General features: G+C 32.4%; 38 protein-coding genes and 1 pseudogene (2 of these 39 running past the window's edge). 27 read left to right on the top strand and 12 right to left on the bottom strand.

Annotation, left to right across the window (positions count from 1 at the left end):
* The 8 genes from moeB to MHM83_RS07000 form a co-directional block, all read left to right on the top strand.
* On the top strand, positions 1-286 hold the final stretch of the coding sequence (moeB, locus tag MHM83_RS07035; RefSeq protein ID WP_167713440.1) for a molybdopterin-synthase adenylyltransferase MoeB. Its footprint begins 764 nt before the window's first position; 286 of the gene's 1,050 nt are visible here — the last part of the coding sequence; its start codon lies beyond the left edge, outside the window; it ends in the stop codon at positions 284-286.
* Between the two features lie 299 nt (positions 287-585).
* Complete coding sequence (locus MHM83_RS07030) at positions 586-5,388, top strand: hypothetical protein (protein WP_239178988.1); 4,803 nt, start codon at positions 586-588, stop codon at positions 5,386-5,388.
* 44 nt (positions 5,389-5,432) lie between these two features.
* Positions 5,433-7,538, top strand: coding sequence for a fibronectin type III domain-containing protein (locus MHM83_RS07025; protein ID WP_167713441.1), 2,106 nt, complete (start codon positions 5,433-5,435; stop codon positions 7,536-7,538).
* Between the two features lie 3 nt (positions 7,539-7,541).
* Positions 7,542-12,857, top strand: coding sequence for a T9SS type A sorting domain-containing protein (locus MHM83_RS07020; RefSeq protein ID WP_239178987.1), 5,316 nt, complete (start codon positions 7,542-7,544; stop codon positions 12,855-12,857).
* Between the two features lie 3 nt (positions 12,858-12,860).
* Positions 12,861-14,225, top strand: a complete 1,365-nt coding sequence (locus MHM83_RS07015) for a PKD domain-containing protein (RefSeq protein WP_239178986.1) — start codon at positions 12,861-12,863, stop codon at positions 14,223-14,225.
* Position 14,226: 1 nt separating this feature from the next.
* Positions 14,227-20,160 (top strand): fibronectin type III domain-containing protein, encoded by a 5,934-nt coding sequence (locus tag MHM83_RS07010; protein ID WP_239178985.1) that lies wholly within the window; start codon positions 14,227-14,229, stop codon positions 20,158-20,160.
* A 6-nt stretch (positions 20,161-20,166) separates the two neighbouring features.
* Entirely contained in the window at positions 20,167-20,880 is a 714-nt protein-coding gene (locus MHM83_RS07005) for a hypothetical protein (RefSeq protein WP_239178984.1), read from the top strand.
* Positions 20,881-21,076: 196 nt separating this feature from the next.
* Complete coding sequence (locus tag MHM83_RS07000) at positions 21,077-23,485, top strand: hypothetical protein (RefSeq protein ID WP_239178983.1); 2,409 nt, start codon at positions 21,077-21,079, stop codon at positions 23,483-23,485.
* Positions 23,486-23,747: 262 nt separating this feature from the next.
* Here the strand turns inward: MHM83_RS07000 and MHM83_RS06995 are convergent, their stop codons facing one another.
* Both MHM83_RS06995 and meaB read right to left on the bottom strand, forming a co-directional pair.
* On the bottom strand, positions 23,748-24,089 hold the full coding sequence (locus MHM83_RS06995) for a tRNA-binding protein (protein ID WP_239178981.1): 342 nt from the start codon (positions 24,087-24,089) through the stop codon (positions 23,748-23,750).
* 83 nt (positions 24,090-24,172) lie between these two features.
* Positions 24,173-25,246 carry a methylmalonyl Co-A mutase-associated GTPase MeaB gene (gene meaB, locus MHM83_RS06990; protein WP_239178979.1) on the bottom strand — a complete coding sequence of 358 codons (1,074 nt, stop codon included), beginning with the start codon at positions 25,244-25,246 and terminating at the stop codon, positions 24,173-24,175.
* A 100-nt stretch (positions 25,247-25,346) separates the two neighbouring features.
* Between meaB and MHM83_RS06985 the strand changes: the two genes are divergently transcribed.
* The 6 genes from MHM83_RS06985 (at position 25,347) to lgt (ending at position 30,664) form a co-directional block, all read left to right on the top strand.
* A complete protein-coding gene (locus MHM83_RS06985; protein ID WP_159490061.1) occupies positions 25,347-25,895 on the top strand; it encodes an RNA polymerase sigma factor in 549 nt (182 codons plus the stop codon).
* Positions 25,888-26,454 (top strand): hypothetical protein, encoded by a 567-nt coding sequence (locus MHM83_RS06980; RefSeq protein WP_159613013.1) that lies wholly within the window; start codon positions 25,888-25,890, stop codon positions 26,452-26,454. Before MHM83_RS06985 ends, MHM83_RS06980 begins: the two co-directional genes overlap by 8 nt.
* Positions 26,435-27,892 (top strand): hypothetical protein, encoded by a 1,458-nt coding sequence (locus MHM83_RS06975; protein ID WP_239178977.1) that lies wholly within the window; start codon positions 26,435-26,437, stop codon positions 27,890-27,892. The genes MHM83_RS06980 and MHM83_RS06975 overlap by 20 nt, the downstream gene beginning before the upstream one ends.
* A 108-nt stretch (positions 27,893-28,000) precedes the next feature.
* The gene (cysS, locus tag MHM83_RS06970) at positions 28,001-29,482 is read left to right on the top strand and encodes a cysteine--tRNA ligase (protein WP_239178975.1); all 1,482 of its coding nucleotides are present in this window, start codon (positions 28,001-28,003) and stop codon (positions 29,480-29,482) included.
* Positions 29,483-29,719 carry a membrane protein insertion efficiency factor YidD gene (gene yidD / locus MHM83_RS06965; RefSeq protein WP_073181389.1) on the top strand — a complete coding sequence of 79 codons (237 nt, stop codon included), beginning with the start codon at positions 29,483-29,485 and terminating at the stop codon, positions 29,717-29,719.
* An 84-nt stretch (positions 29,720-29,803) separates the two neighbouring features.
* Entirely contained in the window at positions 29,804-30,664 is an 861-nt protein-coding gene (gene lgt / locus MHM83_RS06960) for a prolipoprotein diacylglyceryl transferase (RefSeq protein ID WP_159613009.1), read from the top strand.
* 58 nt (positions 30,665-30,722) lie between these two features.
* Here the strand turns inward: lgt and MHM83_RS06955 are convergent, their stop codons facing one another.
* Together MHM83_RS06955 and rlmH are read right to left on the bottom strand one after the other, a co-directional pair.
* Complete coding sequence (locus tag MHM83_RS06955) at positions 30,723-31,589, bottom strand: hypothetical protein (protein ID WP_239178973.1); 867 nt, start codon at positions 31,587-31,589, stop codon at positions 30,723-30,725.
* Positions 31,590-31,757: 168 nt separating this feature from the next.
* Entirely contained in the window at positions 31,758-32,231 is a 474-nt protein-coding gene (gene rlmH / locus MHM83_RS06950) for a 23S rRNA (pseudouridine(1915)-N(3))-methyltransferase RlmH (RefSeq protein ID WP_159490073.1), read from the bottom strand.
* A gap of 51 nt (positions 32,232-32,282) precedes the next feature.
* On the opposite strand from rlmH, the pseudogene MHM83_RS06945 reads away from it, so the two are divergent.
* A pseudogene (locus MHM83_RS06945) lies at positions 32,283-32,390 on the top strand (IS110 family transposase); the annotation flags it as partial.
* Positions 32,391-32,440: 50 nt separating this feature from the next.
* Here MHM83_RS06945 and MHM83_RS06940 read toward each other — a convergent pair.
* Positions 32,441-33,067, bottom strand: coding sequence for a DUF4468 domain-containing protein (locus tag MHM83_RS06940; RefSeq protein ID WP_239178971.1), 627 nt, complete (start codon positions 33,065-33,067; stop codon positions 32,441-32,443).
* A gap of 152 nt (positions 33,068-33,219) precedes the next feature.
* A complete protein-coding gene (locus tag MHM83_RS06935) occupies positions 33,220-33,699 on the bottom strand; it encodes an SHOCT domain-containing protein (RefSeq protein ID WP_239178969.1) in 480 nt (159 codons plus the stop codon).
* 1,088 nt (positions 33,700-34,787) lie between these two features.
* Here MHM83_RS06935 and MHM83_RS06930 point away from each other — a divergent pair.
* Complete coding sequence (locus tag MHM83_RS06930; RefSeq protein ID WP_073181369.1) at positions 34,788-36,419, top strand: ABC-F family ATP-binding cassette domain-containing protein; 1,632 nt, start codon at positions 34,788-34,790, stop codon at positions 36,417-36,419.
* A gap of 316 nt (positions 36,420-36,735) precedes the next feature.
* Here the strand turns inward: MHM83_RS06930 and MHM83_RS06925 are convergent, their stop codons facing one another.
* Positions 36,736-37,605, bottom strand: a complete 870-nt coding sequence (locus MHM83_RS06925) for a M90 family metallopeptidase (protein ID WP_239178967.1) — start codon at positions 37,603-37,605, stop codon at positions 36,736-36,738.
* Between the two features lie 842 nt (positions 37,606-38,447).
* On the opposite strand from MHM83_RS06925, the gene MHM83_RS06920 reads away from it, so the two are divergent.
* Positions 38,448-38,735 carry a hypothetical protein gene (locus MHM83_RS06920; RefSeq protein WP_047789357.1) on the top strand — a complete coding sequence of 96 codons (288 nt, stop codon included), beginning with the start codon at positions 38,448-38,450 and terminating at the stop codon, positions 38,733-38,735.
* Positions 38,736-38,785: 50 nt separating this feature from the next.
* Here MHM83_RS06920 and gcvP read toward each other — a convergent pair whose 3' ends face one another.
* A complete protein-coding gene (gcvP, locus tag MHM83_RS06915; RefSeq protein ID WP_239178965.1) occupies positions 38,786-41,641 on the bottom strand; it encodes an aminomethyl-transferring glycine dehydrogenase in 2,856 nt (951 codons plus the stop codon).
* 131 nt (positions 41,642-41,772) lie between these two features.
* Here gcvP and MHM83_RS06910 point away from each other — a divergent pair, with 131 nt between their 5' ends.
* Together MHM83_RS06910 and serA are read left to right on the top strand one after the other, a co-directional pair.
* Positions 41,773-42,582 (top strand): hypothetical protein, encoded by an 810-nt coding sequence (locus MHM83_RS06910; protein ID WP_239178963.1) that lies wholly within the window; start codon positions 41,773-41,775, stop codon positions 42,580-42,582.
* 169 nt (positions 42,583-42,751) lie between these two features.
* On the top strand, positions 42,752-44,644 hold the full coding sequence (gene serA, locus MHM83_RS06905; protein ID WP_239178961.1) for a phosphoglycerate dehydrogenase: 1,893 nt from the start codon (positions 42,752-42,754) through the stop codon (positions 44,642-44,644).
* 69 nt (positions 44,645-44,713) lie between these two features.
* Here serA and MHM83_RS06900 read toward each other — a convergent pair whose 3' ends face one another.
* From MHM83_RS06900 to MHM83_RS06890, 3 genes are read right to left on the bottom strand one after another with little or no spacing between them, the layout of a single operon-like run.
* The gene (locus MHM83_RS06900) at positions 44,714-45,166 is read right to left on the bottom strand and encodes a DoxX family protein (protein ID WP_239178959.1); all 453 of its coding nucleotides are present in this window, start codon (positions 45,164-45,166) and stop codon (positions 44,714-44,716) included.
* Between the two features lie 59 nt (positions 45,167-45,225).
* Positions 45,226-45,792, bottom strand: a complete 567-nt coding sequence (locus tag MHM83_RS06895; RefSeq protein WP_239178957.1) for a Crp/Fnr family transcriptional regulator — start codon at positions 45,790-45,792, stop codon at positions 45,226-45,228.
* A 4-nt stretch (positions 45,793-45,796) separates the two neighbouring features.
* The gene (locus MHM83_RS06890; RefSeq protein ID WP_239178955.1) at positions 45,797-46,573 is read right to left on the bottom strand and encodes an IclR family transcriptional regulator; all 777 of its coding nucleotides are present in this window, start codon (positions 46,571-46,573) and stop codon (positions 45,797-45,799) included.
* Between the two features lie 147 nt (positions 46,574-46,720).
* Here MHM83_RS06890 and kynU point away from each other — a divergent pair, with 147 nt between their 5' ends.
* The 3 genes from kynU to MHM83_RS06875 are packed head-to-tail and all read left to right on the top strand — an operon-like array spanning position 46,721 to position 50,570.
* The gene (kynU, locus tag MHM83_RS06885; RefSeq protein WP_239178953.1) at positions 46,721-47,980 is read left to right on the top strand and encodes a kynureninase; all 1,260 of its coding nucleotides are present in this window, start codon (positions 46,721-46,723) and stop codon (positions 47,978-47,980) included.
* The gene (locus MHM83_RS06880; RefSeq protein WP_173360687.1) at positions 47,981-49,180 is read left to right on the top strand and encodes a S41 family peptidase; all 1,200 of its coding nucleotides are present in this window, start codon (positions 47,981-47,983) and stop codon (positions 49,178-49,180) included.
* Positions 49,173-50,570 carry an FAD-dependent oxidoreductase gene (locus MHM83_RS06875; protein WP_239178951.1) on the top strand — a complete coding sequence of 466 codons (1,398 nt, stop codon included), beginning with the start codon at positions 49,173-49,175 and terminating at the stop codon, positions 50,568-50,570. Before MHM83_RS06880 ends, MHM83_RS06875 begins: the two co-directional genes overlap by 8 nt.
* A 4-nt stretch (positions 50,571-50,574) precedes the next feature.
* Here MHM83_RS06875 and MHM83_RS06870 read toward each other — a convergent pair whose 3' ends face one another.
* Positions 50,575-51,333, bottom strand: coding sequence for a helix-turn-helix domain-containing protein (locus MHM83_RS06870; RefSeq protein ID WP_047789347.1), 759 nt, complete (start codon positions 51,331-51,333; stop codon positions 50,575-50,577).
* Between the two features lie 242 nt (positions 51,334-51,575).
* Here MHM83_RS06870 and MHM83_RS06865 point away from each other — a divergent pair, with 242 nt between their 5' ends.
* From MHM83_RS06865 to MHM83_RS06845, 5 genes are all read left to right on the top strand, one after another.
* Complete coding sequence (locus tag MHM83_RS06865; protein WP_159615684.1) at positions 51,576-51,971, top strand: molecular chaperone Tir; 396 nt, start codon at positions 51,576-51,578, stop codon at positions 51,969-51,971.
* An 11-nt stretch (positions 51,972-51,982) separates the two neighbouring features.
* On the top strand, positions 51,983-52,696 hold the full coding sequence (locus MHM83_RS06860) for a PspA/IM30 family protein (protein WP_239178949.1): 714 nt from the start codon (positions 51,983-51,985) through the stop codon (positions 52,694-52,696).
* A 2-nt stretch (positions 52,697-52,698) separates the two neighbouring features.
* Positions 52,699-53,409 (top strand): hypothetical protein, encoded by a 711-nt coding sequence (locus tag MHM83_RS06855; protein ID WP_047789344.1) that lies wholly within the window; start codon positions 52,699-52,701, stop codon positions 53,407-53,409.
* Between the two features lie 28 nt (positions 53,410-53,437).
* Positions 53,438-55,507 carry an SPFH domain-containing protein gene (locus MHM83_RS06850; protein ID WP_239178947.1) on the top strand — a complete coding sequence of 690 codons (2,070 nt, stop codon included), beginning with the start codon at positions 53,438-53,440 and terminating at the stop codon, positions 55,505-55,507.
* Positions 55,508-55,594: 87 nt separating this feature from the next.
* Positions 55,595-57,671, top strand: partial view of a DNA repair ATPase gene (locus MHM83_RS06845; RefSeq protein WP_239178945.1) — the 5' end (the start) only. The gene runs 2,762 nt beyond the window's last position; the window shows 2,077 of its 4,839 coding nt (coding positions 1-2,077); its start codon is at positions 55,595-55,597; its stop codon lies beyond the right edge, outside the window.

The following is a 57,671-nucleotide window of genomic DNA, read 5'->3' as shown; positions in this document are numbered from 1 at the left end:
TTGTGGAATTAAAACAGCGACCCACGAAATAACTTTAGAGGAGTTACAAAATAATCTAACATTCTATAATTTATTAGATGTTCGTGAAGATTGGGAACGAGAGCACCACCATATTGGAGGACAACATATCCCTTTAGGAGAGCTTGCTCAACGATATGATGAAATAAATACCGAAAAACCTGTAATAGTGTACTGTAAATCAGGAGTACGTAGCCAACGTGCAATTGATTTTTTAGAACAGCAATTTGACACCGTTACTTTTATAAACTTAAAGGGAGGAGTATAAATTTTAGTGTGCATAGTTTATCACAATTAGCGGGCTTTTTTTAGAAGGATTTGTATTGCTATTGTATAAATGTTTTTGCTTGTCAAGCAAAGTTTATTATAGTATAGAGAATTCTTTTTTTAAGACTTAAAATTCTTTATACATAAATTTAATTTGTTAATAAAAATTAACAGTATTTTAAGTGGTTTTTATATAAAAAAGTATTATAAGGTAAAAAAGCTTTGTTGTGATTACATTTTTCACTTAATTTGCAGACTATTAAAGGGGAATAAAAGATTAAGTCTACTATATAAAAAACTATGTTAAAGAAAATTGCTATTTTCTTTCTTTTGTGGTTGTTTACTGTTCAGATAACGATTGCATCAGAAGGCTATAATGCTGTTAAAGAAACAATAAAAGATAGCTTAAAAGTTAAGCCAATAAACTCTTTTTCTAATTCTTTATTAAAAGAAACTTATGAAATAGAGACTTCACCAAAGGCAAAAGAATTTTCTTGGCCCAATATTAAAAAATGGTATCCAGCTTCTTCGCTTGTAGTTAATGATAGAGATAAAGCGCTAGCTTCATTTGAACAAATTGAAAAGCATGAGTCTTGGGTAGACAATTTTTCAAATGAAGATATAAAAGAACTTCCAGTTGGTGTTAAGCATACTAGAGAGAATATTCAATATGCCATAGGGATAACACAAGCTAACATTTACAAAGACTATACAGAGTTAACTGTTTTTGCAAGGGTACGTTTGCCGCAAACTAATGAAAACGGTTATCCTGTAGAGCTGTTTTTTGGAGCTAATAATGTTAAGTTATCGCATGATGGAGGTATTATCGGAGATGCTAACTTAGTATTGTTAGGAGATATGCATATACCTTTTAATGGAGGCAAATGGATGTTAACTTTAAAAGGAGGGTTTGATTATAGAACAGGTGTAACGCAAAATAAAACATATGTAACCATTAATTGTGATGGTGTTAAAGAGTTAGGGATAGAAGGAGAAGTTGAGTTTTCAAGAGAATTGATTGTACCTTTAGAAGAAAATGGAGAAGTAAATGAAGGAAAAACAAAAGTTCCTTATAAAGTAGAAACAGAAAACGGAACGCAAACGCTCCAAGTACCTTATCGTGTAAAAGGAGCTTTTAAAGCTATTGCTTCAGATTGGAACGATTTATTGGTCGGAATAAGTCTACAACCTTTTGTTTTAGCTAAAAAGAGAAATAAAAAAGATTATGATGGTAATTTTCAATTCTATTTAAATGAAGCTGTTCTAGATTTTAGTGACCTACGAAACTCTCCTAGTGTTAAATTCCCCGAACATTATCATAAAAACGGATTATTACTACCAAATCAAAATATTTGGAGAGGAGTTTATGTAAACACGTTAGATGTAAAACTACCTAAAGAGTTTAAAACTTCAAAAACTATTTCTAAAGGAGGTAAGAGAATAGCTTTCGGAGCTCATAACTTATTAATTGACGGTCATGGAGTTTCAGGTTCTTTTTATGCAGAAAACATTTTTCCATTAAATGAAGGGAGAACCAATAAAGAAAAAGCTTGGGCATATTCTTTAGATAAAATAGAAGTGTCATTAGCAGCAAATAAATTAATTGGGGCATCTTTTGATGGACGTATTCAGTTACCTATTTCAAAATCTGAAAAGAAAAATGAAAAACTAGGTTTAAGATATACAGGTATTATCTCAGAAGAAGAATATTTGTTGAATGTACGTAATGATTCTATTATTGATTTTAATATATGGAAAGCTAAAGGAGAACTATTGCCTAATAGTGCTATTGAATTAAAAGTTAAGGAAGGTAAATTCAAACCTAAAGCAACGTTACATGGTCGTTTGGCAATTAGTGCAAATCAAGTAAAAAGTTTAGAAAACGAAGGAGATTCGCTAGTAGATAATTCAGGTAAAAAGAAATTAGTTGAATTTAAAGGAATTGTTTTTCAAAACTTAGTTTTACAGACTGAAAGTCCAGTTTTTTCGGTTGATTATATGGGGTATCGTGATAAGGTAGCTCTAGCTGGATTTCCAGTTTCTATAGAAAATATAGGGATTACAGCAAATAAAACGAATGCAAATTTATATTTTGACTTAGGGATTAACCTAATGGGAGAAAATAATGGTTTTGCGGCAAAAACTAGTTTAGGTATTATAGGAGCTTATGAGGAAGAAAACTACAGGCAAAAGTGGAAGTTTCAGGAAATAGAGCTTAATGCTATAGCCTTAAAAGCTGACTTAGGAGGTTTTTCTATGGAGGGAAACTTAACATTAATGAATGACGATCCAGAGTATGGTAACGGTTTTGCAGCTAATTTGAAGGCTGAGTTTAAGTCAGGAAATGGAATTAAGGTAGAAGCTAAAGGGGTTTTCGGGAAAACTACTTTTAGGTATTGGCAATTTGAAGCTATGGTGGATAATTTACCTCCAGGAACAGGGTCAGGAATATTGAATTTAGAAGGTTTTTCGGGGGGGGCTTCTTATCGAATGAAGCGTACAGATTTTTCATCTTCTTTTTCACCTTCAGGTATAGGCTATGTTCCAGATAGTAAGGTTGGGTTAGGAGTTAAAGCTATGGTAATGTTTAATGCTGTTAAGAAAGAATTAGTAAAAGGAGGAGCGGGATTCGAAATAGTTTTTAACAGTAAAGGAGGTGTTGACTTTTTAGGCTTTTATGGGCAAGCAACACTTATGGGGGTGGAAATTCCAGGAATGGGAAAAGTAAGTGAGTTAATGTCAAAACTGAAGGAAAATACTGTAGCCAAAGAAAAATTTTTAGGGGTAACTAAAGAGAATATAGATAATTCTTGGACAGGAAGAAACCTCTTAAATAAAGCTTCTGGAGATTTTCCACAAACACCAACAGGTAAGATGGCTATTAGTGCCAAAGTTGGAATTACCTATGACTTTCAAAATGATGTGCTTCACGGTGAGTTAGATGCTTATGTAAATGTAGCTGGTGGTTTTGTTGAAGGTAGAGGAACAGGAGGTAGAGCAGGTTGGGCGGTGTTGCACTTTTCACCAGAAGATTGGTATATATATATAGGTACACCAGAAGATCGTTTAGGGTTGCGTATAGGTGTTGGTCCTGTAAGTGTAGAATCAGGAGGGTATTTTATGGTAGGATCTAAACTACCGGGGTCACCACCACCTCCACCTATAGTTGCTGAAATTTTAGGAGTTGATGTCAATGAACTTGATTATATGCGAGATGAAAATAGTTTAAGTAATGGGGGAGGATTTGCTTTTGGAGCAGATATCTCTATCGATACAGGAGACTTACGTTTTTTAATTTTTTATGCTCGTTTTCAAGCAGGGGCTGGTTTTGATATTATGTTGAAAGATTATGGGGAGGCAAAATGTTCAAATACAGGAGATCAAGTAGGAATTAATGGATGGTATGCTAACGGACAGGCGTATGTGTACTTACAAGGGGAGTTAGGGATTCATGTTAAATTATTTTTTATAAGTAAAAAAATACCGATTATAAAAGCTGGCGCAGCAGTATTGTTGCAAGCAAAAGCTCCAAACCCTGTATGGATGAGAGGTTATGTTGGAGGGCATTTTAACGTTTTAGGAGGATTGATTAAAGGGAGATTTAGGTTTAAATTAACATTAGGAGAAGAATGTGTATTTGAAGATGCATCACCACTTGGAGGACTGAAAATAATAACAGACGTTACTCCAGATGATGGAGGTAAAGATGTAGATGTATTTGCTATACCTCAGGCTACTTTTAGTATGAAAGTAGGAGAACCTATTATAATACCGGAAGATGAAGGAGATAAAACATACAAGATTATTCTTGAAAAATATAGAATACTACATAAAGGGAAAGAAATAGAAGGAAATATTGAGTGGTCTAATTATAAAGATAGAGCCAACTTTATTTCTACTGATATTTTACCGCCGAATGAAGAATTAACCGTTGAGGTAGAAGTAAGTTTTAAAGAAAAAGTAAAAGGAGTCTTTAAAACAATAATGATAGATGGAAAAAAAGCTATTGAAAAAGAAGAAAGAACTTTTGTAACAGGAGGAGCACCAACAGTAATTCCATTACATAATATAACCTATGCATACCCTGTTTTAGATCAAAAATATTTTTTAGAGAAAGAATATGATAAGGGATATATTCAACTAAAAAGAGGGCAAGATTACCTATTCGATGATGCACAATGGAATAGTTATTTAATTTATGAAAAAGAAGGCGAGCTACCTTCTAAATATGAGTTTAATTACAATACATCAGATAATGTACTTGTGTATGATTTACCTAATGTAGTGCAATCATCTAATTATCATTTAAGTATTGTAAGTAAACCAAAAACAAAGAATAATGTAAGTAATGATAACAGTACTTATCAAAATGTGGATTTAGGAAATGATAGTGAAGATAACTCTGTGAAGGTACAGCAAAATAAAGCGGAGAATATTTCTAAAGATGGAGAAATAGAAAGGTTAGCTTACGATTTTAGTACTTCAAAATATAAAACCTTTAGAAATAAAATAAACTCAATAAAAACAACCAATTATAATTGGGGTAAAATTTATTCAGATGTTATTTATTTAAGCAATAGAATAGAGAATCATGAGCCGTTTGATATAGTAGAACTGTTAGGAACAAGCTACACAGATAATGTTCCTTTAGTAAATATAGAAGCAACTTTACAAGACGATTATTTTGAAAAAGATATAAATCCACCATTGTATGCAAAATATCCATTAGGAGGTTACCGAGTAAAAAGACGTGACGAAAATGAGTTGGGAGCACCTCCAAAATATGCACTTCCATTGTTAAATACTTATATAAGTAACGCAGAGTACGAAGTAAATAAAAATATGTTAGAAACGACATTCCCTTTCAGGTATAATTTAGGGTATGTATACAAACAAGATTGGATAGATATACAATCACAAATAGTAAATGATTATAGTGATGGAATTATCGATGATGGGAATCCAGTATTGGAGTTTTTAGATAAGAATTACTTATTTATGAGGTATGGGGATTATAAAACTGAATTGTTTTACACGTTACCAAGTGGAATAAAAGGAACCAGCGTTATATATAAATTTAAAAACCCTAATAAGTTTAGGTAGTAATTTAAAATATTAATTAGAGGTTTAAAAAAAGATAAAAGAACATGAAAAAACAGTTTATTGTCTGTAAGATATTGTTTTTCGTAGCTATGAGTTTTTTGCTTCCTATGAGTTCTTTAGCTCAAAGAAATGAAATTATAAATGACCCAAATATACAAATACTTGCTAGGGTACAAGAAGATAAAATTTTATTACGTTGGGCTGCAACTACAGCAAATGCTTGGAAAAAGACAAACAAAAGTGGTTTTACATTAGAAAAATACGTGCTTTCTCGTGATGGAAAACGATTACCAAGTTTAGAAAAAGTATGGGCAAAAAAGATACAAGCAGACCCTATTGAAACTTGGCAAGAAATTGTAGAGAAAGATAACAATGCAGCTATTATTGCACAAGCATTATTTGGTGAAAGTTTTTTTATAGAAGGAGGAAGCGAAGGGCAACTAGCAGATATTTATAATCTAGTGAATGAGAATGAACAACGTTTTTCATTCTCTTTATTAGCGGCTGATATGAGTTTTGAAGCAGCAAAAAAAGCAGGATGGGGTTTTGAAGATACAGATGTAAAACTCCATGAAAAGTATGTGTATAAAATTAAACCTACAATTATAGAGAATACTTCAGAAACTGTTAAAATAAAAGGAACTGCTACCATAGCTAGTATTAAAGAATACGAGCCATTACCGGCTCCGATAGATTTTCAAGGGATTTTTGGAGATAAAAATGTAATTCTAACATGGGAGTATCAATTGTTTAAAACAATATATACTTCTTATAATTTAGAACGTTCAGAGGATGGTATAAACTTTACATCGTTAAGCAAAGAGCCTTTGGTCAATTTGAACGATAAACCTGAAGCCCCAGCTAAACGTATGTTTTATATTGATTCCTTAGCGAACAATACGAAGACGTATTATTATAGAGTTAACGGAATCTCTCCATTTGGAGAAAAAGGGTTGTATTCTACAATAATTTCAGGAGTAGGAAAACCTATTTTACCTTATACACCAAGAGTTTACGATGTAGAACTTACCAAAAACACCAATGAAGCAATAATTACTTGGGAGTTTCCTAAAAAGGGAGAAACACTGTTAGAAAAATTTCAACTACTCATAGCTCCAGTTGATAAAGGCCCATATGTTGTGGCTGTAGATAACATTTCTCCGCAACAACGTAAGCTTACGTATTCCAAATTACAAGCATCAAATTATGTTAAAATTAAGGCTATAGGAAAAGACCCAAAACAAGAAAAAACATCGTTTTCAAAATTGATACAACCTTTAGATAGGATTCCTCCGGCTATACCTACAGAATTAAAGGGGGAAATAGATAGTTTAGGTGTAGTTCATATCACTTGGAAACAAAATATAGAACCTGATTTTTTAGGATATCGAGTTTTTAGAGGTTTTTTAAAAGATGAAGAACCTTCACAAATAACAGTATCACCTATAAGCCAAAATAGTTTTATAGATACCGTAACAGTAAAAAATTTAAATGCTGAGGTATTTTATAGTATAGTAGCTGTTGATAAGCGTCACAATCATTCCGAAAAATCAGAAGTGTTGGTATTAGAAAAACCAGATGTAATTCCTCCAACTGCTCCTGTTTTTTCAGGATATAAAATAAAAGAAGGAAAAATCATAATAGAATGGATACCTTCTTCAGAAGAAAATGCAACACATATTTTGTTACGAGAGAATCTTACCGAAAAGAAGGAGTTAGAAACTGTATTTAGTACTTATGATACAATACATCAATATATAGATACTCAATTAGAAACAAATAATAGGTATCGATATCATATCAAAGCGATTGATAAAAGTGGATTGACTTCGCTTCCTTCAACTCCCTTAACTATTGAGATGGTCAACTTAGCTCCAAAAGAATATATAAAGGGATTGGATTATGTGGTGAATAGAGAAACAAATCATATAGAACTTTTTTGGAGAGCGAATAAAGATGAAATAGCTGAGTATACTATTTACAAGCAACTGAAAGAAAAACAACCAAGTACTTGGCGTATTTTACCAGCTAACATAAGAACAGTTATAGATAAAGAAGTAAGCCCTAACGAAATATATATATATCATATACGTGCTACACTAAAAAAAGGAGGCTATGCTAAAGTAAAAACTATTGAAATAAAATTTTAGAAAATGAAAAAGGTTATAATTCTTTTTTTATTGATACTAACTACCAGTAGAATATTTTCACAGATAAACTTAGGAGGAGAAGCTAAATACGAGTTGACAATTAGTGGATATGTCTATATTGACCCTAATGCATGTGGAGATATTTTCGGATTACGAAGTATTAAAGTAAAGTATGAGGATGGAAGAATACAGACTGTATGGAGTGGAAGAAGATATAGAGATTCTTTTACCCATGTAGTAGAATATAGTAAAAGTAATGTTATAACAGAAGTGCTTTTTCATGAAATAAATAGGTGGGAAACCACTTTTAGTTGTGATGGTGGACCAAGAAATATAAATACTTCGATACCTGTAAATAGTAATTGTTTTAATCGATTTGAAAGTGAATTAGGACATCAGTTGAAACAAGTTTCGATTAATTCAAGACCAGTAACATCTATAGAAGAGGTAAAAAGTCCTTTATACTTAGATGAAACAAGTTACCTAAAAATTAATCTACCTAATGTATTAGATAACAATCATTATAATTGGAAATATAAAGTAGGAAATGGAGGCTCAAGAACAATTCCTAGCTCATTCAATAATATAAATAGATTAAATATAAAAGGAGAAGACTTTTTAACAGACCTAGATTTTGGAAAAACAGTATCAGTTTGGGTAGAAACTAACTGTAATACAGGGAGTAATTTAGCAAGTCAAATAGCAAGAAGAAATGCCTACGTGGAATCTATACCTATTTATAATGATTGTATCAAAAATGAGCAGATTAAATGCGGTTTTTTTATTGGGAATATTCTAGAGTATTTCAGGTGTATGGAACAAGCACGTAATTTATGTCAAGATAAATTTAATACAAACTTTAATAATTTGTATAATGAATATTATCCTGAATTACTTAAACAATATAAGGGCAATACTTCAAATGTTATCCAATTTACATATTTAAAGGGGGCACCTCATATAATGTCAGTAGAACCTATGGATATCAGTTGTTATGAAGAGGAAGATGGTAGTGTAAAAATAAATTTTGACAGAGCTATATTACCTAATGAGCTTCTAAGTATTAATATTGTAGATTTAAATAACCAAATAGATGTAGATAAAGATGGTAACCCTATTTATGAAAATGTTGATTCATATTCCAACATAGGCGAAGGGGATTTAGAGACTGATAATTCGTTTACGTTTAGTTCTAAAATAGGGAAAGGGCTACCCAGTGGTAATTTTCGTGTAGAGTTGACAGGATATATTAATGGAGCTTCCACTTATACAGGAGGAAATACACATGAAAAAGATTTTGCCATAGATGAACCCAATCCCATAGAGTTCTCAGTCACTGCAACTGAAGCATGGTGTCATGGAGGTAGTGACGGTGCCATTACTATTAAAGTTAGTGGCGGGCAAGACAGAAAAAAGTATAAATATTTATTACGAGAGGAAGGAGATACAAGTCCTGTTTTAGATAGTGATTGGATTGAATTTAAAAACTTAGCAACTTATACAGGAACCTTTCCAAACGTAAAACGAGAAGCTACAGAAGTTATCACAGGAAAATCAGCCGGAGATTATATTGTTCAAATAAAAGATGCTAATAATTGTATCGCTAAAGTGCCCGTAAGAGATGGAGCAGGAAACATTATAGGCTTAGGAGAAGAAAAAAAAGCCCCTGTAATAGTTAATGAACCCAATTCACCTGTAAAAATAAATTTTGTACATGAAGAACAACCAACAGCTTTTGGGTTTTCAGATGGAAGAATCCGTGCCGAAATCACAGGAGGAACTCCATTACCTAATGGAAAGTATAATTTTACGTGGAAACATGAAAATGGTACTACATGGAATACCTTTAGTGATATTGTAAATGCCGACGGGTGGTACCTAACTTTGGAAAATGCAATTGCAGGAAAATATAGCTTAACTATAACAGATGCAAATTATAATAAAGCTACAAATAAAGAAGGGTGTACGATAGTTAATGCTGAATATACCTTACAGCAACCTCCAAAATTAACGTTGAAAATAGAAGAAACAAATTCCATTTCTTGTAATAGTAATAATATTTACGGAGGCCCATCTAGCGATGGAGAGCTTACAGCTATAGCTTCAGGAGGAGTCCCTTTTAGGCCACTTATACGAGGTAAATACAAGTATAAATACACTTGGAAAAAGAAAGATGCGTCAGGTGTTTATCAAATCATACCTGGAGAAACAGGAAATGTACTTGAAAATAGAGGAGCAGGAGAATATGCAGTTAATATTGAAGATGCTAATGGAATAATTATAGGAAGTTATAACAATAATACATTAGTGACTCCAACAGATAAAGAATACGAGCTACAACAGCCAGAATTATTAAAAATAACATACACTAAACAAGATGTATTTTGTCATCAAGGGACAGATGGAGCTATAAACACTACAATAACAGGAGGAACGGGGAACTACACCATCTCTTGGAGTACAGGAGAAACTACAGAAGATATATCAAACTTAGTAGCTGGTAATTATACTATTGAGGTAACCGACGAAAAAGGATGTCAAGCTCAAGAAACAATAACAATTGAAGAACCTCAGAATCCTATTAATATAAATTATAACTTTTTTGAACCAACATTCGCTGGTGCTACAAATGGGTGGATTAAAGCTACAATAACAGGAGGGACTCCTTTAAACGATAGTTCTTATACATATAAATGGCAAGATGCGAATGGAAATAATTTAAATACTCAGGTAACTTCAAGTTCTAATACGGGGAGTTATGAATTAACCTTAAATAGTATAGGAGAGGGAACATATAAGCTAACAATTCAAGATAAAAACTACCCTTTGGCAGTTGATAAAAAGGGGTGTACTGTAATTGAAAGTGAATATTATATTGATGACCCCGAACCGTTAAAAGCAAGTGTTGAATTAAGAAAACCTATTTCATGTAATAGTAGTAATAGTTACGGAGACCCATTTTCTGATGGCGTTATAGAAGTAATAGCTGAAGGAGGGATAAAACTACAACCCAATGAAAATAATGGTTTACCTTATTACTATACTTGGAAAAAAGAAACAAGTCCAGGGGTTTGGACAATATTGACTACACAAACATCAAATATAGCAAGCGGATTAGATGCAGGAAATTATGCAGTAAATATTGAAGATGCTAATGGTATTATTTTAGGTGTATATAAAAACAATGTATTAGAAACCCCAACAGATATAATTTATAACTTTGAAGAACCACCATTGCTGGAATTAACTTTTGAAAAGCAAGATGTGTATTGTTACGAAGGTAGTGATGGTTGGGCAAAAGCAATTATTAAAGGAGGAATACCTCCATATAACATCGAGTGGGAAAGAGGAAACAAAGTAGCACAAATAAATTCCCTAACAAAAGGAGAGTATAGCGTTACGGTTACAGATGCAAGAGGCTGTCAAGTAACGGGAAGTATTTTAATAAACCAACCAAAAAAACCTATAAGTATAAATTATACTTCTTTTGCTACACCTTCTACTGGAGGAGCATCTGATGGTTGGATACAAGCCGAAATAGAAAGAGGAACTTCTTTTGCTGACGATAGTTATACTTATTATTGGCAGGATGAAAAGGGAACAATATTGAATGGACAAACTGAAACAAGTATTGTAAACGGTAAATTTCAAATAAAAATGAATAACATACCGAAGGGGATTTATCATTTAACGATTGAAGATGCAAATTATGTTTCAGCTACTACAAAACAAGGGTGTACCCATATAGAAGAAGAGTTTATTTTATACGATCCTATAGAAGCTACTATTAGCATTGAAAAGCCAATTTCATGTAATCAGAATAATACATTTAATAATCCTTATGCGGATGGTGCTTTAAAGGCGAGCGTAACTGGAGGGTTACCTTTTAGTACAGGGCAATCGTATATATATTATTGGAAAAAGAAAAACAGTAATGGAATATATGAGGATTTGAATCAAAACAACCCAATAGCCACTGATTTATCGACAGGGGAATATGCTTTAAATGTAGAAGATAGTAGGGGTGTTGTAATAGGTATTTATGAAAGTTTACAATTAATCAACCCAACTGATGTATTGTTTAACTTTGAGGAGCCAGAATTACTTACATTATCGTTATCTGCCACTGAAATTTCTTGTGATACAGGAAATGATGGAACTGCAACTGTAGCTATTTCAGGAGGAATACCTCCTTATAATATCCAGTGGTCTAATGGAGCAACCACTAACATGGCAGAAAACTTAATAGCAGGGAACCATTTGGTGTTTGTTACAGATGCTAGAGGGTGCGAAGCAACAGGGAATATTACAATCGGACAACCAGGAGGGTTAAAGATTGAAGTAAATAAAAAGAATCCTACTTGTTATGGTGCAAATGATGGAGCCATTTCTTTAGATATTTCAGGAGGAGAAGCACCTTATACTTATAAATGGGAAACAGGAGAAAAAGCTACAAGCTTACTGAATTTAGTAGAAGGAACTTATAAGTTTTCATTAATAGATGCTAATGGATGTAAAGCTTTTACAGAAGTAAAATTAGAAAACCCTGAAAAATTAATTATAGACTTGGGAAGTGACAAAACCTTGTGTATAGATCAAACCTATGTTTTAGATGCTAGTATTGATGATGAAAATGCAACATACAATTGGATATCAAGTAGTGGGTTTAGCTCAAAAGAAGCATCAATAACTATAACAGAAGGAGGGATATATACTGTAACAGCAACATCTTCATTAGGTTGTGTAGCTACTGACACTATAACAATTAATTACAGGAACCAAGAAATAAACGCTGAGTTTTTACTATCGTCCCAAGCATATATTAATGAAGAAGTAGTTGTATTCCACACAAGTAACCCTGCCCCTGAATCTTTTGAATGGGTGTTGCCCAAGGAAGCTGAATTAGTAGAAGAGAAAGAAAATACAGTAGTTCTTAGCTTTTCTAAAGCAGGAACCTACGAAGTTGGATTATTAACAAAAGTTGGTGACTGTGTACAAGAAGTATACAAAAAAGTAGTAGTTGAAGAAGAAAGTGGATTAGTCGACCCAGGAGATACAGAAACCCCATTTATTGAGGCGTTTAGTATTTCTCCAAATCCAAATAAAGGAAGCTTTGAGGTTAGTATAGATTTAGTAGAAGTAACCCCTATTTCTCTTCGTATTTTTAACGCACAAGGGCAATTTATAACAAAACATATACCCAATGAGACATTAGAAGAATATAGTATTCCGTTTACAGTGAATTTAGCTTCAGGAATGTATGTAGTAGTGCTAGAAACAGCAAAGCAAACACAGGTAAAAAGAATGATTGTAGATTAAAAAATGAAGAAAACTTATAACTATACATATATTTTACTAGCAGTAATTTTTGTGATGACTGCATGTTATAAAGAGACCCCAATGTTTATAAAAGCGGATTTTGAAACTTCTTTTGTTAATGATGATGAATCTGTACCTGTACAAATAAGTATTCGAAACAAAACAGAAGGGGCAGATACTTACGAATGGACTTTTGAAGGAGCCACAGTTACTTCATCAACAGATAAAAATCCAGGAGGTATTGAATATACGAAATCAGGAACATATACAATAACATTAAAAGTCTCCAATGTTGATGGTTTGGAAGAGACCTTAACAAAAGAGATTACAGTTGTAGAAGGAATAGACATACAGTTCTCAACAGAAACAATTAAAAGTAATTACCCACCGGTAGAAGTTAAATTAACAAATAATACAGTTGGAGAAAACTTAACCTATCAATGGACTTTTGAAGGAGGAAAACCAGCAAAGTCAACAGATAAAAAACCTACAAATATAGTATTTGAAGAACCAGGAAAACACCGTATACAAGTTGCGGTGTCAAACGGTTTTGAAACAATAACCAAAGAAGAAATCATAACAGTTTTACCTGATATAGATATAGACTTTGATTGGGAAGTCGATTTTTTTGATGATGATTATCAAGCTCCAGTAACTATTATCTTACAAAATAAAACAACAGATGCTTTAAGTTATCAATGGACTTTTGAAGGAGGAACACCTAGTAAAAGTATAGAAGAGAATCCTGAGGTTACTTTTCAAAATATAGGGACATATACAATCAAGTTGATTGCTTCTAATGGGAAGACAGAAAAAGTAACAACAAAAACTATACAGGTAAAACCAAATACTAATTTAAGAACATTTACAGATGTTAAGTTAGGAATCAACTCTGCTCATAGTAACAATAATGTGGGAGCCTTTTTTTCAACAGAATTAAGAAAAATAGTTACTGCAAATGAAGTTACTACAGAAAATGGATATAAAATAGATCTCGTTTTTCTGGGACTTAGTAATGGTTTTACTTATAATAAATTTCTGTCACCAACTGAAGCAGGTTCCAATGGTTTTGTATCAATACCTAATGCACAACAAACTAAATTAATTAACTCTCAAGAAAGTTGTAGCTGTGGGGTAAGTTTTAGTGTTGCTCAATTTGATGCAATGAAGAATGACACTCCTTTACAAACTATAACAATTACGGAAACTCCAAACGGATTATTACATTTTGATAATACTATGAAACCAAGAATTGTACTGTTTCAAACTGTTGATGGAAGAAAAGGAGCTATAAAAATAAAGGAGTTTGTAGATAACGGAAGTAATTCATACATCCTTTGTGATATTAAAGTTCAAAAATTGCCTTAGAATGAATGTATCGAAATTAAAATATAGATTAAAACAATCATTGTTTTTTTATTGCTTATTGCTAGTTGTAGGAGTATATGCGCAACGTTATCCAGTACAAGTAACGCAAACCATTATTCCACCATATTCAACAAAATTAAGTGATTATGCAACGGCAAGCGATGTTAAGTTTCGTTTAAACTTGCTATTAACCGATGTGGTAGCTAATAACAAGCAAGTACGATTAAAGCTACATATCAAAGGGAATGGTTTTGATATTCAGTCAACAGATTTTGTTACGGGAGCTTCACAAGTGATTTTGAATGGGGGAGTACTACAGCAGTTTACAAATATCGATTTAGCGGCTTATTTTCAACCTAATAATTTAATAGGCATTTCGCCTCAACAGTATAACAAACCTTTACCAGAAGGAATGTATTCTTTTTGTTGGGAAGTGTATGATGCGTATACAAATCAACAATTAAATCATCCTACAGCGGGTTGTTCTAATGTGTATTTAGTACTAAACGATCCACCGTTTTTAAATTTACCTTATAAAGGAGATCAAATTGTGGCGCAAGATCCTATGAATATTATTTTTCAATGGACGCCAAGACACACCAATGCTACCAATGTATCCTATGAGTTTGAATTACGAGAATTATGGGATACGCAAGTAGATCCGCAAGCAGCTTTTTTAGCGTCACCTAATTATTATTCAGAAACTACCTATACAACAACGCTGTTATATAATATAGGAAAACCTACCTTATTGCCTAATAGAAGATATGGTTGGCGGGTTAAAGCGAAATCTACTACAGGAGTTAGCGAAAATTCCATTTTTAAAAATGATGGTTATAGTGAAATTTATTACTTTACCTACACTAATGCCTGTTACCCACCAACTTTTGTATTGTCAGAAGTAGTAGCCAAAGATCGTATTAAACTTACTTGGCAAGGGCACCCAGACCATAAAAAATACCATGTACAATATAAAAGAGCAGATATACCCGATGCTGAATGGTTTGAAGTATATACTTATAACACACAAGCACAAATAAGTAATTTACGAGAAGGAAAAACGTATATGTTTCGAGTAGGAGGTACTTGTAATGAACTGACAGATTTTGACCAAAACTATTCGTACAGTCATATGAGTCAGTTTACCATGCCTGCTAAAGATGAAATGGGGAGTAGCTATAACTGCGGAATTATTCCAGAAATACAAATTGATAATAACGATCCTCTAAAAAATATAGGAATCAATGAAACCTTTACAGCAGGTGATTTCCCTGTAACTGTGAAACAGATACAAGGAGGAAACGGAACCTTTACAGGAGTAGGATACATTGTAGTTCCTTATTTGGGAGACACTAAAATAGCGGTAACCTTTGATGCTATAAGTATTAATACCGACTATCAATTGATAGAAGGTGTGGTAAAAACGACTTACGACCCAACTTGGGGAGATGTAGAAGATACCAATGACTGGACGCAAGGTGGAACTGGAAATTCAGAATCAACTGAGGTAGATTTTCCAGTTTCAGATGTCCAGATAGATCCGAATGGAGATATATTAGTTATAGGAGAAAACGGAGAAGTAGTAGAGCTACCGGGAGGTGAAGATATTGTAATAACTGATAGTAACGGACAAGTTTGGGCGGTTGATGAAGAAGGTAATGTAACTCCACAAGGAACACAAGCGGAAGGAGGAGCTAGCAATCCAGAAAACACCAATGGTGTTAATAACAATGGTCAAGCTACTGCGATATCAGCCAAAGGAGTAATAGTAACCTTTAAAAAGGCATCCAATAGTAAATATGGGTTTGATAGCTACGAAAGTAACTATAGTGCTACGAAAGATTTATATAAAAAATTAGATAACAATTATTATGTACCCTACAAAGCTGTTGCAAAAAATGATACAGAAACTATTGTAGCGAATTTAGCTATTACAGATAGCAAAATTAAACCTCAAGATATTGTTTTTAAAACAAAAGACGGAGTAGCTATTACAAAAATAGATAGTACAGCTACTTCTTATACCTTAGAATTAAAAGGTGTTTTTGACGATGCTGAAATAGAAACCCAAGCCTTAGTAAAACAAGGAACTAAATATGAGGTTGCAGGTGCATTTATACAATACCAAGCAACTCCTAAAAATGTAAAAGTAGTAGTAGTAAATACCTCTAATACTAGTGCACGTACAATAAAAGAATCGTTACAAAAAATATATCAACAAGCAATGGTAAACCTTACCATTACTGAAATTAACGATTTTAAAAACGATTTAGAAACCTTAGCTCCAAATGGAACCATACAAAGTGGAGAAAGTGGTTTTGCAGCACAATATACCGAACAACAACGTCAAATAAATAATAAACTAAAACAACACTCACAATACCAGCAGGATGCTTACTATTTGATTGTAACCGATAAAACACCTTCTTTTACTAGCGAAAAAGGATTAATGCCTTTAGGTAGGCAGTTTGGGTATGTGTATACTACCAACTGTTCAACTGCAGACTGTGTAGCATTGACTGCTGCTCACGAGTTAGGACATGGAGCCTTCCAGTTAAAGCACCCATTCTCTTCACAGAGTTACCAGTATGCACAAAAAGCTACCAATTGGTTACTTGATTATAAAGACGGAACAAAACTTCCTTTTGTACACTGGCAAGCCATACACAACCCTAAGCTACGTATCGGAGTTTTTGATAAAGACAGTGAGGGGCAAAATACAGTTATTTCAGGTATTCCAAAAGAATTTGCAAATCCCGATAACACTTTTACTTTTTTAACTTTGAATGGAAGTTACATAACACTTCCTAAAAAAGTTAAAAAATTGAGTTTTGTGACTGGTGTGGATAAGTTAAATCCTTATGTACACTATCCTACAGGGGCATTACAATCTTTTGAAATAGATAGTGTAAAGTATTCTGCGAGTGTAGATGAAATAACTATTCAAGATGAATATACTATTGAGAATTTTGGATTTATTTATAATGGGTTTAAAGGGTATAATGTTGAAGAAAGAAAAGAGTACCATAAAAATATAATTACACTAGTCCCCGATGGTGATTCAAGACGACTTTTAAAATCAAAAGTAGAAGGGGTAAATTTTAAAGAGAGAGAAGAGATAAATATACTTAAATCTGATACTTATAATAAATTACAAGCAGTAACAGATGGAAAATTTAAAATATTTGAAAAGAAGTATAAATATGGAGATACTACTCCTTATGATGAGTCATACAAGCTAAATAAAGATTTGGTTCAGGAAGTGTTTGGAGAGAATCTAGAAATTAATGATAAATATTTTATCTTATCTAAGATAGCATTTTTAAATAACTCATATCCAGATATTATTTCGACAACTGCTTCTCAAATGGGGTATTCTAAATTGAGAGCTTTAAGAACAAAAAATGAAAGTGAATTAATATCAATTTATTTAAAGTTTATTAATGAAGTTAAAACTAAATTAGGTAATTGCAAAGAGACATTAGATAATATTACAGTAAAATCATCATTTAATAGAGTTAAAAGTTGCATTGATAATTTATCTAATCAAGAGTTAAGTAAAGTTAGTGTTGCTAACAAAATAATAGCTATAAGTATTTTAACTCAACGAGGTATACCAACAAATAATAGTGCAGAGATAGAAATTATCAGATTGTTGAAATTTACAAAAAATGAGGATGTAGATAATTTACTTACAGCTTTATTAGGTAAATCTAAAATTAACACTGAAGACTTTTTATTAAAAAGATTAGCATATAAAATAGACAATGATCATACATGGTTAACAGACGATAACTATAAAAAATTTGTTGAAGTACTAATTGGTTTATCGTCAAAATCAGATTTATTTAAAAAGAAAGCTTTAGAGTATACAGATGAAGAGTTTGCAGACCGAATTATAAACTTTTATCATAGAGGTTTTTGGGATTTTATGAAAGAAGTGGGCTCAAATGTGCCATCAGCTTTTTTCTATACTTGTAATTTAGATACTAAAGTAGATTGGGATTCGGAAAAAACAGTTGACATTTCTATACATAATGAAATGAGCTGTAATGCTCAAAATGTTTATAAAGAAACCCCAGTTCCTTTATCGCCTTTAGATCCTATATGGTTTGTTAATAAATCATCACTAAGTATGCTTAGTGATTATAACAAAGAGACTCCAGTAATTGCTCCAGCAATGCTTGCGTATTATGCAAATGATGTTGGAGATACTAAAAATACCATAGATGGAATTGAAGCAACAATAGACGTAGTAAGTTTAGCTACTGGAGCAGGAGCATTAGCAAAAGCACCTTCAACCTTACGTAAAGTTTATATAATTGCCGATATGGTAGGATCTGGTGTTAATATTACATTGGAATCGTCGTCGAAAAATTTATCATCAAATGCAAAAATATTTTTAGAATCATTAAATATTTTAACAGCATCAATTGCTATTGATGAGTTTTTAAAAGATGGTGTAAAGAGTATTAATAAACTGTATAAAAAAGTAGCTAAGAAGAATACAAAACCTTTACCATCTATAAAGCAAGTTAATAGCTTTATAGATAATATCTTAACCGAAGATTTAACAGCAACTCAAATTGCCGAGATAGGAGCTAATAAATTAAGAGAATCTGAAAAATGGTTAGATAATATTATAGCAGAAGGAAAAATTAATAGTGAATTAACAGATTTAGCTGTTAGAGCAAGAAATGCAAAAGTAAAGTTAGAATTAGCAAAAGAGTTATTGAAAATTACTCCTGATAATTTAAAAAGTATAATAAACTTAACAGGAGGGGAGATAACCTCAGTTAAGAACTATATAAATAAATCTGATGATTATATTGACGTAATTGTTCATTCAGATAAAGTTGGAGATAAGTTCTCAGTAGTTGTAGAGATTGAAGGGAAAGTTGAAAATATAATTTTATCAGCAAAAGATTTTGCAAAGACATTAAACGATATACCAAAAGAAAAAACAATAAGGTTACTTAGTTGTAATAATGTTGAAAGTGCACAAGATATAGCCGTTGTCTTAAATAGAAATATAGTCGCTTCAAGAGGAGAAATGAAGTTGTATGACAATGGTTTAATAGAAACAGATAGTTGGTTTATAGCTAAGGGCGATGGTAAAATAGAAGATTTTAAACCTAATAGATATAACTTAGATGTAACCGATGAATATATTATACTAGGAAAGAAGTTAGACGACCCTTTACTAGAAGCGATTAGAGTAGGGAAAAGAAGTGATGGTACTTTAGAGTTAGCTTTAAGAAATGCAGGTTTTAACAAATGTGCTGATGCTGTAAAAGGAGCGTCAAAAGTTAACGCAAACAATACTAGGTTATTGAATTCAGGTGACCCTAGTATTCCTAATTTAGTAGATGACTATTCTTTTGTAAGAAATGGAAAACTGTTTAAAAAAGGAACACCTACTGAGTATGCCAATGAAACATGGAATGATTATTTTAAACGATTAAATAAAATATTGGAGGAACAAGGAGAAACAGTACGTTTTTTTAACCAGTTTGAATCTCATCACATATTTCCAGTTGATTTATTCAAAAACGAATCATTTAGAAAATGGTATGAATTAGTTGGTCACCAACATTTTGATATTAATGGGGTAGATTCATTAGAAAACTTAATTATGCTAGAAGCTATACGTAGAAAACCTTTGTCAGATGCAGGTAAACCAAATTTTGTTGGAGGTGTTCATACCAATCATCCTAAGTATACTGAAAAAATTAGTAAATATGTTGAAAAATTATGGAATGATGCAAAGATTAACGCTAATTGGGATGATGCTAAAATAGCTAGGGAAATAGATGATGATATAATGATTCTATCTGAAAATTTAAAACAGTCGTTATTGCAAAATTCAGTAAGAGGGAGTGTAGAATTACCATCATATTGGAAAACTATCAATTTTAATGATTTAATAAAATAATATCTTATGAAAGTATTTGAAATAAGTTTAAATGATAATATACATAATGAATGGAATATTGTTTTAAGTCAAAATGTGGATAAAATGTATGACTTGATTAGAAAAATAGAAAATGATGAAGAGATATCTATTAATAAAGATGAGAGAATTCAAATGCATTTAATTAATATTGAAACTAACAAGAAAGATAGAGTTGAGATACCTTATGAATCAGATATTTTATATTGGTCTAACGATATTACTTTAGGTGCATATTCTCCCTATAAAGGTATTATTATAAGTAAAAACTTAAAAAATATTTTATCAAAATATAATTTACCGCCACACTTTTTATACCCTATAGAGATAGTAAATACCGAAACCCTAGAAATTAATGATGATTATTACTTGTTCTATTCTATAGATAAAATGATTGACTTAACGTTGTTTAATGAGTCCGAATATACATATTTTAAGAGAAGAAAAGAAATAAGAAAAAGTATAGGAGACTTTGATAGTTATGAAGATTTTGATAAGGAATATGATAGAGTATTTGATAAGGAAAGTATCAAAATAAAAATAACAAAGAGAGTTATTTCTACTGATTATGATTTAATTCCGAGTTCTCTAAACTATTTATGTGTAAAAGAAAATTTTTTAGTAGAAAAAGAAAATTTAAAAGGAGTTGTTTTTAAATGTGTAGAAAATATTGTAGTTAAAAAAGATGTTGATGAGCTGTAAAAAAAATGAAGAAATGCTTATCCCCGTTAGCGCGAGCATCCTGCTCGTGACGGCATGAGTAAGAATAGATAAGGAAAGAGTAAAAAATAGAGTTGATATAGCAGGAAGCTATTAATGAATTGTGTAGCCAGTCTAATTATAGGAGGAGTGAACTGATTGGAGTAAAGAGAATATTTGAATAGAAGAAAAAGAAGTATTGAAAAGGGGGAAACAGTACATATTAGTAAGCTTACTATGTTTAGTAAGTAGTATAAGTTTAGCGCAAAATTTAGATATAGAATCCATTACAAAATCTACTAAGGTTAAAGTAAGTGGTAATGTCAATGCCAATATGGTGTATTACAATGCAAATACCCGTAATGCACGTATTCCGTTTACGTATTTTTTACAAGGAACAGTGAATGTAAGTTGGTTAAGTTTTAATATCCCTTTTACCTATGGTTTTTCTAATCAAGGAGATAATTTTGACTACCAACTGCCTTTTAAGTTTAATAGGTTGAGCTTACACCCAAAATACAAATGGATACAAGCGCATATAGGAGATGTTACCATGAATTTTTCTCCTTATACCTTAAACGGACATCAATTTACAGGTGGAGGTATTGAATTAACTCCTAACAAACCAATAAAGTTCAGTGCCATGTATGGTCGTCTATTAAAAGCAACAGAAGACGATGGTAATCCACAAACCTTACCAGCATTTAAACGTACAGGATATGGAGCAAGAGTAGCTTGGGAAAAGCCAAATTATAAGTTCGGACTAATAGGTTTTTATGCAAAAGATGCAGAAAATTCTATAGCAGCAATACCAGAAGAAAGAAATATAAAACCTAAAGAAAACTTAGTAATAAGTCTTACAGGAGAAACTACCATTGCTAAAAAGTATACAATAAGGGCAGAATATGCCTCAACAGCCATTACACAAGATACAAGAGCAGATAAAAGTAGTAATACCTCTAACAATTTAGCAGGGTTTTTGTTTAACAATCGTACATCAACCGAATATTACAATGCGATTAAAGCAGATTTAGATGTAAAATTAGGACAAATGAAAGTTGGTTTGGGCTATGAACGTATTGATCCTAATTATGAAACCTTAGGAGCTTATTATTTTAATAATGATTTTGAGAATATCACATTAAATATGGCTCGATCATTATTTAAAAATAAGTTGAACTTATCGTTTAATATAGGATACCAAAGGGATAATTTAAATAATCAAAAAGCACAATCTACAGGGAGAAATATAGGGAGCGTTAATGCAACGTATCAGATGACAGATGCAATTACTTTATCAGGAATGTATTCTAACTTCACCACGTTTACGAACAAAAGTTTAAATCAGTTTGATGATATTAACGACAACGATTTAACCGATGAAGAACAAGAAGCATTAAATTTTAAACAATTGTCACAAAATGCCAATATAAACTTGAATTGGATGTTGGCTAAAAAGAAAAATGTTACACAGAATGTTAATTTAAACTATTCATTAGCATCTTCAGCAAATAAAGAGAATGGTATTATTAGAATTGGTCAAGCGAATAATTTTCACAACGGAAATGTAGTTTATACATTAGGATTTCCTGAAAAAGCGCTAACAATTTCGCCTTCACTTAACTACAATTATAGCGATATCGGTAGAGATGATAGCAAAGCATACGGAGCGTCTTTAAATATGAATAAATTATTTTTTAAAAACATATTAAATACCACTCTAGGAGCTTCGTATAATAGTAATGTAAACAAAGAAATTACAAGTAATGTTTTAAATTTTAGGGCAAGTGCTTCTACAACTATTGCACAAAACCATAATTTAAATTTAAATGCAATACAGTTATTCAGAGAAGCTACACAGCAAGAAAAACTAAGTGAATTAACTGTGACTTTTGGGTATAGTTATAGCTTCGGATTGAAAAAACCAAAATTCAAATTTGGAAAAAGAGAAAGAAACAAAAAAGTAAAAGAATTTTCATTCTCGTATAAAGAGCATACTTTTAGTGGAGAACACTCTAAAATTACCTTAGAGATTAAACAGTTATTAAATGATCCTGTTTTTGCAAGTATAAAAAGTATAGAAAAAGTAAGAAATGATTTAAATTTATTAGAAACAGATGTTGTAAATAATGAAGATGTAAGTAATAAGCATTACAAGAAAGCAGCAATAAATTACTTAGACTATTTATACAAGCACAAAGATTTTATAGATACCTATCATAAACTAGCATTTAAAAGTTTAAAGAAGCTTTACGACCAAGCAGTCTTACTAGATGAAGAAGTTAAAGCTAGTTATAATCGTTTACTGCACTTGATGAAACAGGAAGCGAAAAGAGGAAACTTCATATCTAAAAGTGATAAAAAAGACTTACAGACTAGAAAAATAAAAATGGAGGCGCATCAATGGATGCAGTCAGAATTACAAAAGTTAACATATCAGGACGTTGTGGCTAATAATGGAATCCTCAATGAGTTTAAAAATAATCATATATCAACTATTTTTAAAATGATAGAAGAAAAGAAAACAGAAGAGCAAATTGAAGACTTTTTAGCTTTAGAATTTGCTAAATTCTATCATAAAAAAAGTATTAAGAAACCGCAAAGGTAATTTTTTATTTGGTGAGCTTAGTTAAGCTAGATATATGGTGATGCATTCTTTTAAGAAAAAGAAGCTAATCAAAGAAAGAACTATCCCTGTTATACCAATGAATAATTTTGAGCTAGTATTTTTGGATTTTCCAATTATAAGTTCCTTAGTATTTTTATTGTACAAAAAAATTATTTTATGTCTTGTTAATTTAAGTTCTAATGTCCTTAAATCAGCTTCAGTTAAAATCATTTATAAGAATAATAAGTGAAATTTAGATATGCTACGCAATCTTTGTCCCGTTTTTAACAGTACGTTCAGTAGTTAACAAAGTAACCTCTTTATCATCACCTAAACCACCTAATACAAGGCATTCACTCATCATATTAGCAATTTGTTTTTTAGGAAAGTTTACCACAGCAATCACTTGTTTTCCTATCAAATCTTCAGGCTTATACAGTTTAGTGATTTGTGCTGAGGTTTTTTTAATTCCGTAATCACCAAAATCAACCTGCATTTTATAGGCAGGATTTTTAACCTCTTTAAAAACCTCGGCAGAAATGATCGTACCAATACGCATTTCTACCTTTGTAAAGTCATTCCAAGTGAGGGTGTTATCTTCCATATGTCTGTAAATTATACCAGTTAGGTATTTATAGTTGTTTAAAAAATAAAATTTTATTAAGTGCCCATTATGAGCTCCATAATTTAGTTGTTTTCTAGCAATCGTTTTGCTGCAGTAAACGGTGTCGTTTTCCCATTTTCTAGTTTTGCAATTTCCTGCTGCAATAATTCTTTAATTTTTGGATTGTTATAAAAATTACTTTTTAATTGCTGATTAATGGTTTCTAACAACCAATAATTATTTTGATCATCTCTTTTCTGTTGAAAGTAGCCTGATTTTTTCACTAAACTCATGTACTCTTCAATCATAGCATAGATAGCATCAATTCCTTGATGATGCAATGCACTAGCTAATAAAACTTTAGGTTGCCAATCACTTTCCTTAGCCGGATATAAGTGTAAAGCTCTGTTAAATTCTACTTTCGCTAGTTTAGCATTTTTTTCATTACCGCTATCTGCTTTGTTAATCACAATCGCATCCGCCATTTCAATAATTCCACGTTTAATACCTTGTAATTCGTCACCAGCACCTGCCAATTTCAATAATAAAAAGAAATCAGTCATAGAATGTACAGCCGTTTCTGATTGTCCAACACCTACTGTTTCAATAATAATAGTATCAAAACCAGCTGCTTCACATAAAATAATACTTTCACGTGTTTTTTGAGCAACACCACCTAACGAAGTTCCAGAAGGAGAAGGGCGGATAAAAGCATTTTCATCAGTTACTAATTCCTCCATACGTGTTTTATCACCTAAAATACTTCCTTTATTAACAGAGCTACTCGGATCCACCGCCAAAACAGCTACTTTCTTACCTAAAGAAGTTAAATGTTTACCAAAAGCCTCAATAAATGTACTTTTTCCTACACCTGGAACACCTGTAATTCCAATTCTAACCGATTTATTGGCATGCGGTAAACAAGCTTCTAAAATTTCATTGGCTTGTTGTTGGTGTTTTGGATTCGTACTTTCCACTAACGTAATAGCTCTACTTAAAAAAGGAATATTACCAGCAACTATTTGAGTAACAAATTCTTCAGTTGAGGTAGTTTTTCTTCTGTTACGTTTTATTTTTTCTGCAGATGATTTACTGGTGGTTTCAGGCTGAGAAACCCCGTATTTTTCAGAGAGTGCAGATGTGTCTTTGTCGGTCATTATGTAGGTAAAACAAAATAATAACGTAAATTTAGAAATAAAAATGCAGGAAAATGCAACGCGGTAGAAAAAGTCTCGTATTTAGGGTAAGAAATCAAGAATGAAATCAACCAAACAGTTACATCAATCGGTAATAGATGCCTGTAAAAATAATGATGCAAAAGCACAAATGCAATTGTATGATTTGTATTGTGATGCCATGTATACAGTGGCGTTACGGTATGTAAAAGATTCTTTTATAGCGGAAGATGTAATGCAAGAAGCATTTGTAAAAGCATTTAAAAATATTGATTCATATAAAGAAGGAGTAGCGTTTGGTGCTTGGTTAAAAAGAATCGTTATCAATCAAAGTATTGATTATTTAAAGAAGAGAAAATTAGAACTGGTTTCTATTAACGAAGAGATTACCACAGTAGCAGATGATGATAATTGGAATGTAGCCGCTACGATATCGTATCAAGATATTGTAAACTGCATTCAGCAATTAAAAGAAAAGTATAGAGTTGTGTTGACCCTGTTTTTATTAGAAGGGTATGATCACGGAGAAATTTCACAAATATTAGGAATTTCGGAAGTGAGTTCAAGAACACACTTATTAAGAGGAAAAAGACAAGTGCAAGAACAATTAAAAGCAGTACACCATGTCTAAAGATATTAGAGAAATACTAAAAAACAATGTTGAAAACACGGAGAGGTTATCAACAAATCACAGACAGCGTTTTCAACAAAAGTTGATGGATGAATTGCACCAAAAGCCATTAACAAAGAAATCATATCAATGGATGTATATAGCAGCATCCATTGTGTTGTTGGTGAGTTTGGGAATTCAGTTTTATCCAACTAATACTGTAAATCCAATAATAACTGAGCTTCCAAAAGAAACTCAAAATCAAATTAGTTTAGGAACCATATCTCCTGAGTTAAAAACGGTGGAAGATTACTATGTAAATACCATTAATTACGAACTAAGTCAGTTAGAATTAACTGAAGATAATAAAGAACTTTTTGATGGTTATTTAATTAAAATAGGAGAATTAACCAAAGAATATAAATCGTTAACCGAAGAGCTCAATACAAAAGGAATTAATGATGATACTATCAATGCATTGATTGGAAACCTGCAATTACGTTTACAGCTGTTAAAACGTATGCAAAAACAATTACAAGAATTTAAAAATCCAACTCAAAATGACATTCAAACAATTTAAAATCAGTGTTTTTTTACTGTTAGTAACTGGCGTTGTATCTGCACAGAAATACGATAAAAAGTTTAGTGAAAATTTTAAAACAAGTAAAGACGTAGTAGTTAATATCAATGCATCTAATGCAGATGTAGATGTAACTACATGGAATAAAAATGAAGTTTCAGTAGAAGCAGTTGTAGAAGTTGAAGGGCTAGATAAAAAAGAAGCTCAAAAATATTTAGACAACTGGAAATTTGAAGCCTTAGGGAATAAAAGTAAGGTACAAATTAATGCCAATAGAAATAGTTTTAGAATAGGAAGAGACAATATTGTATTCTTCAATTCATCAGACAATAATTACCCAAGAGTATTTGAGTATGATACAGAAAGTGAGGTTGTAGTAATACCAGAAATACCAGAGGTAAGTATCCCGGAAATGCCTGAGATGCCAGAAATGCCTGAAATTGAAATTCCAGAAATTAATTTTGAAAAGTTATTTCAAGATGTGGATTTTGATGTAGAGGAAATGTTTGAAAATGAAGAGCTTGTCAGGTTTAAGTGGAAAGATGGCAAACATAATGTAAATATAACCTCAAAAGAAGAATGGGAGGAATTTAAGAAAACGGAAGCATATAAAGAATATCTTAAGAATAATAAAAATTCTAAAACAAAGATGTTTTTCTCAAAAAACCATCAAGTTCTCAATGAAAAAAAATTAAGAGACGAACTAAAAAGAGTTAAAAGTGAGCTTAAAAAAATTGACAGAGAAAAAATTCAAAAACAATTAGCAAAAGTGAAAGTGGAAATGCATAAGGTAAGAGAAGAAATGAAAAAAAATCACAGGAATTATTCTTTTTCTTCTGGCAGTAATAATCTTATGATTAATGGAAAAAAAGTAAAAATCACAAAGAAGATTACAATAAAAGTTCCAAAATCGGCAACGTTTGACTTGAATACACGACACTGTAAAGTAAAACTACCAAAAACTAAAGCTTCAGGAAAGGTTAGTTATGGAACTTTTAAAGCTGACGCACTTGACGGTGGAAAATTAAATATTTCATTTTCACCAGTAAACATAAATTCATTAAACGCTTGTACGTTGTTCTTAAATAATGTAACCGATGCTCAATTAGCATCGGTTACCAATACAACCGTAAACTCTAATTCATCAGGATTGGTAGTAAACAATGTTTATAGCAATGTTGAAGTAAATAATAAGTTTGGAAATTTAACCATAACCAAAGTACACCCTAGTCATGATAATTTAAAAGTACTTTTAAGTTATTCAGATGCTGGGGTTGATTTAGCAGGGATAAACAAAAAATTCGATATTCAGAGTAATAAGGTTAAGAAACTAAAAGATGGAAGTGTAGAATATAATGGAGAGTTTATTTTGATTTCAAACGATAAGAAAATAGAAATAGACGGTAAATACAGCCAATTAAAAGTTAAAAACCAATAAGAAATACAAACAAAATTACTTTTTATTTCTACAAAATTGCTGCCAAATTCTTTTTCTATATTCTTTATAAAGTGCCTATATTAGCGATTGCAAATAGTCATTTTTACTATGGAATTATACAAAGAAAATCAACTTAAAATATATAACTCTTTAACCAAATCAAAAGAGCTTTTTAAACCAGTAACAGAAGGACGCGTAGGAATGTATGTATGTGGTCCTACAGTATATAGCAACGCCCATTTAGGAAACGTACGAACTTTTATGTTTTTTGATGTGGTGTATCGTTATTTATTACACTTAGGTTATAAGGTGCGTTATGTACGTAATATTACCGATGCTGGTCACTTAGAAAACGATGCAGATGAAGGAGAAGACAGAATAGCAAAAAAAGCACGATTAGAGGAGATTGAACCGATGGAAGTAGTGCAACGTTATACAGTTGATTTCCATAATGTATTAAACAACTATAATTTTTTACCACCAAGTATAGAGCCTACAGCAACAGGTCATATTGTAGAGCAGATTGAAATGATTAAAGAAATCATGGAAAAAGGTTTTGCTTATGAAGTAAACGGTTCGGTGTATTTCGATGTGTTAAAATATAATGAAACAGGTAACTACGGAATCCTTTCTGGTAGAAAATTTGAAGACGCTATTCACAATACAAGAGCGTTAGACGGACAGTCTGATAAAAGAAATCCGCAAGACTTTGCACTTTGGAAAAAAGCCGACGATCGTCATATCATGCGTTGGCCTTCACCTTGGAGTGATGGTTTTCCAGGTTGGCATTTAGAATGTTCAGTGATGAGTACAAAGTACTTAGGCGAACAGTTTGATATTCATGGTGGAGGAATGGATTTAAAATTCCCGCATCATGAGTGTGAAATTGCACAATCGCAAACCTGCAGTGGTGTTAAACCAGTAAATTACTGGATGCACACCAATATGTTATTGTTGAACAGTCAAAAAATGGCAAAGTCAACAGGGAACTTTATTTTACCAAATGAAATTTTAACGGGAGAAAATAACATTTTAGGAAAACCGTTTTCTGCAAGTGTGGTTCGTTTTTTCAATATGCAAGCGAACTATAGAAGCATTTTAGACTTTTCTGGAGAAGCGTTAGAAGCTGCTGAAAAAGGACATGCAAAGTTGATGGAAGCTGTAGATTTCTTGGATAAAATAGAAGCAGGTAGTTCTTCTTCATTTGATGTTGAAAAATGGAGACAAGATTGCTACGATGCTATGAATGATGATTTTAATACGCCAATTTTAATAGCACATTTATTTGAAGCAGTAAAAGTTATCAATCAAATAAAAGAAGGAAAGGCAAGTTTAACTACCGATGACTTAGACGTGTTTAAAAATACAATCAACGCGTTTGTTTTTGATGTATTAGGATTAATGAATGAAACTTCAGAAGGAAATAATTCAGACAAACTAAGTGGTGTCGTTGAAATGTTAATTAGCATGCGTAAAGAAGCACGTGAGAATAAAGATTGGGCATTGTCTGATGAAATTCGTGATAGATTACTGGAATTAGGTATTCAATTAAAAGACGGTAGAGAAGGAACAACGTTTACAGTTAACTAATTGAAAAAAATACTAACATATCCGTTTATATTACTAGTTCGATTTTATCAAACAGCCATATCTCCGTTTACACCAGCAACATGTAGATATTCACCAACGTGTTCAAGCTACACAATTGAAGCGTTGCAAAAACATGGGTTGTTTTATGGCGGTTGGTTGGCATTGAAAAGAATTTTCAGTTGCCACCCTTGGGGAGGAAGCGGTTACGATCCTGTTCCAGAGAAAAAAGAAAAATAACAGTCATTTTATACCGTTGAGTAACCTTAGAAACAAATAAACTCAATAGCGTTTTGGATTGACATAAAAACTAAATTAAAGTAGATGAATTTTTTATCCATAGTGTGGGATTGGAACCCAGAAATAATAAATTTAGGAGGTTTTGGTATTCGTTGGTACAGTTTAATGTTTGTAGCAGCGTTTATTTTAGGACTTCGATTAATGAAAAAGATTTACATCAACGATAACATTGCTGTTGAAAAACTAGATCCGTTATTTATGTACGTATTCGTTTCTATGTTGATAGGAATGCGTTTAGGAGATGTATTCTTTTACAGTTGGGATTATTACCAAAATCATTTACTAGAAATCATATTACCATTTAAAAAGCAAGAAGGAGCTTCGGCTTTATTCGGATTGTTAGATGGATGGAAATTTACAGGGTTTACAGGGTTTGCAAGTCACGGAGCAGCAATAGCAATTCCAATAGCCATGTACTTTTACGCAAAGAAACACTTACAAAAACCATGGTTGTTTATTTTAGATAGATTAGGAATTATGGTAGCCTTGGCAGGATTTTTCATCCGTTTTGGAAACTTTTTTAATTCTGAAATTTATGGAAAACCAACAGGAAGCAGCTTTGGTGTCATCTTTAAAAGAGCAGGAGAGACGGTACCACGTCACCCAACCCAATTATACGAAGCACTAAGTTATTTAGTTTTGTTTTTTGCATTATGGCATTTCTATTGGAAAACAGATAAGAAAAACCAAACAGGATTTTTATTTGGACTGTTTATGGTTGTGTTATGGACGTTACGTTTTGTAATAGAGTTCTTAAAAGAGGCACAAGTAGAAGGAAGAGAAGATTGGGTATTCAATACATTAAACACAGGTCAGGTGTTAAGTATTCCACTAGTGTTAATCGGTTTTTGGTTAATGTTTAGAAAAACTAAAGCAACAACATAAAAACAATAAAAAAACTCCAAGGTTATTCTTGGAGTTTTTTGTTTATGAGAAAAAAGTTTTAAGCTTTTATTTTTGCTAACTCTTGCTTTTTAGCATTAATTTCATTTTCAATTTTTAACAAGCGATTTTCAATCTTACTGATAATAGCTTGTTTTCTTTCAATACTTTCTTTAGAAGTAGAAGCATCTTGCTTAGCCTCTTCTAATTTAGATTTCATTTTAGCTAAACCTTCCTTACCACTAATTAAAATTTCTTCGTTAATGCTAATATCATCTTCAAGGTCACTTATTAACGTGTTTTTCTCTTTACTAATGTTTTGCTCCTTAGCTTTAATTTGGTTACTTAATTGCTTCAATTTTTCTTCCTCTAAACGTAAAGCCTCTTGTTCTTTTAAATAAGCAAGCTCTCTGGCTTTTCTTTCTTCGTCTAACTTCTTACGGGCCTCTTCAAGTTTTTGTTTTTGTAAAAGAACTTCTTTCTGTTCGTCACTTATATTATCTTCATATACCACAAGACCAGTACTTACAGTAGTAGTTTTAGCTTCCTCTTTTTCCTCAGCTCTCTTAGCTTCTTCTTTTTTAAGTTTTCTAGCTAACTTTCTTTCAAGAGACGCTAAGTCTTTTTTATGTAAATCAATTTGATTATTTAACTTGCTTAACCTTTGTTGCATATTAGCAACAATTTTTTCTTTTCTTTCTATCTCTTGTTTTGTAGCCTTTTTACTTGTTTTAAAACGCTCTAAATTTCCTTTTACACGTTTTAAAGCACCAACGCCACTAACTAAAATTTCTTCATTAGCGCTAATTTGATTTTTCTTGTTTTTTACTTGAGCTTTTAAAGTTTTAATGTCATCTTGAGCATTTACTTGTTGGCAAGTAAACGTTAAGAATAAAGTTAAAGAGACTAGGAATCTTAGTGTTTTCATTTTAATTTTATGGTATTAAGTTTTTGTTTTTTTCGGGGCGCAAAAGTATGGCTAAATGCGAAAAAAAAATAACTTTTCATCATGTTTTTTATCATGTTTTTCAGGATACTAAAAACATAATGTTTTGACTCACATAAAATTTGATATGAATAAATAGCTTAACAACACTTATTCGTGATGATAAGGCTCGTTACGAAGAATGGTAAACCCACGATAAATTTGTTCGACAATAAATAAACGAATCATTTGATGAGAAAACGTCATTTTAGAGAGTGATAACTTTCCTTGTGCTTTTTTATATACAGCCTCAGAAAAACCATACGGACCTCCAATTACCAGTACCAGTTGCTTAATACCAGAGTTCATTTTCTTTTGTAAGTATTGTGAAAACTCTACAGAAGTATACTGTTTCCCTTTATCGTCTAATAAAACTAACTGATCTGTAGGTTGCAGTTTAGACAGAATTAACTCTCCTTCTTTTTCTTTTTGTTGCGCCTCGCTTAGGTTTTTAACGTTTTTAATATCTGGAATAATCTCCAACTCAAACTTTACGTAATGTTTTAAGCGGTTTTGGTATTCGTCAATTAATTGCTGCAACTGTTTATTGTCAGTTTTGCCTATGGCGAGTAGTTTTATTTTCATATGGCAAAATTACGAATGTTTGACAAATTTTATAGAGATAGCTTTTAGGTTAAAAAACTAGCTTTAATAGCGGTATGTAATAAGCTACTAAAACAAGCTTTAATAATAGTAAAAAGTTATTCGCCTTATGACGTAAATTATAAAAGCACGTTGGTTTAAAAAAGTATAAAATGTATTTGTTTTTTACCTCAGTTCTTTGTTGTAAAATGTTACCACTTTTCTTTCTCTACTTCCGTTTTTAAAAATTCAAGAAGACTAATATCAATCTTCTCTAGATAGTTTTTTATTTGATGAATTATTTGTTTCCCATATTTCATTTGCTCTTTATAGGTTTCAATTATATCTTTCTCATCTTTTAATTTTTTTATGATTTTTTTCTTGTAGGAGCCATTATAATTGTCAGCATATTTAATTCTATAGTTTCTGTAATCATTAAAACTCATAAAGTAGAATAGGATGGAGATTCTTGGGTCGTTGTCGTCTAAAAATAAATCAGTTGTCTCTAATTTATAGCGTCCTTCTTTAAATTTTATATCTAACGAGTATTTTATTTTTCTAGGAACAAAAACTGTAGTATTATTAGATGTGTATTCAGCTCCTACTTTAAATTCTCCTTTTATAAATATATTATCATCATTGTTTATTTTAGTAACATGCTCTGGGTTATTGAAATTGTTAACTACCCATTTGTATGCAGCGTTTTTTAATTTTCTTTTATTTAAATCAATCTCTTGTGTTCTCAATAATGATATTTCTCCTTTTATTGAGTCAACTTTCACTTGTGAATTAATCTTTAGGCAAGAGAATATAATTAAAATGATCAGTTTCGTTTTCATAATCTAATATTTTACAACGTGTTTGTGTATGATTTCGTTGCGTGTTTGAACAACTAATTTAGCAAATACAAATCGAATAGAAAACAGTGAGGATTTTCGTAAGTAGGCGAGTACTAGCAATAAATTATACACGGTGTTGTAACACGTTTTTATCAGTCTTTTTGTTCCAATATTTTCTTTTTTTCAGCGTCATATTCCTCTTGGGTCAAAACTCCATCGTCAAGCAATTTTTTCAGTTTAGCTAACTGGTCATACTTATCTGGTTTTGATTCAGCAACTTCTTTTTTGTCATTACAAATTTCAATTTCGCACGACTTTATTGCGTTTTCAATATCAATAGTGTAATTCGTAATATTTCCACCACCAACTGTGAAATAAACACCTTTATATCTTTTATAGTTATACTTCTTGATTTTTTTCAGCGTAACAATTAGTCCAGAGTTGGCAGCTCCAAGTCGGTTCGATTCTGCATTAGTCGACATTCCCCATCCTCCAATGTTTACATAAACAAATTTTCCGTTTGTGTCAGAGCCCTGTCCAAGTTTAAATTCATCTCCAACTTTGTAGGTTACTCCGTTGGAAGCTGTATATTCTTTTAGCTTTTCAACTTTTTTTTGTGCTTTAACTTGCATTGAATTCAAAGTCAGAATTGCAATAATCAGAAGTGTAGTTTTTTTCATTTCGTTATGTTTAATTAGTGTTCCGTTTTTCGTTGCATAAATGTGTTACAACTCGTTATATACCAAACTTTAGTTGTTTTATCCCGGTAAAAACATGGGGTATCATAAAGCAGAGCAATTTTCACATGTTATCAAATATATCAAAATCAATACCTTATCTAAAATAAAGTTATTAACGAATTACTGTTTTTTGTTAATTAATAATCCAATTCCTACGAACCTAAAAAAAGACAAGCACATATTCTTACGGAATCCCGTAATAAAAGTTGTTTTAGCTATCATAAAAGCTTGCACGGGTCGCTGATATCACGGCATGCTCCGCAGACACCGCGGCACGGGTCGCTGATATCACGGCGTGCTCCGAAGACACCGCGGCACGGGTCGCTAATATCACGGCATGCTCCGAAGACACCACGGCATGCTCCGCAGACACTACGGCACGGGTCGCTGATATCACGGCATGCTCCGTTGACACCGCGGCATGGGTCGCTGATATCACGGCGTGCTCCGAAGACACCGCGGCATGGGTCGCTGATATCACGGCATGCTCCGAAGGCACCACGGCATGGGTCGCTGATATCACGGTATGCTCCGAAGATACCACGGCACGGGTCGCTAATACTACGGCAATAGATAAATTAATAACACACGTAAAAAAGCTGACAGCGTTGCAAGCCGTAGCCTCAAATCCCAACAGATTTCATAAAAGCTTTCGGAGAAAACATTAAAAGAGCTTAAGAAAAAGCTATCAATCAATACTTAAAAGTAGAATTTTGTTAGTTGTAGTATGAGTAAGCAGGTGTATATATTATAGTATTGGTTTTTACCATTAAAGATCACTAGAAAGCGTCATCCCGATTGAAAAGAGGGAGCTCATTAAAGTGAGTAACTCTTATTGTTGAGATGTCTCATCATCCATACTTCATGCTATCGACATGACACCCTATTGATTTTAGTTAATTTATAAAACTCAGGTTATACCAAAATTTTATCAAAGGTATACACCATTTTTGCTAATTTCGCCGCTTAAAATTATTTGTATGATTACGGTAGATCAATTAACGGTTGAGTTTAGTGGTAACACCTTGTTTAGCGATGTTTCGTTTGTAATAAACGAAAACGATAAAATTGCCTTAATGGGTAAAAATGGGGCAGGAAAATCCACTATGATGAAAATTATAGCAGGAGTTTCTAAACCAACTAAAGGAGGCGTTCGCAGCCCGAAAGATACCGTAATCGCTTACTTACCTCAGCATTTGTTAATGGAAGACAACTGCACGGTAAAAGAAGAAGCATCCAAAGCGTTTGCATCTATTTTTGCTATGAAAGCCGAAATGGACGACCTCAACAAACAATTAGAAACCCGTACCGATTACGAATCGGATGATTATATGAAAATCATCGAGCGTGTATCAGATTTAGGAGAGAAGTACTACGCGTTAGAAGAAATAAACTACGAAGCAGAAGTAGAAAAAGCTTTAAAAGGATTAGGATTTAAACAAGAAGATTTTGAAAGAGCAACCTCAGAGTTTAGTGGAGGTTGGCGTATGCGTATTGAGTTGGCGAAAATCTTACTGCAAAAACCCGATTTAATTTTGTTAGATGAGCCTACCAACCACGTAGATATCGAATCGGTAATTTGGTTAGAAAACTTCTTATTAAACAAAGCCAAGGCGGTAGTAGTAATTTCGCACGATAAAGCGTTTATTGATAACATTACCAACCGAACCATTGAGGTAACGATGGGAACCATTCACGATTACAAAGCGAATTATTCGCACTATTTAGAGTTACGTAAAGAGCGTCGTGCACATCAGTTAAAAGCCTACCAAGAACAACAAAAGTTTATTGCCGATACCAAAGCGTTTATCGAGCGTTTTAAAGGAACCTATTCAAAAACGAATCAAGTAGCTTCACGTGAACGAATGTTAGAAAAATTAGTTCCTGTAGAGATAGATGAGGTAGATACTTCAGCTTTAAAACTGCGTTTTCCACCATCACCACGTTCGGGAGATTATCCTGTAAAAGTGGAAGGATTGACGAAGCAATACGGAGACTTAACCGTATTTAAAGATGCAAGTTTCTCTATAGCTCGTGGAGAAAAGGTGTCGTTTGTAGGAAGAAACGGAGAAGGAAAATCGACCATGATTAAAGCAATTATGGGAGAAATTGATTTTGAAGGAGAATGTGGTTTAGGGCACAACGCTAAAGTAGGATACTTTGCACAGAATCAAGCATCATTGTTAGACCCTGAATTAACAATTTTCCAAACCGTAGATGAGGTTGCCGAAGGAGACATCCGAACGCAAATCAAAAATATATTAGGACGTTTTATGTTCTCGGGAGATGATTTAGAAAAGAAAGTAAAAGTACTTTCTGGAGGAGAGAAAACCCGTTTAGCAATGGTAAAGTTGTTGTTAGAGCCGGTAAACGTATTGATATTAGATGAACCTACAAACCACTTAGATTTAAAATCAAAAGAGGTAATCAAAGAAGCCTTATTACACTTCGACGGAACGTTGATTTTAGTATCACACGACCGTGATTTCTTACAAGGACTATCTCAAAAAGTATTTGAGTTTAAAGACCAACGTGTTATAGAACATTTTGAAACCATTGATGCGTTTTTAGAGCGTAATAATATCAAAGCGTTAAAGGAGATTGACCTGTAAAAAACGTCATTGCGAGTGGAACGAAGCAATCTGTATATCGTGTATTGAAAAAAAGATAGCCACGTCATTACGATTCCTCGCTATGACGATTAATAAGTGTCATTCCGAACGGATGTGAGAAATCGTAAGGTTCAGCGGAGCTAAATCTCATGAGATGAGTAACTCCCATTGTTGAGATTTCTCGTCGCTCATAAAATCGCTCTGTCGAAATGACGTCTAAGTTATCGTCATTGCGAGTGGAACGAAGCAATCTGTTAGTCGATGGAGAGATTACTTCAGTCGTACCTCCTTCGTAATGACGAGTAGAGAAGACGGTTTAGTTCACTCCACAACACTTTTTATACTTCACTCCACTATCACAAGGACAAGGATCGTTTCTGGAAATATCAAGACGTTTTAAATGCAGGTTCATGTCGTCCATATCTTGTTTAAAGATTTGCTCTAGCAATGCATAAAGCTCAGGATGTTTTCTAGCTAATAACTTCGGACGCTCAAAAAAGTATTCACTAGCTACCGAGAAAAACTCCGCTTTGTTAGTCCCACCATACGGATTGATATCAGAAGCGTCGTTATATATTTCTTCAATCTTTTTGTTGATTAAGTCTACCCACGGAATACTGTATTGCTTTTCTAATAATACATGTGGTACTCCGTCAATATTACCATCTAGTTTATCAATTAAATGTACAAACTCATGGATGGCAGTATTCTTTTTATCAGTTTCATTTTCAAAACCTAGATGTAAAGCAGGTTTCGATAAAACCATTTTTCCTTCTAAATATCCGTTACCTACCATTCCTAAAATTCTTCGGTTGTCTCCTTCGGTTTCAAAATGCTCGTTAAACATAGTAGGATATAAAATGATTTCTTTGATGTTAGGATAGCGCCATTCAGGAAAATTAAAAATAGGAATTACAGCACTAGAAGCTATCAGAAGTTTGTCCGTAATCGTAACTGTAACATCAACACCAATAACTTCATGATTTAACAGGAATTCAAAAACTTTGAATTCAAACAATTCTTTTTCATCAGGAGTGAGTGCGTTGTAAAAAGCGACTTTTTTAGTTAAAATAACTTTCCATTTGTTTGGAAAAGGAGTTGTAGGTTGTTTCCACTTTGGTGTTGAGGTGCTTTTTTTGAATACAAGAAAAATACCTACGAGTATAATTATAGATAAATAAGTCATTAAAATAGCGTTGAGACTACTAGTAATTTTTTTCAAATATATAAAAATAGGGGAGAGTACAAGCGTCATTGCTAATGGAATGAAGCAATCTGTATATCGTGTACCGAGTAAAAGATAGCCACGTCGTTCATTTCGACTTCGCTCAATGAGCCTCCTCGCTATGACGTTTAGGTATGGTCATTCCAATTAACTTAACGTCATTCCAAACGGATGTGAGGAATCTCATGAAGAGAGTAACTTCTATTCTTAAGATCTCTCACATTCCGCGTTGCTTCAGTTCGAGATGACGGTATGTTTCGTCATTGCGAGTAGAACGAAGCAATCTGCTAGTTGATGGAGAGATTACTTCAGTCGTACCTCCTTCGAAATGACATATTATTACAATTAACTTAACGTCATTCCAAACGGATGTGAGGAATCTCATGAAGAGAGTAACTTCTATTCTTAAGATCTCTCACATTCCGCGCTGCTTCAGTTCGAGATGACGGTATGTTTCGTCATTGCGAGTAGAATGAAGCAATCTGCTAGTTGATGGAGAGATTACTTCAGTCGTAACCTCCTTCGTAATGACGTTTTATTTATAGTTATTGTGAGGGAAACGAAACAATCTTCTTTAGTAATAATATTTAAGTTTCTGTTTTTGAGTGTTTTGTAGTTTAGCATTGGTTTTATTGAGTGTTTGTTAAAAATCAATTCCTTATTTTGTGTAAATGTTAAATTTTATATTGTTTTGTTGTATTGTTTGTAAATTAAGTTCGAAATGTATACATTGGCAATGAGATTTTAGTTCTATAACTTAAATCTTAATTTTATAAAGTAGTAACCTTAAATTCCCCAATAATATGACTACAAAAACAGGTTTTATAACTGTAGCAAAAGAACAGATCAAGTTCTTGAAATTTCCAAAAGAAGAGGTGTTAAACAAAAAGAAAGCAATAGTAAATCGTATTTTAGATTTACAGAGGGCTTTGTCTTTAGGAAATTTAGAAAGAGAAAAGGTAAAAATATTTTTTATGGATGTGGATGGTTTAAAGAGAGTAGAAACAACCGTTTGGGGTATTACTGATGCCTCGGTAATTTTAAAAGAATCTACTATTATTCCATTAGAAAGAATTGTAAGAGTTGCATAAATAAAAAAGACCTCGAAATTTCGAGGTCTTTTTTATAGGTGTTATATTTATTAAGCTTCTGCTTCCATATAATCTTCAATAGGATTACAAGAACAAATTAAGTTACGGTCACCAAAAGCATCGTCTACACGACGTACAGAAGGCCAAAACTTATTGTCTGCAATATACTCTAAAGGAAATGCTGCTTGTTTACGTGAATATGGTAAGTCCCATTCATCAGCAGTTAACATTTCTTGCGTATGTGGTGCATTTTTAAGCGGATTGTTAGGATTTTCCTTACTCGCTTCAGCAATCTCTTTTCTAATAGAGATTAACGCATCACAAAAACGGTCTAATTCAGCCACACCTTCCGATTCGGTAGGCTCTACCATAATTGTTCCCGCTACAGGGAAAGATACCGTAGGCGCGTGGAATCCGTAGTCCATTAAACGTTTCGCAATATCAGTAACTTCAATTCCGTTTTGTTTAAACTCACGACAGTCTAAAATCATTTCGTGAGCAGCACGGTTCATTTCACCTGTATATAAAGTATTATAATGTCCGTTTAAACGCTCTTTAATATAGTTTGCGTTTAAAATAGCATTCTTAGTAGAGTTTGTTAACCCGTCAGCACCTAACATAGTAATGTATCCGTAAGAAATTAAACATACTAATGCAGAACCCCAAGGAGCTGCTGAAATAGCCGTAATGGCATTATCACCACCAGTAGCTACTACTGGGTTAGTAGGTAAATAAGGAACTAATTGTGGAGCCACACAAATTGGTCCAACACCTGGTCCACCACCACCGTGAGGAATCGCAAATGTTTTGTGCAAGTTTAAGTGACAAACATCGGCACCAATGGTTGCAGGATTTGTTAATCCTACCTGTGCGTTCATGTTTGCACCATCCATATATACTTGTCCACCATTATCGTGAATAATTTGCGTAATTTCTTTAATAGCCTTTTCAAATACTCCGTGAGTAGAAGGGTAGGTTACCATTAAAGCAGCTAAATTATCAGCGTGTTTTTCAGCTTTAGCACGTAAATCTTCTACATCGATGTTTCCTCTTTCATCAGTTTTGGTAACCACCACTTTCATACCCGCCATAACAGCAGATGCAGGGTTCGTTCCGTGAGCTGATGCTGGAATTAAACAGATGTTTCTGTTGGTGTCTCCATTTGCTTCGTGATAGGCTCTAATAGTCATTAATCCAGCAAATTCACCTTGCGCACCTGAGTTAGGTTGTAAAGAAGTACCTGCAAAACCAGTAATTACATTTAATTGGTTTTCAAGGTTACTTAACATGATTTGATACCCTTCTGCTTGATTTAATGGTACAAATGGGTGAATATTTCCCCATTGAGGATTACTCAACGGTAACATTTCAGAAGCAGCATTTAACTTCATGGTACAAGAACCTAAAGAAATCATTGAGTGATTTAATGCTAAATCTTTACGCTCTAATTTTTTAATATAACGCATCATGTCAGTTTCTGATTGATACGTGTTGAATATGTCGTTATCTAAGAAAGAAGTCGCTCTCTTTACGTCTGCTGGAATTACATCAGCTGTTGCAAATTCAGTAACTAAAATATCTTTGATATTGAATGCTTGTTCAAAACAATCAACAATTTCGTTGATTTCTTTTAAGCCTACTGTTTCGTTTACAGAGATTGAAACATGTTCTGCATCGATATAGTTAAAGTTGATTCCGTTTGCTTCTGCTACTGGGCGTAACTTGTCAGCTTCAACTTCAACTAAAATAGTATCGAAATAAGCGCTGTTTTTTTGTTTGAAACCTAAATCGTTTAACGCTTTTGCTAAGGTTGTAGTACTTGTGTGTACGCGATCTGCAATGTATTGTAAACCATCTTTTCCGTGGTATACAGCGTACATACCAGCCATAACTGCTAATAATACCTGTGCAGTACAAATGTTTGAAGTTGCTTTTTCACGTTTAATGTGTTGCTCACGTGTTTGTAATGCCATACGTAACGCACGACCACCGTCAACATCTTTTGTAACTCCAATAATACGACCAGGTATACTACGCTTGTAAGCTTCTTTAGTAGCAAAATATCCAGCGTGAGGTCCTCCATATCCTAAAGGAATACCAAAACGTTGTGTAGTACCTACTACAACGTCAGCACCAAATTCAGCAGGAGCTTTTAACTTTACTAATGATAAAATATCAGCAGCAACAGCTACTTTAATGTTATTTTCGTTACAATTAGCAACGAAATCGGTATAATCATATACTTGTCCGTGCTTACCAGGATATTGTACAATAGCTCCAAAGAATTTTTCTGAAAAATCAAATTCTTCGTGGTTACCAACAACTAATTCAATTCCGATAGGAATAGCACGTGTTTGTAATACTGATAGGGTTTGTGGTAAAATTTCTTCTGAAACAAAGAACTTGTTTACGTTAGCTTTCTTTTGTGCTCTTTCACGAACATCAAATAATAAAGCCATAGCTTCAGCAGCAGCAGTACTTTCGTCTAATAACGAAGCATTAGCTAACTCCATTCCTGTTAAATCACAAATCATAGTTTGGTAATTTAACAAGGCTTCTAAACGTCCTTGTGCTATTTCAGCTTGGTAAGGGGTATACGCAGTATACCATCCTGGGTTTTCTAAAATATTACGTTGGATAACACTAGGTAAAATAGCTTCGTGATATCCTAAACCTATATAGCTTTTAAAAACTTTGTTTTTTGCACCTAATTCGTTAATGTGATTTAGGTACTCGTATTCGCTCATTGCCGGGGCTAAATCAAGCTCTTTTTGTAAACGAATATCGTCGGGAATAGTTTCATAAATCAATTGGTCTAAACTCTCAATGCCAATTGTTTGAAGCATTTGATCCTGATCTTTAACACGAGGACCTATATGCCTAAGTTGAAATGAATTTGTGTTCATTATTGTGTTGTTGTTTTTCGTGCCTCAAAAATAGTGAAATTGGTTGATTTGATACTACATATTTTTTTGTTAAAAACAATATTTTATTAACCAAAACAGCTGGTTATAAACAGAAAAGTTATTTTTGTTAGATGAACCTTTTTAAAAAAATATTCGATTTTTATATAAATTCTAGTATTCATGTAGCCTTAGCGGTGATTTCTTTGTTTAGAATCACGGAATTATACTTTGGTTTTTCGTATGATGAATCACTCGGTTTTTTTGTGTTTTTTGCCACAATTACTGGGTATAATTTTGTTAAATATGCAGGAGTAGCGAAACTCCATCATCGAAGTTTGACTAAAAACTTGCAAATCATTCAAATATTTTCGTTGATTTGTTTCTTGCTAATGTGTTATTATGCATGGTTACTACCTTTAAAAACTTTATTGTTTTTCGTGCCTTTAGGGGTTTTAACTTTTTTATATGCAGTACCTTTTTTAAGTGGATTCCAAAAAAACTTACGAAGTATTGGCTATTTAAAAATAATAGTAGTGGCCTTGGTATGGGCAGTAACTACGGTGTTATTGCCAATATATGCTAGTGAAATTTCTTTCACAACTGAGGTGTACTTGTGTGTAATACAGCGTTTTTTGTTGGTAATAATATTAATCCTTCCTTTTGATATTAGAGATGTGCAATACGATGCTATTTCTTTACAAACAATTCCTAAAAAAATAGGTTTAGAAAACACTAAAAAGTTTGGGGTTGTTTTGCTTGGGGTGTGTTTGGTGTTGGAGTTTATGATTAGTCCGAATACTCAATACCGTACAGCTTTTTTATTGGTGTTTTCCGTATTGTTAATTTTATTGATGAGAGCAAGAGTAAATCAGTCTAAATACTACAGTTCTTTTGGGGTTGAGGCAATTCCCATTTTTTGGTTGTTATTTTTGTTAGTTTAAGATTGAAGCTTTTAGCAGGTATTGAAACTTGAAAAGTAATAGCTTGTAAGCAGCGTGTTTTTTATAGTTAAAAACTGAAACTTAAGGGTTTTGTAATATGTGTTTTTAAGAAAACCTTTGTACATTCGTTGGCTTAACAACACAACAACAAAAACACAAATTAAGTAACATGAATTTAGTAAAACGAAATTTCGTTTTCGATTTCGATAGCACACTTACGAGTGTCGAAGCATTAGATGTTTTAGCCGAAATCACCTTAAATGGGAGTCCGAAAAAAGAAGAGGTTATTCAAGAGGTAATCCATATCACTAATCAAGGAGTTGATGGAGATATTTCTTTTACTGAGTCCTTAGAAAAACGTATTCAGTTATTAAGTGCAAAAAAGTCTGATTTACCTTTATTAATAGAGAAGTTAAAGCAAAAAGTATCTCCTTCTATAGAGAGAAATAAAGAGTTTTTTGAAAGTTTTTCTGATGATATTTATGTGATTTCAGCAGGCTTTAAAGAATTTATCGACCCAATCGTTGCCGAGTATAACATTCCGTCGGAAAGAGTATTCGCAAATACTTTTGAGTTTGACAAAGATGGAGTTATTGTTGGATTTGATACCCAAAATCCATTATCTAAGCACAACGGAAAGATAGATTGTTTAAAATCCTTAAATTTAGAAGGTGAAGTACAAGTAATTGGAGATGGCTATAGTGATGCTGTAACTAAAGAAGCTGGTGTTGCTGATACTTTTTTTGCTTATACAGAAAATGTGTCGAGAGATAAGACAATCGCAAATGCCGACCATATTACCCCAAATTTAGATGAATTTTTATACGTTAATAAATTGCCTAGAAACCTATCATACCCAAAGAACAGAATTAAAATATTATTATTAGAAAACGTGCACCCTGATGCTTTTACAAAGTTAACAGGTGATGGATTTTCTGTAGAAACTGTTTCAAGAAGTTTATCGGAAGATGAATTGATTGAAAAATTAAAAGATGTTCATGTGTTAGGAATCCGTTCTAAAACACAAGTAACTCGTAAAGTAATTGAAGCTGCTGAAAAATTAATGGTGGTTTCTGCTTTTTGTATTGGAACGAAGCAAATCGATTTAGAAGCATGTAAAGAAAATGGAGTAGTAGTTTTTAATGCACCATATAGTAACACTCGTTCGGTAGTAGAATTAGCAATTGGAGAAATCATTATGTTGATGCGTAGTGTGTTTCAAAGAAGTACAGAAATTCACAACGGCCAATGGAATAAAACAGCACAAGGATCAAGAGAGGTGCGTGGTAAAAAACTAGGAATTGTTGGATACGGAAACATAGGAAAACAATTATCTGTATTGGCAGAAGCTTTGGGAATGGACGTGTACTATTATGATGTTGAAGATAAATTAGCTTTAGGGAACGCAACAAGATTAGATACATTAAAAGAATTGTTGAATATTTCTGATGTGGTAACCTTGCATGTAGATGATAATTCAGCAAACAAAAACTACATAGGGAAGGAGGAGTTAGCTGAAATGAAAGATGGAGCGCATTTGGTAAACCTTTCTCGCGGATTTGTAGTAGATATCGAAGCATTGGTAGATGCGTTGAAATCTGGTAAGCTTGCAGGTGCTGCTGTAGATGTGTATCCTGAAGAACCAAGAAAAAATGGTGAGTTTTATACTGAGTTAAAAGGCTTAGATAATGTGATTTTAACTCCACATGTGGGAGGTAGTACAGAAGAAGCTCAAAAAGATATTGCTGATTTTGTTCCTAACAAAATTATGGCGTATATCAATTCAGGGAATACGGTTGATGCGGTTAATTTCCCAAATATTCGTTTACCTAAGCATAAAAATGCACATCGTTTTTTACATATTCATAAAAATGTACCTGGAATAATGGCAAAGATTAATAAGGTATTAGCAAAATATGAATTGAATATTACAGGACAATATCTTTCTACAGATGAAAAAGTAGGATATGTAATTACTGATGTTGATAAAGAATATAATCAAGAAGTGATAACAAAGCTTAAAAAAGTTGAAGGAACAATTAAATTTAGAGTATTGTATTAAAAACGTATTCTATGTAATTTTTACTATTCGAGGTTTGCAGTAAAATGTAGACCTTGTTTTTGTTTATAGTTATTTCTTTAAGGTGGAAAAGTAAACCCAAGCAATAAAAAAGAGTTGTAATGGGATTCTAAACCACAAATAAGAAAGTCCTTTTCCGTTATAAGTTCCCGTTTGATAATTCAAGTTTTCTAAACTAGCTTTTATGTTTGCAGGGAGCATAAGTAGTAAGAAAAAGATAAGAATCCAAGCAGTTGTTTTCTGGTAAACTGGTAATAATAAGCCTATAGCTAATATAATTTCTAAAATTCCTGTTGCTAATACTAAAGTTGGCTTTAAAGGAATAAAGTTTGGAATCATTTTACTCATGCCATCAGTAAATAGAAAATGCCCTAATGCAGTAAACAATAGCATAGTGCACATGGCTATTCTGGCAGAAATCAGGTAGTTAATGTTTTTTGAAATAAGTCTTTGTATTCCTATAGAAACTATAAAAGTTAGAAGTAAAATAAATAATGGTTTCATTGCCTAAAAAGTTTTATCCAAAATTGAAGAAACTTTAAGAAGGAGTCAATGAACTTGGGTTAATAAATTCGTTTTCTAATTCTACTCAGTGCTTGTGGAGTTATTCCAATATAAGATGCTATGTATTTTAATGGAATGTGTTGGATTAATTCAGGCCTTTCTTGAAAAAGGTTGAGGTATCTTTCTTCAGGTGTATTGTTTAAAAGAGAAAGTTCTCGTTTCGATTTTAGTAAAAATAAATTCTCCGCGTTTTTCCTTCCTACTTCATTGCCAATGGAGGTGTTTTGATAAATGTCTTCTAAATCATTAAAAGATAATCTCCATAAAATAGTAGGGGTTAACGTTTCAATACTATATTCAGAAGGAGTTTGTGTTAAAAAAGAGTCATAAGCACTGATAAAGCTGTTTTTAAAAACAAAACCAAAAGTTACATCATTTTCAATTTTAGGAATGAATAACCTTAAAATTCCTGTTTCAACAAAAGAAAGATGGTTTTCTGTTGTTCCTTTGGTTAATACAATTTCTTTCTTCTGAAGTGTCACTTTTTGGAGTTTAGAGCAAAAATAGTTTGAATCCTTTTCAGAGATGTCAGAAAAAGATTGCAAGAATGTTTTTATTTGTTCCATAATTTTATAAACTATCAAAGTCACTTAAATTCTGTTCTATGATATTGGCTCCTTTCTGTAAAATTTGAATATAACTTGTTACGTTCTCCATTTTAAACCTACTTAAAGGTCCAGAAGCACTGATTCCAGCAATCACTTTTCCTTTGTTATTATAAATTGGAATAGCAATACATACCAAGCCTAATTCTGATTCTTCTATGTCTAATGCAAATTTTTGTTGTTGAATTAGTAGTAATTCTTCTTTGAATTTTGAAATAGAGGTGATGGTGTTTTTGGTAAAAGGTCTTAGAGTAACCGAATCTAGAAAGTATTCTTGTGCTTCTGGTGTAGCAAAAGCTAGTAATAATTTTCCAATAGCACTTCCATTAATGGGAGTATAAGAACCTATAGAAGTACTTATTTTTAGTCCTTGTAAACTATCAGCCTTATTAATGTGTAACACTTGCTGCTCTTTTAAAATACCCAATAAAACAGTTTCTTGAATTTCTAAAGCTACCTTTTGTATAGGTTCATTAGTTAAATTTCTTAGTGATTTGTATATAGAAACACGATTGCCCAACTCAAATAACTTGCTCCCTAGCTGGTATTTCTCATTATCATTCTGTTGTACAGCATTCAATGAAACTAAAGTACTTAGTAATCGGTATACCGTACTCTTGTTATAGCCAGTTTTAGCAGCTAGTTCTCTAACACCCCATTCTTTTTTGTCATTGCTAAAAGCATCTAAAACAGCAAACGCTTTGATGATAGATTGGTTTAAATTTTTAGAACCTGTATTCATTTTCTTAAAAAAATATTGACTAATATAATAAAAATGGGTAAGTTTATAAAACACCGTTTTAACATGTGAAACACTTTAAGTTTTATTTTGAGATTAAAATAAAGTATCTTTAGTGTTTTGAAATGGTTTTTAGAAATAAAGATAAGTATGTACAAACCAACACTTGATTACGCACAGCAACAAGATAAAGAAGATAAATTAGCACACTTAAGAGCACAATTTCATATTCCTAAAGACGCAAAAGGGAATGATTGGTTGTATTTTACAGGAAACTCTCTTGGGTTGCAACCAAAACAAACACAACAATACATTCAACAAGAATTAGACGATTGGGCAAAGTATGGAGTAGAAGGTCATTTTGAAGCTCGAAACCCATGGATGCCATATCACGAATTTTTGACAAATTCGATGGCAAAAATAGTGGGAGCTAAACCATTAGAAGTGGTAGTGATGAATACGTTAACGACCAATTTACATTTGTTAATGGTGTCGTTTTATCAACCAACTAAAGCAAAGTATAAGATTGTTATAGAGAGTGATGCTTTTCCTTCGGATAGGTACGCGGTACAATCGCAATTAAAATTCCATGGATTTGATACAGAAGAAGGACTGATAGAATGGAAACCTCGTGAAGGAGAAGAATTATTGCGTATTGAAGATTTAGAGAAAATAGTAGATGAGCAAGGTGATGAAATAGCCTTGTTGTTGATTGGAGGAGTGAACTATTATACAGGACAGTATTTAGATATCAAATGTATTGCAGAAATAGGACACGCAAAAAACTGTATGGTAGGTATAGATTTAGCTCATGGTGCAGGAAATATTTCTCCAGAGTTACATGATAGCGGAGTAGATTTTGCAGCTTGGTGTACCTATAAGTATTTAAATTCGGGTCCTGGAAGTTTAGCAGGATTGTTTGTACATGAAAAACATGCACATAATAAAGAGTTACCTCGTTTTGCAGGTTGGTGGAACCATAACAAAGAAACTCGTTTTAACATGCGTCAACCCTTTGATGTAATGCCAGGAGCAGAAGGTTGGCAGTTATCAAATCCTCCTATTTTATCGATGGCAGCAATTAGAGCTTCATTAGATATGTTTGAAGAGGTAGGAATGGAAGCGTTAAGAGCTAAATCGGAAAAATTAACGGGCTATTTTGAATATCTAATTAATCAGATTGATACCGATAGAATTAAAATAATTACGTCATCTAATCCGAAAGAAAGAGGCTGTCAATTATCTATCCAAGTAAAGAATGCAGACAAAAGTTTACACAAAAAACTAACCGAAAATAATATTATAACCGACTGGAGAGAACCTGATGTAATTCGTTGTGCACCAGTGCCAATGTATAACAGTTTTGAAGATGTATACAGAATGGTTGAAATTTTAAAAACATTGCTATAAATGAAAAAAGTAGTTGTTGTTTTTTTAGTTCTATGTAGTTTTAGTAGTATAGCTCAAACTAAGTATCAAAAAGATTTTGATTATTTGTGGAGTATGTTTGATGGATTCTACGCTTACTTTGATCAAAAACAAACAAATTGGGATGAGGTAAAAAAGATTTATCAAAAAGAGGTAGAAAATGTTTCGGATGATTCTCAGTTTATTAGGTTAATAGAAAATATAACGTACGAACTATACGACCCTCATACGGGGATTAACCGAAATTTAAAATCTTCATTTCGACTAATTCCAACATCAACTGATGCATGGGTAAAAATAAAAGATGGAAAATATTACATAGCTGACATTAGATCGGGTTTTGAAATTGAAGAAACAGGATTAAAAGTTGGAGATGAATTACTTCGTATTAACAACCGTAAAATTGAAGATTTAGTAGAAGAAGTACTGCCAAAATCTTTTAAAAACCCAAAAGACAATGTAAAAGAGTTTTTTGCCAATTTGTGGTTTGCTGGAAAGCATAATGAAGAAAGAGTGGTTCTAGTGCTAGAAAATGGAAAAGAAAAACAATATAAATTAAACAAACCTACAGCTTCAAAAAAAGAAAACGGAACTTTAAGTTCAAGAGTTATAAAAGGAAATATAGGGTACATAAAACTAAATAATTCTTTAGGAAACAATGAGGTAATTAAAGCTTTTCCTAAAAAGGTAGATGAGTTTAGAGATACCAAAGCGATAATTGTAGATTTAAGAGATACACCAAGTGGAGGTAATGCAGAAGTAGCTAAAAGTATTATGGGAAAGTTTATATCGGAAACAATTCCATATCAAAAACATGAAAAAGTAAGTTTAGAAAGAGAGTTTGGTATAAAAAGAAGTTGGATTGAGTTATTAACACCTTTAAAAAATCCATATAAAAAACCAGTTATTGTATTAGCAGGAAGGTGGACAGGAAGTGTAGGAGAAGCAATAGCACAAGGTTTTGATAACATAAAATCGGCAACAGTAGTGGGAACTGAGATGGCAAAATTGTTAGGAGCTATTGAATGTGATAGATTACCAAATACTAAGATCAATTTATGTTTTCCTGTTGAAAAACTGTTTCATGCAAGCGGTACGCCAAGAGAAAAATTTATTCCTGAAATTCACACGAAAACAAGTGAAGAAACATATAAAAAAGCGATTCAAATACTAAATGAGTAAAAAAGATAACATAGTAATTATAGGTGCTGGTTTATGCGGAAGTTTATTAGCACTTCGTTTAGCACAAAGAGGCTATAAGGTAGCAATGTATGAAAGTCGTCCAGATTTACGAGTTACCGATATTTCAGCAGGACGTTCTATCAACTTAGCATTATCTGATCGCGGTTTTAAAGCACTTCGTTTATGTGGTGTAGAAGAAAAAGCGCGTGAAATTTGTATTCCGATGTACGGACGTTTAATGCACGATAGAGAAGGGAATACGTTTGCTTCTAATTATTCAGGTAGAGAAGGAGAATATATCAATTCTATTTCGAGAGGAGACTTAAACGGAATCTTATTAAACGAAGCGGAAGCACACGAAAATGTAAGCATTCATTTTAATACAGAATGTACTTCGGTTGATATTGAAAATACGGTAGCGCATTTTAAAAACTACAATACGAAGGAAGAGTTTTCAGTAGATGGAGATGTGATTTTTGGAACAGATGGTGCAGGATCTGCATTGAGGAAAAGCTACTATTTAGAAAGAAAATTCTTGTTTAGCTATTCGCAGAATTTCTTAACACACGGATACAAGGAATTAGAAATTCCTGCAGACAAGTCAGGAAAACACCAAATAAGTAAAGATCATTTGCATATTTGGCCTCGTGGAGAGTACATGTTAATTGCATTGCCGAACTTAGATGGAAGCTTTACGGTAACCTTGTTTTTAAGTTTTGATGAAGGGAAATACAATTTCAATAATTTAACTTCCGAAGAAAAGATAACTGAGTTTTTTGAAAAAGAATTTTCAGATGCCTTAGCGTTGATACCGAGTATTAAAGATGAGTTTTTAAACAATCCAACAGGAGCTTTAGGAACGGTAAAATGCTCGCCTTGGCATTATCAAAACAAAACTTTGTTAATGGGAGATGCAGCACATGCGATTGTTCCGTTTTATGGACAAGGAATGAATGCTTCGTTTGAAGATGTAACCGTATTTGATACGATTCTAGATACGCACGAAGGAGATTGGCAAGCTACTTTTAAAGCGTATGAAAAAGCACGTAAAGAAGATACTGATGCGATTGCTGATTTAGCTATCGATAATTTTTACGAAATGCGTGATCATGTAGCAAATCCATTATTTAAGCAAAAGAGGAAGTTAGAAATGGACTTAGAGAAGACGTTTCCAATAGAATATTTTTCAAAGTACTCTATGGTAACTTTTAATGAAGAGATTCCGTATGCAGAAGCGATGAAAAAAGGACGTGCGCAAGATAAAGCTCTGTTAAATATGGTGGCTCATCATGATTTAGATGCAATCACCGATTTGAATGAGGTATTAAAAAAGGTGCAAGAAGAAACCAACGAAATTTTAGAAGAAGATAAAATAGCGGGTTTTAGATAGTTGTTTATTGTAGTTCTCTTTTTAGTTTCAAAAGTTCTTGTTCTAAAAAAGAAAGTTTGTTTTCTATAGAGGTGTTAAGGTCAGGAATTCTATTGAAAAATACATATTGTATTTTCCACAATTCTTTAATATCTGTAATAGAAAATGTTTTATCGGGGATGTTTTTATGGTTTGCACGTAGAGTTACAGAATCGTTTTCAATGTATAGTTTGCGTAGAATCAATTCATTTTTAACAAGAGTTAGTGTGAGTTCTCCATTTTTTAAGTTCTTAATAGTATTGTTTGGTGTAAACTGGCCTATTACTATGTCGTTAGGGTATAATCCATTATTGTGATTAGCCATTTCTAAATTAGAAACAGTATAAGCTCTGAGTTTTTTTTGAGAGTTAATAGGGAGTTGAATTTTGGATAAATCATCAATAAAAGAAGTTTTGTTGTGGTGTTTTATGTATTCTGTAATTGTCTTTTCGGTTATGCAGGGTATAATGGTGAAGGTTTCTTTTGATAGTTTTTCAGTTTCTAGGGTTAAATCCTCTTTAAACTGAAGTAAATTATTAACTGTGAGCTCTGAAGTTAATAAATTGTCTATAGGAATGCTAAAATAATTAGCAATTTTTATAATGGTATCAATTTTTGGTTCGCTTCTGCCTTCTTCATAAGCGCCCAGTGTAGCTCTCTTAAGGTTGAAGAGTTCTGCAAAAGCTTGCTGGCTTAAACGTTTAACACTTCTGATTTTTTTTATGTTTTTACCAAAGAACGACATGTTTTTGCTAATTTTATTTGCTAAATGTTTTTATTTTTGTATATTTGAGCAAACAATATTAGCTAATTATTTTTGTTTTTGCTAATTTTCTTAGTTTAAAAATTAGTAGGGGGATGTTTAAAATTAATTTTTTTGAATCTATATTGCTAATAATATTATGTTAAGTGTCTTTGATTTTAGAAACTTTTTGTAATATTATCGCTTAAAAAGAATGCTATATTAACTAATCAAACTGCTTAAAAATGAATACACATTTTAGTAAGGTAAAGGAGTTTTTACTTGGGTTAAATTTCAATATAATAAAAGAAAATCAAGAAGAAGGTATTTTTGTTGTTGAGAAAGAAAACGAAGGAATTAAAAACTTAATTATAGGAGTTGCAAATCCAATTATAATTTTTGAACAATATATCTTTAAAATTAGAGAGCCTAATCAAGAAGTTTTTAGGAGTTTACTGCAAAAGAATAGAGATATAATCCACGGAGCTTTTGTCTTAGATGAAAGTGGAGAGCGTGTTATTTTTAGAGATACACTTCAATTAGAGAATTTAGACGCTAATGAGTTTGAAGCGAGTTTAAACTCACTTAGCTTACTCTTAAGTGAATACTCAGATCACATTATTAATTTTTCAAAATATTAAAAAAAATAGATATGAATTTTTTTAAAAGACTTTTTAAAATAGGGCAATCAGAAGCAAATTCTGCGATAGATAAAATGGAGGATCCTATTAAAATGACAGAACAAGGAATTAGAGACTTAAAACTGAATTTAGAGAAGAGTTTAGAATCCTTAGCGCAAGTAAAGGCGTTGGCTATTAGAGCTAAAAATGATGTAGAAGAATTAACATATAAGAGTCAAGATTATGAGCAAAAAGCTGTGTTGATTTTAAAGAAAGGACAAAATGGTGATATAGAAGTATCTGAAGCAGATCGATTAGCAAAAGAAGCTCTAATGAAAAAAGAAGAGACAAACCATAAAATAGGAATGGTAAAAAAAGAAGAAGCTCAGTTTAATGACTCAGTAAGTAAATTAGAGCACAATATTCAAGAGATTAAACAGAATATTAGTAAATGGGAAAATGAATTAAAAACATTAAAAGCAAGAGTTAAAGTTTCTAAGGCAACTAAGAATTTGAATAAACAAATGGCTGATATTGATAGTGCTAGTACTGTTGCTATGTTAGAGCGTATGAAGGAGAAAGTGAAACAAGAAGAAGCTTTGGCTGAAGCTTATGGAGAAATAGCGAAATCATCTAAATCAATAGATAAGGAACTGTCAGAGGCAGCAGATGTAACTGAAACTTCGGCAGAAGAAAGTCTGTCAAAATTAAAAGAAAAATTAGGGTTAAATAGTAAAGAAGAATAAAATTGAACACTTTTACTGATATTATATTTTCATCTGTTAACTTGCCACTTACAATACTGGTAATTATACTTTTGTTGTATTGGATAGTGACAATGATTTCAGGAGTTGATTTCGATTTAGATATAGACGTAGATATCGATGCAGATTTTGATATTGATACAGATTCAGGAATAGAAGGAGGGAATGCAGATTTTCATGATGTTTCAAATGCAGAAGTAAATAAAGAAGATGTACTAGGCAAGAGAAGAAAACCATTAAAATGGTGGCAAATTTTTCTGATTTACTTCAATTTTGTAGGGTTACCTTTTATGTTTACGTTTACCTGTTGGATTTTTATTTGGTGGATTTGTACGGCATTTTCTACTGTTTTAACAGGAAGTATAAACAATAGCTTTGGTTTTGCATTAATGTTAATAGGTTTTTTACCCTCGTTGTTTATCAATAAAATTTTTACAACACCTTTTAAAAGTTTTTTTAAGAACTTAAATCAACACGGAGATTTACCGATAGATATAGTAGGTAGAGTAGGAGTTTCTTTATCGAACATCAAAGAAAAAAAATTAGGTTCAGCTGAAGTAAAAGCTGAAGGGACTCACTTATCAATAAATATTAAATCGTTAGATGGGAGTCCTATACAATTTAGAGAGCAAATCTTGATTATAAAACAAAGCCAAGATAAGTCTTTTTATTACGCACAATCATATATAAATTAAAAACAAATTATTTTAAAAAAAAAGAACTATGACAAACAGTTTATTACAGGTTATTGGAGTAGGTGTAGGTTTAATTCTATTCCTTATTATTCTATACTTTGCTATAATAGCAATGTTTTACAAAAAAGTACCGCAAGGGCAAGCATTGATACGTACAGGTTTCGGAGGAACTAAAGTAGCAACAGATAAAGGAATGTATGTAATACCTGTATTTCACAGAGTAGAAATTATGGATATTTCTGTAAAGAAAATTCAAATAGAACGTTTAGGTAATGATGGATTGCTTTGTAAGGATAACATGCGAGCAGATATTAAAGTTGCCTTTTTTGTAAGAGTAAACAATGAAGTAGAATTTATTAAAAAAGTAGCACAAACTATAGGTTGCGATAGAGCATCAGACATTTCAACTCTAGAAGATTTATTTGAAGCTAAGTTTTCTGAAGCTTTAAAAACGGTAGGGAAAAAATTTGACTTCACAGAGTTGTATGAAGCTCGTAGAGAGTTTAGAGATGAAATTGTTGATATAATAGGAACTGACTTAAATGGATACACACTGGAAGACTGTGCAATTGACTACTTGGAGCAAACATCAGTATCTTATTTAAAAGCAGATAATATTTTAGATGCAGAAGGAATTAAAAAAATTACTGAATTAACAGCTGCACAAAATATTAAAGCAAACTTGATAAAAAGAGATGAAGAGAAAACTATTCGAAAGCAAGATGTAGAAGCTCGTGAAGCTATTTTAGAATTAGATAAACAATTAGCGGAAAAAGAAGAACAACAAAAAAGAGAAATAGCCAACGTTAAAGCAAGAGAAGAAGCTGAAATCTTAAAAGTTAATCAAGAAGAGCTATTAAAATCAGAATCAGCAAGAATAGCAACAGAGGAAAAAGTACAAGTAGCAGAAGAAAATAAACAACGACAAGTTATTGTAGCGGCTAAGAATAAATTACGTACAGATGTTGTTGAAACTGAAAGAGTAGAAAAAGATAGAATGTTAGAAGCTACTGAACGTGAGCGAATCGTTACATTGGCTCAGATTGAAAAAGAAAAGGTAGTTGAAGTAGAAAAGAAAAACATACAAGATGTTATTCGTGATCGTGTTACTTTAGAAAAAGGAGTTGTTGAAGAACAAGAGAATATGAAAGATATTCAGGCGTTTAAAACAGCAGAAAGAGAAAAGCAAGTTACCATTACGTTAGCTGAAGCAAAAGCTCAAGAAGATTTAATTAAAACAATTAAAGAAGCTGAGGCTCAAAAAGAAGCTGCAAAACAAAAAGCAGAAGAAATAAACATTGAAGCGCAGGCACATAAAGAAGCAAGTGAAAAAGAAGCTGATGCTCGTAAGACATTAGCAGATGCAAAAGCAAAAGAAGAAGCTACTTTAGGAATGTCAGAAGCTCAAGTAATGCATGCCAAAGCAGATGCTAGTGAACGATTTGGTACAATGGAGGCACTTATTATTGAGAAGAAAGCAAAAGCAGAGGCTGTAGGTATTGAAGCAAAAGCTGAAGCACTAAGAAAAGAAGGAATGGCTGAAGCGGAAATTATAAGAGAAAAAGCCTTAGCAGATGCAGCTGGAATTGAAGAAAAAGCAGCAGCAATGAAAAAATTAGATGGTGTAGGTAAAGAACACGAAGAGTTTAAACTGCGTCTAGAAAAAGATTTAAAAGTAGATTTAGCGCACATCAACATACAAAAAGATATTGCAGATGCACAAGCTGATGTTATTGCACAAGCATTAAAATCTGCTAAAATTGATATAGTAGGAGGAGAGACTATGTTCTTTGAGCAAATAATGGGACAAATTACTAAGGCTAAAGGACTAGATAAGATGATTGAAAATAGTAGTAACTTACAAGAGGTAAAGGATGCTATTTTAAGTAGTGATGATGTGAAAGGAAACTTAATGGAACGCGTTAGAGATTTTGCTGTAAAATACGGAGTTTCTTCTGATGATATTAAAAACCTAACAATTGCTAACTTATTAATGACTCTTAAAGAAAGAGCAACATCTGATGACGATCAAACGCTTTTAGGAAACCTTTTTAGCTTAGCAAAAGGTTTAGATATATCTAATAAAAAAATGAGTTAGAATAACACTTGCCCGAGTATTGATTTTTCAATACTCGGGATTTCTTTTAATAAGTGTTTTAAAATTAATTTTAACTCGTAATTTTATATGGATAATCAACAACTTGATGGCGGAACTTATGAGATTATTCAGAGCCGTCTTCAAAAACAAAAAAAAGAGCTACTAAATAGGTTACAAAGATTAAATGATGCTAGAAAGCATGTGTTTGGTACAATTGAAACAAAGCTTATAGCAAATGATAGAATTAACACAGAAAACAACTGTATAGCTAGAGATATTGTATCTCTAGGAAACACTTCAATCTTTGGATATAATGTTCATTTTGGACTAAGAACAGATATTAAGTTATCGGATGTTTTCAGCGCTTATGAGTTTAAAGACAATCGTTTTCAGCCAAAATCATTAGATTTTCTTCATAATGAAACTTTCATAACTGACTTTACTAACCTATACAAGTATTATCGAAATACTATTTTTGCAAAATTTGCAATTATAGATAATTACCTTCACATGGTTTTCCAGTTAAGTGAGAGTAAAACCGATGTGAAAACTTTTAAGTGGTTAATAAAGGAAAATGAATTAGTATATGTTGATAATAGAAGTGAGCATGAATACAGGTTTCCAAAGCAACATGAATTTAATTGGCAAGAAGTAACCCGAGATATGCACCGTTATGGTACTTACTCTCATATTTCTATTTTAGATAAAGTTTTTGTCGAAACTATCGGAGGTGATTTAACTATTAAGATAGAAGATAACACTGATGAAGGAAAAGGAATTCTTGAAGAGCCAGTAGAACATGTTGATCAAACATTAGATGATGGTCAGTTTCGTTATGCCGATTTAGGAAACCTTATTTTATTAGAGATAAAACCATTTCAGGAAGAAGCTCGTTATTTTATTTATAATCATAAGTTACAAGAAGTTCAAAAAGTAAATAGTGTTAAAGACTGTGCTGTATTATTACCAGACGATCAAGGTCTTATTTTTCCTGATGGATATTATTTACAAACAGGGCAGTATAAACTTTTTGAAAATAACGCTAAAGACGTTAAGTTCCAAGAGAAAATAGTTTCTCCCAACGGAGAAGACTTTTTATATGTGTTTTATGCTACAATAAGAGGGCTATATATATTAATGTCTTATAACATTATTGAGCAAGAGGTAAAAACACCTATTGTTTGCAATGGTTTTACAATTTTAGAGAATGGAGAATTGTGTTACTTCAAAACTGAAAATGAGCAAACAAAACACCATGTTGTTCAAATTTGGCAAACACCTTATGTAAAAACAGACAGTATTCCATCATTACATGAAGATACCTTACTTTATAAGATTGGTAATAAAGATATTGTAAAAGCAATGGCAGAGTGCCATGAATTAATAACACTTTTAAATAAAGAAGATAGTTATGCTGGTTTATATAGTGATATAGCTAAGAAATCTAATGATATTAATAGCAGTTATTACTGGATAAATGAGCCCGAAACAGAACAGTTAAGTGTACCTGTTGCAGAAATTAACGATGCAGCAAATGCTGCTATTGATGAATTTGAAAAGGTAACTCAATTAAAGCAGCAAGCAGCTAAAGAAGGCAAGATTATTCAAGAAAAATCTAATGAACTTTTAAGTAAGATCAAAAGTACTTCTTTTAAGACCATAGAAGATTTTGTTGACTTATTAAATCAACTACGAGTATTAAGAGGGCAGGTCATAAGCTTGAAAGATGTTCGTTATATAGCAATTGATGTATTAGAAGAAATTGAAAACTCAATTGAAGAACAAAACACAATAATATCAAAAAGATGTGTAGAATTTTTGTTGAATGATCAAGCTCTAAAACCCTACCATAAACGCGTTCAAGAAAGGCAAGATGATTTAATATCTATAAAAAAGGTAGTAGAAGCTAAAAAACTTGAAAAAGAAGTAGATCAAATAACAACAGATTTAGAACTTTTAATTGAAATTGTAACAAATTTAGAAATAGAAGATACTTCTCAATCGACTAGAATTATTGATAATATCTCTTTAATCTTTGCTACATTAAATCAATTAAAAGCAGGAATTAAAAATACAATTAAAACTTTAGGAAGTAAAGAAGCTAAGGCAGATTTTTCTGCTCAATTAAAACTTATAGATCAAAGTATTATTAATTACATTGATA

Source organism: Tenacibaculum sp. Mcav3-52, from assembly GCF_022347665.1.
Lineage (GTDB): Bacteria > Bacteroidota > Bacteroidia > Flavobacteriales > Flavobacteriaceae > Polaribacter > Polaribacter mesophilus.
This window is presented reverse-complemented; position numbering and strand designations above follow the sequence as displayed.

Excerpts from the sequence above, each read along its gene's own strand:
- MHM83_RS06980 (WP_159613013.1), top strand. The coding sequence starts at position 25,888 with ATGTCTAAAGATATTAGAGAAATACTAAAAAACAATGTTGAAAACACG.
- MHM83_RS06985 (WP_159490061.1), top strand. The coding sequence starts at position 25,347 with ATGAAATCAACCAAACAGTTACATCAATCGGTAATAGATGCCTGTAAA.
- cysS (WP_239178975.1), top strand. The coding sequence starts at position 28,001 with ATGGAATTATACAAAGAAAATCAACTTAAAATATATAACTCTTTAACC.
- MHM83_RS06860 (WP_239178949.1), top strand. The coding sequence starts at position 51,983 with ATGAATTTTTTTAAAAGACTTTTTAAAATAGGGCAATCAGAAGCAAAT.
- MHM83_RS06920 (WP_047789357.1), top strand. The coding sequence starts at position 38,448 with ATGACTACAAAAACAGGTTTTATAACTGTAGCAAAAGAACAGATCAAG.
- rlmH (WP_159490073.1), bottom strand. The coding sequence starts at position 32,231 with ATGAAAATAAAACTACTCGCCATAGGCAAAACTGACAATAAACAGTTG.
- MHM83_RS07010 (WP_239178985.1), top strand. The coding sequence starts at position 14,227 with ATGAATGTATCGAAATTAAAATATAGATTAAAACAATCATTGTTTTTT.
- MHM83_RS06910 (WP_239178963.1), top strand. The coding sequence starts at position 41,773 with ATGAACCTTTTTAAAAAAATATTCGATTTTTATATAAATTCTAGTATT.
- meaB (WP_239178979.1), bottom strand. The coding sequence starts at position 25,246 with ATGACCGACAAAGACACATCTGCACTCTCTGAAAAATACGGGGTTTCT.
- MHM83_RS06875 (WP_239178951.1), top strand. The coding sequence starts at position 49,173 with ATGAGTAAAAAAGATAACATAGTAATTATAGGTGCTGGTTTATGCGGA.
- MHM83_RS06955 (WP_239178973.1), bottom strand. The coding sequence starts at position 31,589 with ATGAAAACACTAAGATTCCTAGTCTCTTTAACTTTATTCTTAACGTTT.
- kynU (WP_239178953.1), top strand. The coding sequence starts at position 46,721 with ATGTACAAACCAACACTTGATTACGCACAGCAACAAGATAAAGAAGAT.
- MHM83_RS06900 (WP_239178959.1), bottom strand. The coding sequence starts at position 45,166 with ATGAAACCATTATTTATTTTACTTCTAACTTTTATAGTTTCTATAGGA.
- MHM83_RS06925 (WP_239178967.1), bottom strand. The coding sequence starts at position 37,605 with ATGACTTATTTATCTATAATTATACTCGTAGGTATTTTTCTTGTATTC.
- MHM83_RS06940 (WP_239178971.1), bottom strand. The coding sequence starts at position 33,067 with ATGAAAACGAAACTGATCATTTTAATTATATTCTCTTGCCTAAAGATT.
- MHM83_RS07025 (WP_167713441.1), top strand. The coding sequence starts at position 5,433 with ATGAAAAAACAGTTTATTGTCTGTAAGATATTGTTTTTCGTAGCTATG.
- MHM83_RS06850 (WP_239178947.1), top strand. The coding sequence starts at position 53,438 with ATGACAAACAGTTTATTACAGGTTATTGGAGTAGGTGTAGGTTTAATT.
- MHM83_RS06890 (WP_239178955.1), bottom strand. The coding sequence starts at position 46,573 with ATGAATACAGGTTCTAAAAATTTAAACCAATCTATCATCAAAGCGTTT.
- MHM83_RS07030 (WP_239178988.1), top strand. The coding sequence starts at position 586 with ATGTTAAAGAAAATTGCTATTTTCTTTCTTTTGTGGTTGTTTACTGTT.
- serA (WP_239178961.1), top strand. The coding sequence starts at position 42,752 with ATGAATTTAGTAAAACGAAATTTCGTTTTCGATTTCGATAGCACACTT.
- MHM83_RS06995 (WP_239178981.1), bottom strand. The coding sequence starts at position 24,089 with ATGGAAGATAACACCCTCACTTGGAATGACTTTACAAAGGTAGAAATG.
- MHM83_RS06935 (WP_239178969.1), bottom strand. The coding sequence starts at position 33,699 with ATGCAAGTTAAAGCACAAAAAAAAGTTGAAAAGCTAAAAGAATATACA.
- lgt (WP_159613009.1), top strand. The coding sequence starts at position 29,804 with ATGAATTTTTTATCCATAGTGTGGGATTGGAACCCAGAAATAATAAAT.
- MHM83_RS06880 (WP_173360687.1), top strand. The coding sequence starts at position 47,981 with ATGAAAAAAGTAGTTGTTGTTTTTTTAGTTCTATGTAGTTTTAGTAGT.
- gcvP (WP_239178965.1), bottom strand. The coding sequence starts at position 41,641 with ATGAACACAAATTCATTTCAACTTAGGCATATAGGTCCTCGTGTTAAA.
- MHM83_RS06975 (WP_239178977.1), top strand. The coding sequence starts at position 26,435 with ATGACATTCAAACAATTTAAAATCAGTGTTTTTTTACTGTTAGTAACT.
- MHM83_RS07015 (WP_239178986.1), top strand. The coding sequence starts at position 12,861 with ATGAAGAAAACTTATAACTATACATATATTTTACTAGCAGTAATTTTT.
- MHM83_RS06930 (WP_073181369.1), top strand. The coding sequence starts at position 34,788 with ATGATTACGGTAGATCAATTAACGGTTGAGTTTAGTGGTAACACCTTG.
- MHM83_RS06895 (WP_239178957.1), bottom strand. The coding sequence starts at position 45,792 with ATGGAACAAATAAAAACATTCTTGCAATCTTTTTCTGACATCTCTGAA.
- MHM83_RS06865 (WP_159615684.1), top strand. The coding sequence starts at position 51,576 with ATGAATACACATTTTAGTAAGGTAAAGGAGTTTTTACTTGGGTTAAAT.
- MHM83_RS07005 (WP_239178984.1), top strand. The coding sequence starts at position 20,167 with ATGAAAGTATTTGAAATAAGTTTAAATGATAATATACATAATGAATGG.
- MHM83_RS07020 (WP_239178987.1), top strand. The coding sequence starts at position 7,542 with ATGAAAAAGGTTATAATTCTTTTTTTATTGATACTAACTACCAGTAGA.
- MHM83_RS06870 (WP_047789347.1), bottom strand. The coding sequence starts at position 51,333 with ATGTCGTTCTTTGGTAAAAACATAAAAAAAATCAGAAGTGTTAAACGT.